General features: G+C 72.9%; 53 protein-coding genes and 1 pseudogene (1 of these 54 cut by a window edge). 23 read left to right on the top strand and 31 right to left on the bottom strand.

The genetic code is table 11. The features are described 5' to 3' along the window. Positions 1 to 455, top strand: partial view of an ABC transporter ATP-binding protein gene (locus ACP7CD_RS07175; protein WP_426119696.1) — the end only. Its footprint begins 1,345 nt before the window's first position; only the last 455 of its 1,800 coding nucleotides appear in the window; its start codon lies beyond the left edge, outside the window; the stop codon is at positions 453 to 455. Then, positions 452 to 1,249 (top strand): energy-coupling factor transporter transmembrane component T family protein, encoded by a 798-nt coding sequence (locus ACP7CD_RS07170; RefSeq protein WP_109244097.1) that lies wholly within the window; start codon positions 452 to 454, stop codon positions 1,247 to 1,249. The genes ACP7CD_RS07175 and ACP7CD_RS07170 overlap by 4 nt, the downstream gene beginning before the upstream one ends. An 8-nt stretch (positions 1,250 to 1,257) precedes the next feature. On the opposite strand, the gene ACP7CD_RS07165 is transcribed toward ACP7CD_RS07170, so the two are convergent. From ACP7CD_RS07165 to ACP7CD_RS07150, 4 genes and pseudogenes are all read right to left on the bottom strand, one after another. Further along, positions 1,258 to 2,139, bottom strand: coding sequence for an aminotransferase class IV (locus tag ACP7CD_RS07165; RefSeq protein ID WP_251356489.1), 882 nt, complete (start codon positions 2,137 to 2,139; stop codon positions 1,258 to 1,260). Between the two features lie 29 nt (positions 2,140 to 2,168). Next, positions 2,169 to 2,762, bottom strand: a complete 594-nt coding sequence (locus ACP7CD_RS07160) for a uridine kinase family protein (RefSeq protein ID WP_017832609.1) — start codon at positions 2,760 to 2,762, stop codon at positions 2,169 to 2,171. Beyond that, positions 2,759 to 3,286, bottom strand: a complete 528-nt coding sequence (locus ACP7CD_RS07155; protein WP_095650373.1) for a low molecular weight protein-tyrosine-phosphatase — start codon at positions 3,284 to 3,286, stop codon at positions 2,759 to 2,761. The genes ACP7CD_RS07160 and ACP7CD_RS07155 overlap by 4 nt, the downstream gene beginning before the upstream one ends. Before the next feature lie 147 nt (positions 3,287 to 3,433). Then, positions 3,434 to 5,269, bottom strand: a pseudogene (locus ACP7CD_RS07150) (BCCT family transporter); the annotation flags it as partial. A gap of 400 nt (positions 5,270 to 5,669) precedes the next feature. Between ACP7CD_RS07150 and dnaK the strand changes: the two are divergent. From dnaK to ACP7CD_RS07130, 4 genes are all read left to right on the top strand, one after another. Then, positions 5,670 to 7,526, top strand: coding sequence for a molecular chaperone DnaK (dnaK, locus tag ACP7CD_RS07145; protein WP_031282565.1), 1,857 nt, complete (start codon positions 5,670 to 5,672; stop codon positions 7,524 to 7,526). Continuing rightward, positions 7,523 to 8,185 carry a nucleotide exchange factor GrpE gene (locus ACP7CD_RS07140; protein ID WP_035928271.1) on the top strand — a complete coding sequence of 221 codons (663 nt, stop codon included), beginning with the start codon at positions 7,523 to 7,525 and terminating at the stop codon, positions 8,183 to 8,185. The genes dnaK and ACP7CD_RS07140 overlap by 4 nt, the downstream gene beginning before the upstream one ends. A 164-nt stretch (positions 8,186 to 8,349) precedes the next feature. Next, positions 8,350 to 9,375 (top strand): DnaJ C-terminal domain-containing protein, encoded by a 1,026-nt coding sequence (locus tag ACP7CD_RS07135; protein ID WP_095650375.1) that lies wholly within the window; start codon positions 8,350 to 8,352, stop codon positions 9,373 to 9,375. A gap of 1 nt (position 9,376) precedes the next feature. After that, positions 9,377 to 9,817, top strand: a complete 441-nt coding sequence (locus tag ACP7CD_RS07130) for a heat shock protein transcriptional repressor HspR (protein ID WP_017832603.1) — start codon at positions 9,377 to 9,379, stop codon at positions 9,815 to 9,817. A 26-nt stretch (positions 9,818 to 9,843) separates the two neighbouring features. Here ACP7CD_RS07130 and ACP7CD_RS07125 read toward each other — a convergent pair whose 3' ends face one another. The 3 genes from ACP7CD_RS07125 to ACP7CD_RS07115 are packed head-to-tail and all read right to left on the bottom strand — an operon-like array spanning position 9,844 to position 11,778. Further along, positions 9,844 to 10,371, bottom strand: coding sequence for a GNAT family N-acetyltransferase (locus ACP7CD_RS07125; RefSeq protein ID WP_244296657.1), 528 nt, complete (start codon positions 10,369 to 10,371; stop codon positions 9,844 to 9,846). Further along, a complete protein-coding gene (trmB, locus tag ACP7CD_RS07120) occupies positions 10,368 to 11,159 on the bottom strand; it encodes a tRNA (guanosine(46)-N7)-methyltransferase TrmB (RefSeq protein WP_035928279.1) in 792 nt (263 codons plus the stop codon). The genes ACP7CD_RS07125 and trmB overlap by 4 nt, the downstream gene beginning before the upstream one ends. Positions 11,160 to 11,163: 4 nt before the next feature. Then, on the bottom strand, positions 11,164 to 11,778 hold the full coding sequence (locus tag ACP7CD_RS07115) for a TIGR00730 family Rossman fold protein (RefSeq protein WP_052133009.1): 615 nt from the start codon (positions 11,776 to 11,778) through the stop codon (positions 11,164 to 11,166). 139 nt (positions 11,779 to 11,917) lie between these two features. Here ACP7CD_RS07115 and ACP7CD_RS07110 point away from each other — a divergent pair, with 139 nt between their 5' ends. The 3 genes from ACP7CD_RS07110 to ACP7CD_RS07100 all read left to right on the top strand — a co-directional run bounded on the left by ACP7CD_RS07110 (position 11,918) and on the right by ACP7CD_RS07100 (position 15,726). Beyond that, positions 11,918 to 13,183 (top strand): multidrug effflux MFS transporter, encoded by a 1,266-nt coding sequence (locus ACP7CD_RS07110; protein ID WP_229587879.1) that lies wholly within the window; start codon positions 11,918 to 11,920, stop codon positions 13,181 to 13,183. 155 nt (positions 13,184 to 13,338) lie between these two features. Next, positions 13,339 to 14,784, top strand: coding sequence for an alanine/glycine:cation symporter family protein (locus ACP7CD_RS07105; protein ID WP_017832598.1), 1,446 nt, complete (start codon positions 13,339 to 13,341; stop codon positions 14,782 to 14,784). 66 nt (positions 14,785 to 14,850) lie between these two features. After that, positions 14,851 to 15,726 (top strand): D-hexose-6-phosphate mutarotase, encoded by an 876-nt coding sequence (locus ACP7CD_RS07100; RefSeq protein ID WP_035928282.1) that lies wholly within the window; start codon positions 14,851 to 14,853, stop codon positions 15,724 to 15,726. 130 nt (positions 15,727 to 15,856) lie between these two features. Here the strand turns inward: ACP7CD_RS07100 and ACP7CD_RS07095 are convergent, their stop codons facing one another. From ACP7CD_RS07095 to ACP7CD_RS07085, 3 genes are all read right to left on the bottom strand, one after another. After that, on the bottom strand, positions 15,857 to 16,504 hold the full coding sequence (locus ACP7CD_RS07095; RefSeq protein WP_426119688.1) for an HNH endonuclease signature motif containing protein: 648 nt from the start codon (positions 16,502 to 16,504) through the stop codon (positions 15,857 to 15,859). Next, a complete protein-coding gene (locus ACP7CD_RS07090) occupies positions 16,501 to 17,544 on the bottom strand; it encodes a DUF222 domain-containing protein (protein ID WP_426119686.1) in 1,044 nt (347 codons plus the stop codon). The genes ACP7CD_RS07095 and ACP7CD_RS07090 overlap by 4 nt, the downstream gene beginning before the upstream one ends. A 134-nt stretch (positions 17,545 to 17,678) precedes the next feature. Further along, positions 17,679 to 18,074 carry a hypothetical protein gene (locus ACP7CD_RS07085; protein WP_017832595.1) on the bottom strand — a complete coding sequence of 132 codons (396 nt, stop codon included), beginning with the start codon at positions 18,072 to 18,074 and terminating at the stop codon, positions 17,679 to 17,681. 188 nt (positions 18,075 to 18,262) lie between these two features. Between ACP7CD_RS07085 and ACP7CD_RS07080 the strand changes: the two genes are divergently transcribed. From ACP7CD_RS07080 to ACP7CD_RS07070, 3 genes are all read left to right on the top strand, one after another. Further along, positions 18,263 to 19,039, top strand: coding sequence for a type 1 glutamine amidotransferase domain-containing protein (locus ACP7CD_RS07080; protein ID WP_095650378.1), 777 nt, complete (start codon positions 18,263 to 18,265; stop codon positions 19,037 to 19,039). Between the two features lie 133 nt (positions 19,040 to 19,172). After that, complete coding sequence (locus ACP7CD_RS07075; RefSeq protein WP_017832593.1) at positions 19,173 to 19,925, top strand: SDR family NAD(P)-dependent oxidoreductase; 753 nt, start codon at positions 19,173 to 19,175, stop codon at positions 19,923 to 19,925. Between the two features lie 362 nt (positions 19,926 to 20,287). Beyond that, on the top strand, positions 20,288 to 21,814 hold the full coding sequence (locus ACP7CD_RS07070) for a DEAD/DEAH box helicase (protein WP_426119683.1): 1,527 nt from the start codon (positions 20,288 to 20,290) through the stop codon (positions 21,812 to 21,814). Between the two features lie 90 nt (positions 21,815 to 21,904). Here the strand turns inward: ACP7CD_RS07070 and ACP7CD_RS07065 are convergent, their stop codons facing one another. Then, positions 21,905 to 22,564 (bottom strand): HAD family hydrolase, encoded by a 660-nt coding sequence (locus ACP7CD_RS07065; RefSeq protein WP_017832591.1) that lies wholly within the window; start codon positions 22,562 to 22,564, stop codon positions 21,905 to 21,907. Continuing rightward, complete coding sequence (locus ACP7CD_RS07060; protein WP_095650380.1) at positions 22,561 to 23,274, bottom strand: HAD family hydrolase; 714 nt, start codon at positions 23,272 to 23,274, stop codon at positions 22,561 to 22,563. Before ACP7CD_RS07060 ends, ACP7CD_RS07065 begins: the two co-directional genes overlap by 4 nt. A gap of 68 nt (positions 23,275 to 23,342) precedes the next feature. On the opposite strand from ACP7CD_RS07060, the gene ACP7CD_RS07055 reads away from it, so the two are divergent. Together ACP7CD_RS07055 and ACP7CD_RS07050 are read left to right on the top strand one after the other, a co-directional pair. Then, the gene (locus tag ACP7CD_RS07055) at positions 23,343 to 23,876 is read left to right on the top strand and encodes a hypothetical protein (protein WP_146200261.1); all 534 of its coding nucleotides are present in this window, start codon (positions 23,343 to 23,345) and stop codon (positions 23,874 to 23,876) included. 67 nt (positions 23,877 to 23,943) lie between these two features. Then, positions 23,944 to 24,495: a DinB family protein gene (locus ACP7CD_RS07050; protein ID WP_017832588.1), complete on the top strand. Its 552-nt coding sequence runs from the start codon at positions 23,944 to 23,946 to the stop codon at positions 24,493 to 24,495. A 48-nt stretch (positions 24,496 to 24,543) separates the two neighbouring features. On the opposite strand, the gene ACP7CD_RS07045 is transcribed toward ACP7CD_RS07050, so the two are convergent. Beyond that, a complete protein-coding gene (locus ACP7CD_RS07045; protein WP_426119679.1) occupies positions 24,544 to 24,960 on the bottom strand; it encodes a VOC family protein in 417 nt (138 codons plus the stop codon). A gap of 342 nt (positions 24,961 to 25,302) precedes the next feature. Between ACP7CD_RS07045 and ACP7CD_RS07040 the strand changes: the two genes are divergently transcribed. Further along, positions 25,303 to 25,911: a CDP-alcohol phosphatidyltransferase family protein gene (locus ACP7CD_RS07040; RefSeq protein WP_426119677.1), complete on the top strand. Its 609-nt coding sequence runs from the start codon at positions 25,303 to 25,305 to the stop codon at positions 25,909 to 25,911. On the opposite strand, the gene ppgK is transcribed toward ACP7CD_RS07040, so the two are convergent. The 8 genes from ppgK to ACP7CD_RS07000 form a co-directional block, all read right to left on the bottom strand. Then, entirely contained in the window at positions 25,881 to 26,717 is an 837-nt protein-coding gene (gene ppgK, locus ACP7CD_RS07035; RefSeq protein ID WP_426119675.1) for a polyphosphate--glucose phosphotransferase, read from the bottom strand. The two genes, ACP7CD_RS07040 and ppgK, sit on opposite strands and share 31 nt — an antisense overlap. Before the next feature lie 208 nt (positions 26,718 to 26,925). After that, positions 26,926 to 27,225, bottom strand: coding sequence for a hypothetical protein (locus ACP7CD_RS07030; protein ID WP_017832584.1), 300 nt, complete (start codon positions 27,223 to 27,225; stop codon positions 26,926 to 26,928). A gap of 623 nt (positions 27,226 to 27,848) precedes the next feature. Further along, positions 27,849 to 29,372 carry a SulP family inorganic anion transporter gene (locus ACP7CD_RS07025; RefSeq protein WP_426119672.1) on the bottom strand — a complete coding sequence of 508 codons (1,524 nt, stop codon included), beginning with the start codon at positions 29,370 to 29,372 and terminating at the stop codon, positions 27,849 to 27,851. 202 nt (positions 29,373 to 29,574) lie between these two features. Then, positions 29,575 to 31,692, bottom strand: coding sequence for an acyltransferase family protein (locus ACP7CD_RS07020; RefSeq protein WP_426119670.1), 2,118 nt, complete (start codon positions 31,690 to 31,692; stop codon positions 29,575 to 29,577). Next, on the bottom strand, positions 31,689 to 32,057 hold the full coding sequence (locus ACP7CD_RS07015; RefSeq protein WP_017832581.1) for a MerR family transcriptional regulator: 369 nt from the start codon (positions 32,055 to 32,057) through the stop codon (positions 31,689 to 31,691). The genes ACP7CD_RS07020 and ACP7CD_RS07015 overlap by 4 nt, the downstream gene beginning before the upstream one ends. 79 nt (positions 32,058 to 32,136) lie before the next feature. Then, positions 32,137 to 33,822, bottom strand: a complete 1,686-nt coding sequence (locus ACP7CD_RS07010) for a ribonuclease J (RefSeq protein WP_095650384.1) — start codon at positions 33,820 to 33,822, stop codon at positions 32,137 to 32,139. A 276-nt stretch (positions 33,823 to 34,098) separates the two neighbouring features. Beyond that, on the bottom strand, positions 34,099 to 35,070 hold the full coding sequence (locus ACP7CD_RS07005) for a CapA family protein (RefSeq protein ID WP_426119667.1): 972 nt from the start codon (positions 35,068 to 35,070) through the stop codon (positions 34,099 to 34,101). Positions 35,071 to 35,217: 147 nt separating this feature from the next. Further along, positions 35,218 to 36,570 carry an MFS transporter gene (locus tag ACP7CD_RS07000; RefSeq protein ID WP_426119665.1) on the bottom strand — a complete coding sequence of 451 codons (1,353 nt, stop codon included), beginning with the start codon at positions 36,568 to 36,570 and terminating at the stop codon, positions 35,218 to 35,220. Positions 36,571 to 36,794: 224 nt separating this feature from the next. Here ACP7CD_RS07000 and ACP7CD_RS06995 point away from each other — a divergent pair, with 224 nt between their 5' ends. From ACP7CD_RS06995 to ACP7CD_RS06985, 3 genes are all read left to right on the top strand, one after another. Then, positions 36,795 to 37,370, top strand: a complete 576-nt coding sequence (locus ACP7CD_RS06995; protein WP_095650387.1) for a hemerythrin domain-containing protein — start codon at positions 36,795 to 36,797, stop codon at positions 37,368 to 37,370. 261 nt (positions 37,371 to 37,631) lie between these two features. Continuing rightward, positions 37,632 to 40,247 (top strand): ATP-dependent chaperone ClpB, encoded by a 2,616-nt coding sequence (gene clpB / locus ACP7CD_RS06990; RefSeq protein ID WP_426119663.1) that lies wholly within the window; start codon positions 37,632 to 37,634, stop codon positions 40,245 to 40,247. 253 nt (positions 40,248 to 40,500) lie between these two features. Continuing rightward, positions 40,501 to 40,725: a DUF3073 domain-containing protein gene (locus tag ACP7CD_RS06985; RefSeq protein WP_031282554.1), complete on the top strand. Its 225-nt coding sequence runs from the start codon at positions 40,501 to 40,503 to the stop codon at positions 40,723 to 40,725. Positions 40,726 to 40,869: 144 nt separating this feature from the next. Here the strand turns inward: ACP7CD_RS06985 and purM are convergent, their stop codons facing one another. From purM to ACP7CD_RS06960, 5 genes are read right to left on the bottom strand one after another with little or no spacing between them, the layout of a single operon-like run. Continuing rightward, positions 40,870 to 42,030 (bottom strand): phosphoribosylformylglycinamidine cyclo-ligase, encoded by a 1,161-nt coding sequence (purM, locus tag ACP7CD_RS06980; RefSeq protein WP_426119661.1) that lies wholly within the window; start codon positions 42,028 to 42,030, stop codon positions 40,870 to 40,872. 1 nt (position 42,031) lies between these two features. Next, positions 42,032 to 43,813 carry an amidophosphoribosyltransferase gene (gene purF, locus ACP7CD_RS06975; protein WP_426119659.1) on the bottom strand — a complete coding sequence of 594 codons (1,782 nt, stop codon included), beginning with the start codon at positions 43,811 to 43,813 and terminating at the stop codon, positions 42,032 to 42,034. Positions 43,814 to 43,818: 5 nt separating this feature from the next. After that, positions 43,819 to 44,253, bottom strand: coding sequence for a hypothetical protein (locus tag ACP7CD_RS06970; protein WP_109244543.1), 435 nt, complete (start codon positions 44,251 to 44,253; stop codon positions 43,819 to 43,821). Between the two features lie 10 nt (positions 44,254 to 44,263). Beyond that, the gene (locus ACP7CD_RS06965) at positions 44,264 to 44,629 is read right to left on the bottom strand and encodes a sterol carrier family protein (protein ID WP_017832571.1); all 366 of its coding nucleotides are present in this window, start codon (positions 44,627 to 44,629) and stop codon (positions 44,264 to 44,266) included. A 3-nt stretch (positions 44,630 to 44,632) separates the two neighbouring features. Next, positions 44,633 to 45,664 carry an asparaginase gene (locus ACP7CD_RS06960; protein WP_035928311.1) on the bottom strand — a complete coding sequence of 344 codons (1,032 nt, stop codon included), beginning with the start codon at positions 45,662 to 45,664 and terminating at the stop codon, positions 44,633 to 44,635. 106 nt (positions 45,665 to 45,770) lie between these two features. Between ACP7CD_RS06960 and purD the strand changes: the two genes are divergently transcribed. Both purD and ACP7CD_RS06950 read left to right on the top strand, forming a co-directional pair. Continuing rightward, a complete protein-coding gene (gene purD / locus ACP7CD_RS06955; RefSeq protein WP_031282547.1) occupies positions 45,771 to 47,093 on the top strand; it encodes a phosphoribosylamine--glycine ligase in 1,323 nt (440 codons plus the stop codon). Beyond that, complete coding sequence (locus ACP7CD_RS06950; RefSeq protein WP_095650393.1) at positions 47,090 to 48,070, top strand: phosphoribosylaminoimidazolesuccinocarboxamide synthase; 981 nt, start codon at positions 47,090 to 47,092, stop codon at positions 48,068 to 48,070. Before purD ends, ACP7CD_RS06950 begins: the two co-directional genes overlap by 4 nt. Before the next feature lie 22 nt (positions 48,071 to 48,092). On the opposite strand, the gene ACP7CD_RS06945 is transcribed toward ACP7CD_RS06950, so the two are convergent. The 3 genes from ACP7CD_RS06945 to ACP7CD_RS06935 form a co-directional block, all read right to left on the bottom strand. Continuing rightward, entirely contained in the window at positions 48,093 to 48,434 is a 342-nt protein-coding gene (locus ACP7CD_RS06945) for an MGMT family protein (RefSeq protein WP_126346969.1), read from the bottom strand. Continuing rightward, positions 48,431 to 49,273: a sensor histidine kinase gene (locus tag ACP7CD_RS06940; protein ID WP_426119655.1), complete on the bottom strand. Its 843-nt coding sequence runs from the start codon at positions 49,271 to 49,273 to the stop codon at positions 48,431 to 48,433. Before ACP7CD_RS06940 ends, ACP7CD_RS06945 begins: the two co-directional genes overlap by 4 nt. 420 nt (positions 49,274 to 49,693) lie before the next feature. Further along, positions 49,694 to 49,825 (bottom strand): hypothetical protein, encoded by a 132-nt coding sequence (locus ACP7CD_RS06935; protein ID WP_269149905.1) that lies wholly within the window; start codon positions 49,823 to 49,825, stop codon positions 49,694 to 49,696. A gap of 260 nt (positions 49,826 to 50,085) precedes the next feature. Between ACP7CD_RS06935 and ACP7CD_RS06930 the strand changes: the two genes are divergently transcribed. Continuing rightward, positions 50,086 to 50,727 (top strand): response regulator transcription factor, encoded by a 642-nt coding sequence (locus ACP7CD_RS06930; protein ID WP_232035378.1) that lies wholly within the window; start codon positions 50,086 to 50,088, stop codon positions 50,725 to 50,727. Between the two features lie 460 nt (positions 50,728 to 51,187). Here the strand turns inward: ACP7CD_RS06930 and ACP7CD_RS06925 are convergent, their stop codons facing one another. Then, on the bottom strand, positions 51,188 to 51,892 hold the full coding sequence (locus ACP7CD_RS06925) for a FadR/GntR family transcriptional regulator (RefSeq protein ID WP_368827501.1): 705 nt from the start codon (positions 51,890 to 51,892) through the stop codon (positions 51,188 to 51,190). Between the two features lie 117 nt (positions 51,893 to 52,009). Further along, positions 52,010 to 53,680 carry an L-lactate permease gene (locus ACP7CD_RS06920; protein ID WP_284563385.1) on the bottom strand — a complete coding sequence of 557 codons (1,671 nt, stop codon included), beginning with the start codon at positions 53,678 to 53,680 and terminating at the stop codon, positions 52,010 to 52,012. A 251-nt stretch (positions 53,681 to 53,931) separates the two neighbouring features. On the opposite strand from ACP7CD_RS06920, the gene ACP7CD_RS06915 reads away from it, so the two are divergent. Beyond that, positions 53,932 to 54,783, top strand: a complete 852-nt coding sequence (locus ACP7CD_RS06915; RefSeq protein ID WP_426119652.1) for a (Fe-S)-binding protein — start codon at positions 53,932 to 53,934, stop codon at positions 54,781 to 54,783. Then, positions 54,780 to 55,708: LUD domain-containing protein (locus ACP7CD_RS06910; RefSeq protein WP_426119650.1), on the top strand; the 929-nt coding region annotated here is incomplete at its 3' end. The genes ACP7CD_RS06915 and ACP7CD_RS06910, both read left to right, overlap by 4 nt.

The following is a 55,708-nucleotide window of genomic DNA, read 5'->3' as shown; positions in this document are numbered from 1 at the left end:
GCACGGATGAACTGCTCCGCCGGCTGCGGCTCTCGCACCTGGCCGACGCCAACCCGTTCACCCTCTCCGGCGGCGAGAAGCGGCGGCTGTCCGTGGCCACGGTGCTCGCCACGGACCCGGACGTGCTGGTGCTCGACGAGCCGACGTTCGGTCAGGACGCCCTGACGTGGGCGGAGCTCGTGGACCTGCTCGTGGAGCTCGTCGACGCCGGCACGTCGGTCCTCGCCGTGACCCACGACGAGGACTTCGTGCGGGCGCTCGGCGCCGAGGTGCTGGCGCTGGGCACCCCGAGCGAGCGGGGCCGCGCCGCTCGCACCGCACCGGCGGCGGAAGGGGCGCCGGCCGTTCCTGCCGTGCGGTCCGCGGCCGCGGCCGGGAGTGCCACGGCCGCTCCGGCGGCGCCGGGCGCCGGCGCGGTGCGGGTCGTCCCCGCCCGGCGGGAGCCCGTCCGGTGAGCGCCGCAGCGATCGCGCCGTCGGCCCGGACCTCCCTGCTGGGGCGCACGAATGCGGTGGTCAAGCTGGCCGGGGCGCTGCTGCTGACCGTGGTGCTGCTGCTCAGCGCGGACCCCGTGACGTCGGGGACCGTGCTGCTGGGCGAGGTGCTGCTGCTGGCGCTGGCCGGTCAGCGCCCGCTCGCGCTGCTGCGCCGGGCGTGGCCGGTGGTCGTGGCGGCGCTCGTGAGCGGGTGGGGCACGGCCCTGCTCGCCGAGGACACCGGGCCGGTGCTGCTCGACCTGGGGGTCACCGGGATCTCGTCCGGCTCGGTGGCCGCGGGGGCGGCGATCGCTCTGCGCGGGCTGGCACTGGCGCTGCCCGGGCTGATGCTGGTGCTCACCACGGATCCCACGGACCTCGCCGACGGCCTCGCCCAGACGCTGCGCCTGCCGGCCCGCTTCGTGCTCGCGTCCCTGGCCGCGCTGCGGCTGGTGGGGGTGATGGTCTCCGAGTGGGCCACCCTGGCGATGGCGCGGCGGGCGCGCGGGACGGGGTCCGGGCACGGTCCGGTGGGCGCGCTGCGGGAGTTCGGCGGCCAGGCCTTCACACTGCTGGTGCAGTCCCTGCGACGGGCCACCCGGCTGTCGGTCACCATGGAGGCCCGCGGCTTCGGTGCGGGTCCGCGCACGTGGGCCCGCGTCCCGGGGTACTCCTGGCGGGACGCGGCGGTCCTCACGGGCTGTGCGGCGGCCGCCGCGGCGGGCCCGGCGGTGTCCGTCCTGCTCGGGACGCACCGGTTCATCTGGGCCTGAGCGAAGGATCAGGCCTGCTGGACCCAGCTCGTGACGAGCCTCGTCAGGTCCGGGTCCACCGGCAGCGGCTGGTGGTCGAGCCGGCGCACCGGCACCGCGAGCCGGACGCTGGAGACCAGCCACACGGCGTCGGCCTCCATGAGGTCCGCCGGGTACAGGGGTCCGTAGCCGAGCTCCCAGCCGTCCCGGCGGGCGGCGGCGAAGATCTTGGCCTGCGTGGTGCCGGGCAGGATCCCGTGCGAGGGCTCCGGCGTCAGCAGGGTGCGGCGGCCGGCGCGCACCCGGGCGCAGACCACGGAGGACGTCGCGCCCTCCAGGACCCTGCGCCCCTCCGTGGTGAAGACCGCCTCGTCCGCGCCGAGGGAGCGGGCGTGGCGCAGGGCGGCCATGTTGATCGCGTAGGAGAGCGTCTTGGCCCCGGGGAGCAGCCACGGGTACCCGGCGTCCTGGGCGGGGTCGTGGCCGCGCGGCAGCAGCACCGCGGTCACGCCGTCCCGGCGCTGCCGGAACGTCGTCTCCGGCACGGGGCTCACCACGATCCAGGACCACGGGCCGTCCGCCGGGGTGCCGCGGCTGATCACCACCTTGACGGCGTGCTCGGCCCCCAGTCCGCCGTCCCCGCCGGGGGCGGCGTGGGCGAGCGCCAGCTCCACCGCCCCGCGCACATCCCGCGCCGACGGCACGGGCAGCTGCGCCAGCCGCGCGGAGGCCGACAGCCGCTGGTGGTGGGCCTCGAACTTCTGCACGAGCCCGTCGACGGCGCGCATGGTCTCGAAGACACCGTCACCGCGGGTGAGCCCCTGGTCGTCGATCCGCACGAGCGGGACGGACGGATCGGCGAGGACGCCCTCCGGGTGGGCGGCGTCGAGGACGACGACGGTGCTGGTCACGGATCCTCCTGTCGGTGCGGCCGCGGGGCTCAGCAGACGGGGCCGGGGTGCAGGATGTCCACCTGTTCCCAGACGTGGTCCTCCGCCAGGTAGGCGTCCTCCTGGGCGGCCCAGCGGTCCCAGTGCTCGGCGTAGTAGGAGCCGTCACGGCTCAGCGCGCGGTCGTAGCGCAGGGCGGTGGGCAGCTCGACCCACACGGAGACGTCCAGCAGTTCCCGGGCCTCGGCGCTGCACGCGCCGACGCCCTCCAGGATCACGACCTCCGCCACACGGGTCAGCCGCGGGGTCCCCGGGGAGCCGGTGACCCAGTCCCAGGCGCTCCACTCGGCGTCCCGGCCCTGGTCGAGGGGTGTGAGGACCTCGTCCACGTAGGTGCGGCGGCCGGGGCCGAGCCCGTCCCAGCCCGGGTAGAGGTCCTCGAGGTGGAAGAGCGTCACGTCCCGCACCGGGCGCAGCACCGCGGCGAGCTGCTCGGCGAGGCTGGTCTTGCCGGCCCCCGAACGCCCGTCGATGCCGATGAGGTAGGGGCGGCGGGTGGGGGAGGGGAGCAGCCGCGCCAGGTTGGTGCCGGCGGGGTGGGCCGCGGCGAGCGCCGGATCCAGCTCGAGCTCGATGTCGATCACGCGCGCCCGGCGTCCTGCGCGGATCCCCGGTCGGCGCCGAGCTCCCGGGCGACGGCGCGGACCACGCCCGGAACGGCGGCGTCGATCATGCCCCAGGTGGACTCGAAGTCCTCGGGGCCCCCGTACCAGGGGTCGTAGATCCCCAGGTCGCCGTGCTCGAGGTCCTTCACGGCGGGGTCGAACTCCCGCAGCAGCCGCACCTTGGCGGCGGCGGAGCGGTCCGGTGCGAGCGCCCGCAGGCGCTGCCAGTGCACCACGTCCAGGGCGAGCACGAGGTCCCGGTCGCCGAAGCGGACGGGGTCGAAGACCTGGGCCGCGTGCGCGGAGGCGTCGAGCCCCGCGCGGCGCAGGAGGTCGCCGGCGCGGGGGTCCACGGGGTTGCCGAGCTCCTCGTCGCTGACGCCGGCCGAGTCGATCCGCACGCGCCCGGCCAGTCCTGCGGCCTCGAAGGCGCGGCGCAGGGCGAACTCCGCCATGGGCGAGCGGCAGATGTTGCCGGTGCACACGGCCACGATCGAATACATAGCGCGCAGTCTAAGCCGTCCGGTCCCGGCACGAGAAGTGGGGGCGCCCCCCCCGGGGGGGGCGGGCGCCCGGCGCGGGGCCGGGGCGGCCCCGCGGCCGGGCGGGGCGCGCGGGCGCGGCGCGGCCCGGGCCAGTCGTTCCTGACCGGCGTCCGGGCGCTCCGGCTCCTGGTCGGCCTGCTGGCCGGAGCTCGAACCGGTCTCCGCGGCGAGGTCGATCTCCTCGCCGTTCTCGTCGACCCGCCGGTACCAGTCGGTGACGGCCGGGTCGTGGGAGTCGAAGGTCTCGCCGGCAGCACGGGCGCCGGGGGCGTGCTCCACCTGCAGGGCGAAGTCGTCGCCGTGCTCCTCGATGCCGTGGATCACGGCCTTGCGCACCGCCGTGAGGGCGAACGCGTGGCGGATCGTGGCGGGGTCGCTGCGCAGGTCCTTGTAGAAGGCGACCATGAGGAAGGCGACGATCACCGCGAACGGCAGGGCCGAGACGGTCACGAGGTTCTGCATCCCGGTCAGGGCGTCGTCGCCGCCCACGAGCATCATGACCGTTGCGATGCCGCCGAGGCACAGGCCCCAGAACACGACGATCGGCCGGTTCGGCTCCGGCTGGCCCCGCTGGGACAGCGTGCCCATGACGATGGACGCGGAGTCCGCGCTGGTCACGAAGAAGATGCCGATGACGACCATGGCGAGCACCGACGTGATCGCGCCGAAGGGCAGGGCGTCGAGCATGCCGAACAGCGCGGCCTCCTGGCCGCCCGCGGCGGCCAGGTCGGTCCCGGTGCGCTGCAGGTACATGGACGTGCCGCCGATGACCACGAACCAGAGCACGCACATCGAGGAGGGGACCACGAGCACCACGGTCACGAACTGGCGCAGCGTGCGGCCGCGGGAGATCTTGGCGATGAACATCCCGACGAACGGGGACCAGGACAGCCACCAGGCCCAGTAGAAGACGGTCCAGCCGCCGGCGAAGGCGGTGGCGTCCTCGCCCCAGCCGCCGGTCTGCCCGGTCATCCAGAGGTACTCCTGCAGGTAGGTGCTGAACACGGCGGGGACCAGGTCCAGGATCAGGACGGTGGGCCCGGCCACGAACACGAACAGGGCGAGCAGGAACGCCAGCAGCAGGTTCGTGTTGGAGAGGTAGCGGATGCCGCGGGCCACGCCGGAGACCGCGGAGACCACGAAGGCGGCGGTGAGGACGGCGATGATCGCGATGAGCCCGCCGTTGCCGAGCGGTCCCCAGCCCGCGACGATCTCGAGGCCCCGGGAGATCTGCAGCGCGCCGATCCCGAGCGAGGCGGCGGTGCCGAAGAGGGTCGCGAAGATGGCGAACACGTCGATGAGCCGGCCCAGGCCGCCCTCGGCGCGCCGCTGGCCGATCAGCGGCACGAAGATCCGGCTGATGAGCGGGGAGCGTCCGCGCCGGTAGGCGCCGTACGCGACGGCCGCGCCGACCACGGCGTACATGGCCCAGGGGTTGAGACCCCAGTGGAAGGCGGTCTGGACGAGGGCGTAGACGGTCATCTCCTCGGAGCCGGGTTCCGCCCCGAAGCCGGGGACGCCCGCGCCGAAGTGGCTCAGCGGCTCGGAGGCGCCGTAGAACATCAGGCCGATGCCCATGCCGGCGGCGAAGAGCATGGCGAGCCACGAGAAGAAGGAGTACTCGGGCTTCTCGTCGTCCATGCCCAGGGGGATCCGCCCGGTCCGCGTGAAGCCGACCACGAGCATGAACAGCACGGCGGCCGTGGACAGGGCCGTGAAGAACCACCCGGCGTTGCCGGTGACCCAGCCCAGGGCCGCGGTGGAGGCGGCGGTCAGGGACTCGGTGGAGAGCACGCCCCAGGCGATGAACCCCACGATCAGCGCGGCGGTGACGGTGAAGACCACCTTGTCCGTGCCGTAGTGCAGCTTCTGGTCCTCGACGGCGATGCCGGGGACGAGGGCGGGGTGGATGCCGTGCGGGTAGTTGATCTCGCGCAGCACCTCCCGCGGCTTCGGCCGGCGGGAGCCGTCGGCCTCACTGGACGGATGCGGCGAATGGGGTGGCGTGGTGCTCACGGTGGCTCCTGAGGTGTCGGGGTGCGTGCGGTGTCGTGTCGGTGCGTGCGGTGACGTGCGGGGCGGACCCGGGGGTGTGGCGGTGGCCCGCGGGAACGGGCTCAAACACTCCACGGTATCCGACGTCCTGCCACGCCGGGAGGGAGTGCGCGGCGTCTCACATCCCCGGCACCCCGGGTTGAGTCGATGTGGCTCAACTTAAGTTGACATCAGCGGCTCACGTGGCAGACTTGAGCCAGGAAAACTCAAGAACTGAGACCTCCGGGACCCCAACGGGGCCGGTACGGCCCGCCCGGTTCAGCTCGACCCGAAGGAGAACACGTCCATGTCTCGTGCAGTAGGAATCGACCTCGGCACCACCAACTCCGTGGTGTCCGTGCTGGAGGGCGGCGAGCCCACCGTCATCGCCAACGCCGAGGGCAACCGGACCACGCCGTCCGTCGTCGCCTTCTCCAAGGACGGCGAGACCCTGGTGGGCGACATCGCCAAGCGCCAGGCCGTCACCAACGTGGACCGCACGATCGCCTCGGTGAAGCGCCACATGGGCACCGGGTGGTCCACCGACATCGACGGCAAGAAGTACACGCCGCAGGAGATCTCGGCGCGCATCCTGATGAAGCTCAAGACCGACGCCGAGTCCTACCTCGGCGACAAGGTCACCGACGCCGTGATCACCGTCCCGGCGTACTTCAACGACGCCGAGCGCCAGGCCACCAAGGAGGCCGGTGAGATCGCGGGCATGAACGTGCTGCGCATCGTCAACGAGCCCACCGCCGCGGCGCTCGCCTACGGCCTGGAGAAGGGCAAGGAGGACGAGCTCATCCTGGTCTTCGACCTCGGTGGAGGCACCTTCGACGTCTCCCTGCTGGAGGTCGGCAAGGACGAGGACGACTTCTCCACCATCCAGGTCCGCTCGACCGCCGGCGACAACCGCCTCGGCGGCGACGACTGGGACCAGCGCGTGGTCGACTGGCTGCTGGCGCAGGTGAAGTCGAAGACCGGCGCGGACCTGTCCAAGGACAAGATCGCCCTGCAGCGCCTGAAGGAGACCGCGGAGCAGGCCAAGAAGGAGCTGTCCTCCGCGACCAGCACCAGCATCTCCCTGCAGTACCTGTCCGTGACCCCCGAGGGCCCGGTGCACCTGGACGAGCGCCTCACCCGCGCCAAGTTCGAGGAGCTCACCCGGGACCTGCTCGAGCGCACCGAGAAGCCGTTCAAGGACGTCATCGCCGAGGCCGGCATCTCCGTGTCCGACATCGACCACGTGGTGCTGGTGGGCGGCTCGACCCGCATGCCCGCCGTCGCGGAGACCGTCCAGCGCCTGGCCGGCAAGGAGCCCAACAAGGGCGTGAACCCGGACGAGGTCGTCGCCGTCGGCGCCGCGATCCAGGCGGGCGTGCTCAAGGGCGACCGCAAGGACGTGCTGCTGATCGACGTGACCCCGCTGTCGCTGGGCATCGAGACCAAGGGCGGCGTGATGACCAAGCTCATCGAGCGCAACACGGCGATCCCCACCAAGCGGTCCGAGACCTTCACCACCGCCGAGGACAACCAGCCGTCCGTGTCCATCCAGGTCTTCCAGGGCGAGCGCCAGTTCACCCGGGACAACAAGAACCTGGGCACCTTCGAGCTGACCGGCATCGCCCCCGCCCCGCGCGGGATGCCGCAGATCGAGGTCACCTTCGACATCGACGCCAACGGCATCGTGCACGTCTCCGCGAAGGACAAGGGCACCGGCACCGAGCAGTCGATGACCATCACGGGCGGGTCCTCCCTCTCCAAGGAGGACATCGACCGGATGGTCAAGGACGCCGAGGCCAACGCCGAGGCGGACCGGGTGCGCCGCGAGGCGGCCGACCTGCGCAACAACGCGGAGCAGCAGGCGTACTCCGTCGACAAGCTCCTGAAGGACAACGACGAGAAGCTGCCCGCGGACGTCAAGTCCGAGGTGCAGGCGGACGTCGACGCCCTGAAGAAGGCGCTCGAGGGCGAGGACGAGGACGCCGTGAAGTCGGCCTACGACAAGCTGCAGCAGTCCCAGACCAAGCTCGGCGAGGCCCTCTACGCGCAGTCGCAGACCGAGGGCGCCGAGGGCGCCCCGGGTGCGGGCGCCACCGGTGCCACCGGTGACGAGGACATCGTCGACGCCGAGGTCGTCGACGACGAGGACGAGAAGAAGTGAGCATGCCCGACCCCACGCCAGGACCCGACGAGAACGCGGACGACCACGGCGCCGGGAGCGTTCCCGGCGACCACGCCGCGCACCCCGGCGAGCAGTCCGCGCAGGACTCCGGCGCCGGCCCCCGCGAGGAGGCCGGGCCGGAGGGCCTGACGGTGGACGACATCCTCTCGACGCCACAGTCGACGGAGGCGGAGTCCGGGGACGCCGCACCGGCGCCGGCCGCCGCGGAGGACTCCCCGGCGGCGGCCCTCGCCGAGGAGCGGCTCGAGGAGCTGCGCCGGCTGCAGGCCGAGTTCGTGAACTTCAAGCACCGCACGGCGCGCGAGAAGGAGCAGCTGCGGACCTTCGTGACGGGCGACCTCCTGCAGACGCTGCTGCCGGTGTTCGACGACATCGACGCGGCCCGGCAGGCGGGCGACCTCACCGACGGCCCGTTCGCGGCGATCGCGAACAAGCTCGAGGAGACCCTCGTGCGGCACGGGCTGGTGCGCCTCGGGGAGGTCGGGGAGAAGTTCGACCCCAACGTCCACGAGGCGGTGCTGCAGCAGCCCACGAGCGAGGTCGAGCCGGACCAGGTCTCGATGGTGCTGCGCTCCGGCTTCCGGATCGGCGAGCGCGTGGTGCGGCCGGCCCAGGTCGCCGTCGCGGTCGCCGAGTGAGGCCGGACCCGGCCTGATCCCGGCGACGTCAGGGGAGGCCCGTCCCTCGGGCCTCCCCTGACCCGTCCACCCGTCCCCGGCGCCGCGGCGCCGGGGACGACCCCCGGACCACCACCGGGTCCTGCTCCGCAGGACCCCGACCGGCCCCACAGAAAGGAGGCGTCATGGCCAGCCAGGACTGGATCGACAAGGACTTCTACAGCATTCTCGGCGTCTCCAAGGACGCGTCCGCCGCCGACGTCAAGAAGGCCTACCGCAAGCTCGCCCGCCAGTACCACCCGGACCAGAACCCGGGGGACGCGGAGGCCGAGCAGCGGTTCAAGGACATCACCGAGGCGAACTCCGTGCTCTCCGACCCCGAGGAGCGCAAGCAGTACGACGCGATCCGCGCAATGGGCTCCGGGGCGCGCTTCACCGCCGGCGGCCCCGGCGGCGCCGGGGGCTCGGCCAACTTCGAGGACCTCTTCGGCGACATCTTCGGCGGAGGCGGCGGAGGACGCCGCCGCCGCACGACCTACTCCACCGGCGGCGCGGGCGGCCCCGGCGGCCCGGGCGGGTTCGAGGACCTGTTCGCCCAGTTCGGCGGTCAGACCGGGTACGGGGCGCCGGGCGGCTACGGCGGCTACCAGGCCCCGCCGGCGCGCGGGGAGGACATCCGGACGGAGACGACCATCCCGTTCCGCTCCTCGGTGCACGGCACCACGGTCAAGCTGCGCCGGGGCAACGGCCAGGAGACCACGGTGCGGATCCCGCGCGGCGTGCGCGACGGGCAGAAGCTCAAGCTCGCCGGCAAGGGCCACTCGGGTGCAGGCGGCGCCGGCGACCTCTACGTCACCGTCCACGTGACCCCGCACCCCTTCTTCCGGCGCGTCGAGGGCACGGACGACGTCGAGGTCACCGTGCCGATCACGTTCCCCGAGGCGGCCCTGGGCGCCACCATCGAGGTGCCCGTGCTGGACGGCGGCACCGTGCGCGTGAAGGTCCCGGCGGGCACATCCTCGGGCCGGCGCTTCCGCGTCAAGGGGCGCGGGTTCGGCACGGCCAAGGGCACGGGCAACCTGATCGTGACGGTCGAGGTGCACGTGCCGGCCGAGCTGGACGAGCAGGCGCAGGCCGCCGCCCGGGCGTTCGCCGAGGCGACCGCGGACGAGGACCCCCGGGCCCGCCTGGCCGAGAAGGCACGGGTGTGAGATGGCACTGGACGCCGACCAGCCGCTGTTCGTGATCTCCGTGGCCGCGGAGATCGCGGAGATGCACCCGCAGACGCTGCGCCAGTACGACCGGCTCGGCCTCGTCAGGCCGTCCCGGGCCCCCGGCCGCGCCCGCCGCTACTCGCAGCGCGACATCGAGAAGCTGCAGCAGATCCAGGTGCTGTCCCAGCAGGGCGTGTCCCTCGAGGGCATCCGGCGCATCCTCCAGCTGGAGAACCAGGTCGCGGCCCTGCGGTCGCGGGTGGCGGAGCTGTCCCGGGAGCTCGAGGACGCCCGGGACCGGGCCGAGGAGTCCTCGCGGATCTTCGCCGCCGGCGTCGGCGGGGACGTGGTGCGCATGGCCCGCGGCGCCCGCCCCCGGGCCCGCAAGATCTCGCAGGCCGTGGTGCTGTACCGGCCCCCGCGCCAGCAGGAGCGCTGAGCCGCACCGGCGCCCGGGCCGGGCGGTCAGCGCAGGTGCTTCTCGAAGCCCACGTCGTACACGCCGCCCGGATAGACCCGGGCGGTCCCGGGCAGCAGGACGTACCCGCTGCTGCGGTACAGGGCGGCCGCCTCCGGCTGGCGGCTGCCCGTGGTGAGGTGGATGCGCCGGTAGCCCGCCGCGGCGGCGAGCCGCTCGAGCTCGGCCAGGACCCGCCGCGAGATCCCCCGCCGGCGGTGCGCCGGGGCGGTCCACACCCGTTTGAGCTCCGCCGTGGCGTCGTCGTGCCGGCGGAACGCGCCGCCGCCCACCGTCGTGCCGCCCTCGAGGAGGAGCAGGAGCGCTCCGGCGGGAGCGGTGAAGTCGTCGACGGGGTGCTCGGCCATCTCCTCCGCCCCGATCTCGGGACCGTAGCGCTCCACGTACTCGTGGTGCAGGCCCTCGAGCAGCGGCTGCGTGCGGGGATCGCCCGGGGGCACGACGACGAAGCCGTCCCGCTCCGCGCCGGGCACTGCGGGCACGCCGTTGCGCTCCGCGCCGGGGACGGCGCTCACGCCGTCCGGCGGTAGACGAGGTCGCGGGGGACGCGGCCCGCCTCCTGCGCCTTGCGCTCGAAGCTCGTGAGGACCCGTCCCTCCCAACGCGGGGCCCATCCGGTGTCCGGGTGCTCGTCGTCGGCGAGCGGGCCCGGGTGGACGTTCTCGAACTGCGGGGACGCGTCGAGGACCTCGCGCATCACCAGGGCGTACTCCTGCCAGTCCGTGGCGAGCCGCCACAGCCCGCCCGGGACGAGCACCCGGGCGGCGAGCTCGGCGAACGCGGGGGAGACCAGGCGCCGCTTGTGGTGGCGGGTCTTGTGCCAGGGGTCCGGGAAGAACACCCACAGCTCGTCGACCGAGGCCGGGGCGAGCATGTGCTCCAGGACCTCGGGCGCGTTGGCCTGCGCCACGCGGACGTTGTCCACCCCGGCCTGGGCCGCCTTGAGCAGCAGATCCGCGATCCCGGGCTTGTACACCTCGACGGCGAGGTAGTTCCGCGCCGGGTCCTGGGCGGCGGCGTGCACGACCGCCTCGCCGAGCCCGGAGCCGACCTCCACGACCAGCGGCGCCTCGCGCCCGAAGGCCGCGGCCGCGTCGAACTCGTGGTCGGGGTGGACGGAGGTGTCCGTGCGCACGCGCGGGACGTCGAGCACCCGGGTGGGCGCCCAGTCGTCCCAGGCCTTCTGGCGGCGGGCGGTGAGGCGGTCGCCGCGGCGCACGAAGGAGTACGGCCGGCGGTGGAACGCCTCGGGGACGGGGCCCTGTGCGGGGCCCTCGGCGGGGGAAGGGGTGTGCTCGCTCATCGCCCTACATCCTAGGGGCTGGGCGGACGGCGGGCGCGTCGGCGCCGGGAACGGGCGGCTCGGACCAGCGCCGGCGGGGCGCCTCCCACGCCGCGAACCGGGCGAGCAGCTCGTCGGCGTCCTGGGCGACCACGGCTGCGTCCCGGTACTCGGGGCGCACGAGACCGGCCGCGGACATCGAGGCCACCGCGTCCAGCAGGGGCCTCCAGTAGCCGGCCACGTCCAGGAAACCGACCGGCTTGGCGTGCACCCCCACCTGCAGCCAGGTCCACGCCTCGAAGATCTCCTCGAGGGTGCCCAGGCCGCCCGGCAGGGCCACGAACCCGTCGGCGAGGGCGGCCATCTCCGCCTTGCGCTCGTGCATCGTCCGGACGATGCGCAGCTCGGTCAGCCCCGTGTGGGCCGTCTCGTCGTCGACGAGCGACTGCGGCATGACCCCGACCACCTCGCCCCCGGCGGCCAGGGCGGCGTCGGCGACGACGCCCATCAGCCCCACGTGGCCGCCGCCGTAGACGACGCCCACGCCGCGGCGGGCGAGGGTGGTGGCGAAGGCCCGGGCGGCCTCGGGGAACAGGGGGTCGGAGCCGAGGGATGCCCCGGTGTACACGGCGAGTCTCATGAGGACATTGTCGCTGTCGCAGTCGCAGTCCCTCGTCCTCGTCCCGCATGTCTCTCCCTCGTCCTTCGCCACGTCGCGGCGTCGATAGCATGAGGCGCGCCCCGCGCCCGCCCTGCCGACCCGTGCCGAAGGACCTCCCGTGAGCTCATCGCCGCCCGACGACCCCGTGCGCTCCCGCCTGCGCCTCTCCGGCGGCAAGGACCGGGTGGTGCTGGTGGCGGCGCTGGGGATCCTCAGCGCGGTGAGCCCGATGGCCACGGACATGTACCTGGCCTCGATGCCTGCCATGGCCGGGCACTTCGGGGCGTCGGCCTCCGCGGTGCAGCTGACGCTGACCACGTACATGGTCGGCATGGCCGTGGGGCAGTTCCTGCTCGGGCCCGTGTCCGACGTGCTGGGCCGGCACCGGCTCATGGTGGCCGGCAACGCGCTGTTCCTGCTCAGCTCCGTCGCCGTGGTCCTGGCCCCGACCATCGGGACGGTGCTGGTCCTGCGGGCGGTGCAGGGACTCGCCGGGGCGGCCGGCGTCGTGATCGCCCGCGCGGTGGTCTCGGACATCGCCTCCGGCCGCGGGGCCGCGAAGCTGTTCTCGGTCCTCGCGACCATCACCTCCCTCGCCCCGGTGGTGGCCCCGCTCCTGGGCGGGGTGATCGCCACGGTGGCCCCGTGGCAGACCGTGTTCTGGGTGCTCGCGGCGTTCGGGCTGCTGATGCTGGCGTGCTCCGTGCTCGTGGTCCCCGAGACCCTGCCCCCGCACCGGCGCCACCGCGGCGGGGTCGGCGCCGTCGTCACCGGGTCCTGGCGGGTGCTGCGCACCCCGTCCTTCATGGCCTACGCCCTCGCCTTCGGACTCGCGTTCGGCGCCCTGTTCTCCTACATCTCCGCCTCCTCCTTCGTGCTGCAGAACGTGCTCGGCTACTCGGCGCTCGGCTACTCCGTGGTGTTCGCCGTCAACGCGGGCGGCTCCATCCTGGGCGCGGTCGTCAACACCCGCCTCGTCGACCGGGTCGAGCCCGGCACGATCCTCCGCACCGCGATCGTGGTCATGGCCGCCGTCAACGTGGTGGGCCTGGGCCTGGTGCTGGCCGGGATCACCGGGTGGACCACCCTGGCGCACCTCTTCGTGAGCCAGACCTGCATCGGCTTCGTCATGGGCAATGCCGTGGCCCTCGCCCAGGGCCGGGTCCCGGGCCGGGCCGGGGCCGGGTCGGCGGTGCTCGGACTGGTCCAGTTCCTCCTGGGCGGGCTCGTGAGCCCGCTGACCGGCCTGGCCGGTCAGCACACCGCCGTCCCGATGGCCGTGTCCATGGCGGTGTGCTCGCTGCTCGCCGCGGGAGCCGTGCTGCTCGCGCGCCGCCTCTCGCGGCGGGCGCCGGAGGGCCCCGCCGCCCCGTCCGGCCCGTAACCGGGCGGAAACGGGCAGGAGCCACACTGTGGCCGATCCATCGGTCCCTGACCGGGGGAGCAGCGGACCTGTGATTAGATGCCTTCTGCCGAGACCGAGGTCACAGTCCCGTTCCGGCCCGATTCCTGATCCACCCGACACCCACGGGAGAACACATGCTCCAAACCATCGAGACTGCCCTCGGCGAGCTGGGCGGCATCATCTGGGGGCCCTACGTCCTCATCCCCCTGCTGCTGCTCACCGGTCTGTACCTGACCGTCCGGCTGGGCGGGCTGCAGTTCCACAAGCTGGGCTCCGCGCTGCGACTGGCCCTGTTCGACCGCAAGGACGCGGACGCCCGCGGCGGCGACGTCTCCCAGTTCCAGGCGCTGACCACGGCGCTCGCGGCCACCGTGGGCACCGGCAACATCGTGGGCGTGGCCACCGCGATCTCGATCGGCGGGCCCGGCGCCCTGTTCTGGATGTGGGTCACCGGCCTGCTCGGCATGGCCTCCAAGTACTCCGAGGCGTTCCTGGCCGTGCGGTTCCGCACCACGGATGCCAAGGGTGAGATCTCCGGCGGCCCGCAGTACTACCTGGAGCGCGGCATCCGCAACGGGTTCGGCAAGTTCCTGGCGATCTTCTTCGCCGTCGCCGCCGCGCTGGCCGCGTTCGGCATCGGCAACATGACCCAGGGCAACTCCATCGCCTCCAACCTGGAGAGCTCGTTCAGCGTCCCCACCTGGATCACCGGTGTGGTGCTCGCCGTGCTGACGCTCGCCGTGCTCGTGGGCGGGATCAAGTCCATCGGGAAGGTCACGGCGGGCTTCGTCCCCGTCATGATCCTCTTCTACGTCCTGGGCGCCCTGTTCATCCTCGTCGTCAACGTCGCGGCCATCCCGCAGGCGGTCGTCCTGATCTTCACCGACGCCTTCTCCGGCACGGCGGCCGTCGGCGGGTTCGCCGGATCGGCGATCATGCTGGCCGTGCAGATGGGCGTGGCCCGCGGCATCTTCTCCAACGAGTCCGGCATGGGATCGGCCGCGATCGCAGCGGCCGCGGCCCAGACCACCCACCCGGTCCGCCAGGGGCTGGTCTCCATGACCCAGACCTTCATCGACACCATCATCGTGGTGACCTGCACGGGACTCGTGCTCATCACCACCGGGGTCTGGGAGCAGGGGGCGGACTTCGCCGCGACCATGACCGGCGACGCCTTCAGCCAGGGCCTGCCCGGGCAGTGGGGCCACTACGTGGTCACCATCGGGCTCGTGATGTTCGCCTACTCGACGATCCTCGGGTGGGCCTACTACGGCGAGCGGTGCATGGAGCGGCTCTTCGGCCGGCCGGCCGTGATGCCCTACCGGGTCGTGTTCTCCCTGGTCGTGTTCGTGGGCTGCACCGTGCCGCTGGCGGTGGTGTGGAACTTCGCCGACGTGATGAACGGCCTCATGGCCCTGCCCAACCTCCTCGGGCTGCTGCTCCTCTCCGGGCTGGTCGTCCGCGAGACCAGGCACTACCTGGACCACGACCCCAAGCTGCGGGCGGACCGCCGCCAGGTCGACGCGTTCATGGAGGGCCATCCCGGAGCGATCGACTCGTACGAGCGCACCGGCGTCTGACGGCTGTCGGCGCACGAGGGCCCGGCCTCCTGACGGGGACCGGGCCCTCGGTCTAGCCTGAGGGGCATGAGCGAACTCCCCGAGCCCCGCCTGTTCTCCTGCGCGGACGCCACCGGCGCCGTCCACGACCAGGGCGCGCACGTGATCGACTGGATCCCCACGGGCCACGCCCCGGTGCTGTGGCTGTCCCCGAGCACCGCGCTCGAGACGGGCAAGCCCGTGCGCGGGGGTGTCCCGATCTGCTTCCCCTGGTTCGCGGACGGGGCGGAGGGCGGGCGCGAGCCCAAGCACGGCTTCGCCCGCACGCTCCCGTGGCACGTCGAGTCGCGCGAGTCCTCGGACCACGAGGCGATGATCGTCTACCGGCTCTCGGACGCGGACGTCACCGAGCCCGCGCACCAGGAGCAGTTCCCGTACCAGTTCGAGGCCTACTGCGTGGTGCGCTTCGGCACCGAGCTGTCCCTCGAGCTGAGCGTCACCAACACCGGTGAGCGCCCGTTCGACTTCGAGGAGGCCCTGCACGCCTATCTGGTGGTGGGGGACGTGCGGAAGATCCGGGTCGAGGGGCTGGACGGCGCGTCCTACCGCGACAAGGTCCTGGACCGGGAGGACTGCGTCCAGGAGGGGGACCTCCGGTTCGACGGCGAGACCGACCGGGTGTACCGCTCGACCGGCGACGTCGCCGTGGTGGACCCCGTGCTGGGGCGGGTGCTGCGGATCCGGAAGAAGAACTCCGGCACCACCGTGGTGTGGAACCCCGGGGCGGAGACGGCGGCGGCGATGCCCGACGTGGGGCCGGACGGATGGACGGACTTCGTGTGCGTGGAGGGCGCCAACACCCACGCCGACGCCGTGCACCTCGAGCCCGAGGAGACCCACAGCATGGGCTACCGCCTGTCGGTGGAGACCACGGCGGAGGACCCGGGCCGCCCACCCGCCTGATCCTCGGGACCGTCCGGCGCTCGGCACAGCGCTGTCGGAGGGCCGGTCCGCGCCCGTGTCCCGCGGCAGCACCGACCGGGAGGCCGCACGCCCAGCGCCACCCGCACCGTGCGTGCGCTCGGTCGGGCGGTCAGAAGGGGGGAGGGTCTGCGTCCTCGGGCACGGAGCTGCCCCGCTCCCCGACATCCGGGACCGGTCCGCCCGATGTGGCACCGCCCGACGTGGCACCGACCGATGTGGCACCGACCGATGTGGCACCGACCGATGTGGCACCGGCCGAGGGGTCCGGCACGGTCCGGTAGGTCCGTCCGGCCGGTGAGGTCCACTCGAGCACTCCGCCGACGGGCGCCGGCCCCGGCTGCCGCACCGACCAGCGGCCGAGGGCACCGCGGCGGTGCTTGACGAGGTGGTGGTGGCGGCACAGGTGGGCCAGGTTGTCCGCAGCCGTCCGGCCGCCGTCCTGCCACGCCACCGTGTGGTCGAGGTCGCAGCGCTCGGCCCGCCGCCGGCACCCCGGAAAACGACAGGTCCCGTCGCGCAGCCGCAGCCGGCGGCGCAGATCAGCGGGCACCGCGTAGGTGGTGCGGTCGTGGTCGAGGACGGCTCCGGTGACGGGATGGGTCAGCACGCGATGCCACGAGGAGGCACCGGCGGCCAGCTCCCGGGCGACGTCCGCGCTGATCGGGCCGTGACCCTCGAGCACCGGGGCGTCCGCGGGCACGCCGGTGGCCGGGCCGCCGGGGCGGCACCCCAGCAGCGTGAGCACGAGGACCGTCACGCAGACCCGGCCGCGCACACCGCCGGGAACCCGGGGTCGTCGGGGAGCTCCCCCTCCAGCAGGAGATCGGTGAGGACGTCCGCCCGCAGCTGCGCGTCCGTCCGGGCAGTCCTGGCACCCGGCGCGAACCCGTCCGGGCCATCCTCCTCCGGACCGAACTGCACTGGACCGCACTGCACCGGACCGAACTGCACTGGACCGAACTGCGCCGGGCCGCACCGGTCCGGCTCTCGCTCCGTCCCCGCGCGGGCGGTCTCCTCCACGGGCTCCAGTAGCGACGCGAGCGTGTCGAGCCGGTCCTGGACCGCGAGCGCCGTGGGTGCGTCCAGCAGGGCGTGCAGCCACGCCATGCCGTCCTCATCGTGCTCGACCCACACGCGGCGTCCGGCCCGGGCCGCCCGGTGCCTCGCCTCCTGCGTCCCGGCCAGCAGCGCCGCGCGCCGGCGCCGGGCCCACGCGCGCAGCTGCGCCACCGTGCAGTGCGGAGCCCGCTCCACCAGTTCGGCGGCGAGCCGCTGCACGACGGCGGACGGTGCCTCCTGGCCCGCCGGGACGTCCTCGACCAGCTCGCGCCACTGGTCGGCGATCACCGAGGCGTGCCGGGCGCTGAAGAGGCCCGCCTCCAGCGCCTCGAGGACCTCGGGCAGGTGCAGCCCGAGCACGAGGGCCTCGCGGACGCGCCCGAGGGCCGTGCCCGCGGGCAGGCGCAGCGCCGGGCCGATCTCGTCGGCGAGATCACACACCATCTGGTCCTCGGTCTCGAGGAGGGAGCAGACGAGCTCATCGGCCTCGTAGGGCATCAGCCCTGCCGTGGAGACCCAGTCGATCTCGTGGTCCTCCCAGGCCAGCAGCCACAGCCGGACGATGCAGCGCAGCTGGCGCCCCGCCTCCCGCGCCTGTGCGGCCGCCGAGTCCACGAGCTCCCCGACGACCGCCCGCACCTCGGCCCGGACGCCGGCGTCCAGCACCCGCTCCCCGGCGGGAGCGGCTCGGTGCGGACCCGGAGCAGGACGGGCCCGGCGGTGCGCCGTCGTCGTCATGGGCCCGTTCTCCCGGGCGCCTCGGACGTTCTAGGACTTCGGAGTAGGACTCCGGAAAGGCCACCGGGAATGCAGAACGGGTGCCGCCCGTCCGTGCGGACGGGCTGCACCCGTGGGGTCCTGCGGGGCCGTGCCTACTTGGAGACGACCAGGGCCGCGGCGATCGCGGCCAGGAAGGCGTCCTTCGAGAGGCCCGTGCCGGCCTCGGACGGGCGGACGCCGTCCTCCTGGGTCATCTCGGGGTTGCGGAAGTACATCGCGAGCAGCCCGGCGGAGAACGCGCCGAGGGCCAGACCCGCGAGGCGCTTGTTGACGAACGGGGTCAGCAGGGCGGCGCCGATGCCGATCTCCGAGTACGCCACGAACTTGCCGAAGGTGTCGGCGTCCCACTCCTCGAACTGGGGGACGCCGGTGGCGGCGAACTGCTGGAGACCCGCGGCGGCCTCCGTGGGGAGGTCCTTCTTGCCGTAGCCGGACTGCAGCAGGTAGGCGCCGGAGACGCCGCGCAGGATCGCGTTGGAGAGGCTCATGGTCGGTCCTTTCAGGAGGGCGAACAGGGTCATTGAGTCGTCAACGACCCTATCAGGGGAGGGAGCGCGCCCTCCGTGCAGGAGGGGCCGGGAGCGAACACCGGCCCCGGGGGCGGCCCCCGCCGCCTAGGCTGGCCACCCGCTCGCAGGACGCCCTCCGCGTCCCGCCACCCGACGGAAGGACAGACATGGACATCGAGACCATGAAGAAGGTTCTGCTCGTTCTCACCAGCCACGACTCCCTCGGCGACACCGGGGAGCCCACCGGCTACTTCGTGGGGGAGGCCGCCCACCCGTGGAAGGTGTTCCGGGACGCCGGCTACTTCGTCGACTTCGCCTCGATCGCCGGCGGGCAGCCCCCGCAGGACGGCAAGGACGAGGAGGACGAGGTGCAGCGGCAGTACCTCGAGGACGAGACCGTGCGGGCCTCCCTCTACAACACCCCGCGGATCAGCGTGGTCGACCCGGCCCAGTACGACGCGGTCTACCTCGTCGGCGGGCACGGCACCATGTGGGACTTCGCGGGCAACGCGGACCTGCAGGCGCTGGTGGCCGACGTGCACGACGCCGGGGGAGTCGTCGGCGCCGTCTGCCACGGACCCGCCGGGCTCGTGGACGTCGAGCTCGCCAACGGTCTGCGCATCGTCGAGGGACGCCGGGTGGCCGCGTTCACCAACGCCGAGGAGGACGAGGTCGGCAAGTCGGACGTCGTCCCGTTCCTGCTCGAGGACAAGCTCGTCGAGCAGGGCGCGGACGTGCGGACCGCGCCGAACTGGACCGAGAACGTCGTCGTGGACGACCGCCTCGTCACCGGGCAGAACCCGCAGTCCGCGGCCGGCGTGGCCAAGGAGATGACCAAGCTCCTGACCGAGGTGGTGCGCGAGCAGAAGGCCGCCCAGGAGGCGGACTCCGCCGCGCTGCGCCAGGCGCACGACGCCGAGAAGTCCGAGGACGCCGAGGGCTGAGCCTCCGTCCGGTGCGAGGGGCGGCACGGCAGGCGGCGCCCGTGCCACCCCTCGCGGGCCCCGGCGTTTCCGGACAGACTGGGAGCGTCGGGCCGTCCGGCCCGGCCCAGCGGACACACGGCAGGAGAACCACATGGCTGACCTCAAGGACAAGGTCGCGCTCGTCACCGGCGCCGCCTCCGGCATCGGCGAGGCCTGCGCGAAGGACCTCGCGGCGCAGGGCGCCAAGGTCGTCGTCACGGACATCGACACCCGGCGGATCGACGACGTCGTCCAGGCGATCATGGCCGCCGGCGGCGACGCCGCCGGCTTCCGGCAGGACGTGGCGAAGCCCGAGGACTGCGAGGCCGCGGTCGAGTTCGCCCAGCAGACCTACGGCGCCCTGCACCTGGCGGTGAACAACGCCGGGGTCGCCGGCGCGGCGGACGCGGTGGGGGAGTCGGACCTCGACGCGTGGGTGCGCACCGTTCAGATCGACCTGCACTCCGTCATGTTCGGCATGCGCTACCAGCTGCCCGCCATCGAGCAGGCCGGCGGCGGGGCGATCGTCAACATGGCCTCCGTGCACGGCACCGTGGCCGTGGCCGCGGGCAACAGCGCCTACACCGCCGCCAAGCACGGTGTGGTCGGGCTCACCAAGCAGGCCGGCGTGGAGTACGGCCGGCGCGGGGTGCGGATCAACGCCGTCGGCCCCGGCTACATCGACACCCCGCTGCTCAGGACCGCGCCGGCGTCCGTCCTCGAGGGGCTCACCGCCAAGCACCCGCTCGGCCGGCTGGGCCGCGCCGAGGAGGTCGCCGCCCTGACCACGTTCCTCCTCTCGGAGAAGGCCTCCTTCATGACGGGCGGGTACTACCTGGTCGACGGCGGCTACACCGCGCTGTAGCCCCCGCACCGCGGACCCACCGCACCGGCGCCGGATGCGTGCACGCGTCACCGCGTCCCGCACCGGCGCGGTGGGCCCGGCGCCGTCATGGCGCGGCCGTGCCCTCCGCCACATCCGGGTGGTGGCGTGCCGCCGGTGCTGTAGGGTGAGGCGTATTGCATATGGCACTGCTCCCCGTTCCCGGGTGAGCAGGCAGGCGTCGAGCACCCCGTTCTTCTTCCAGCGTGGCACCGTTCCAGACGGTCTCAGCCCGCTCGCAGGGGCTCCAGGAGTCATTCGGCGCAACCCGGCGCGCTACCCCCTTGCCGGGACATCCGATCGAAAGACGTATCCCAGTTTTGGCTACTTTCACCGACCTTGGCGTGCCCAAGGCCCTTTCCGCCGTCCTCGCCCAGCAGGGCATCGAGCAGGCGTTCCCCATCCAGGAGAAGACCCTCCCCGACTCGCTGGCCGGCCGTGACGTGCTCGGCCGCGGCAAGACCGGCTCGGGCAAGACCGTGGCGTTCGCGCTGCCGCTCGTGTCCCGTCTCGCCGGACTGACCGGCAACGGCGCCCGCGCCGCCCGGCGGGCCAACCGGCCCACCGGCCTGGTCCTGGCCCCCACCCGCGAGCTGGCCACCCAGATCGACCGCGCGATCGCCCCGCTGGCCGAGGCCGCCGGGCAGACGACCACCGTCATCTTCGGCGGGGTCTCCCAGCGCAACCAGGAGAAGGCGCTCGCCAAGGGCGCCGACATCGTCATCGCCTGCCCCGGCCGGCTCGAGGACCTGCTGAAGCAGAACGTCCTCACGCTCGACGACGTCCGCGTGACGGTCATCGACGAGGCCGACCACATGGCCGACATGGGCTTCCTGCCCGTGGTGACCCGCATCCTCAAGCGCACCCCCCAGGGCGGCCAGCGGCTGCTGTTCTCCGCGACGCTCGACGGCGGCGTGGACAAGCTCGTCAAGCAGTTCCTGTCCAACCCGGTCAAGCACTCCGTGGACGCCCCGCAGGCGTCCGTGTCCACCATGGACCACCACGTGCTCGTCGTGGACGCGGACGAGAAGCAGGAGCTCATCGAGGCCCTGGCCTCCGGCACCGGCCGCCGCGTGATGTTCACGCGCACCAAGCACCGCGCCAAGAAGATGGCCCGCAAGCTCAGCCAGATGGGCATCCCCGCCGTGGACCTGCACGGCAACCTGTCCCAGAACGCCCGCGACCGCAACCTGGCCCAGTTCTCCGCCGGTGACGTGCGCGTGCTCGTCGCCACCGACGTCGCCGCCCGCGGCGTGCACGTGGACGAGGTCGAGCTGGTCGTGCACATCGACCCGCCCACCGAGCACAAGTCCTACCTGCACCGCTCCGGGCGCACCGCCCGCGCCGGCGCCTCCGGCTCCGTGGTCACGGTGGCCACCAAGGAGGAGCGCCGCGAGGTCACGCAGCTCATGAAGGCCGCGGGCGTCACCGCGAACTTCGACACCGTGACCGTCGGCTCCCCGGCCGTCACGGCACTCGTGGGCGAGCTCGCCGACAAGGTCGCCTACGTGGCGCCGCCCGTCCAGGCGCAGGGCCGCCCGGCGAGCGGTCAGCGCTCCGGCGCCGGCCGCTCCGGTGGCCGTGCCGGCTCCGGCGGCAACCGCGGCCGCGGCGGACAGAACCGTTCCGAGCAGCCGCGCGGCGCCTCCCGCGACCAGCGCGGCGAGACCGGCAGCCGCGGGGGCTCCCGCCCCGGCAACGGCTCGGCCTCCCGCTCGGCGGCACCGGCCCGCTCGGCCGCGCCCAGCCGTTCCACGGCGCCCGCGTACTCGACCGAGTCCGCGCCGGACCGCTCCACCCAGGCCGCGGCCCGTCGCCGCACCCGGAGCCCGCGCCGCGCGTCCTCCCCCCAGGGCACCGCGACCCGCTGAGCCCAGGCACCTCGCACGAGGGCCCGTTCCCTGCCGTCCCGCATCGCGCGGACGGCAGGGAACGGGCCCTCGTCGTCGTGGTGGACCTCGTCAGACGGCCGGACCCAGCCCGCGCAGGAACTCCAGGGTGACGTCCGTGTGGGCGTCCACGAGCACCAGGCCGGGAGCGGGCTCCACGGGCAGCTCCCCGGGCACCACCACCACGGGCATCCCGGCGGCCGCCGCGCTCGCCGCCCCCGTCTGCGAGTCCTCGACCGCCACGCACCGTGCCGGGTCCACGCCCAGCCGCCGCGCCGCGAGCAGGTAGGGCTCCGGGTGCGGCTTGGCGTGCTCCACGTCCTCCTGCGAGACGACCACCCGCAGCACCTCGGGCGCCCCGGACGCGGTGCCCTCCGCGACCACGGTCAGGGCGTTCGTCACCACGGCGCCGGGGATGCCGGCCCGCTCGAGCTCGGCCAGCAGGTCGCGCATGCCGGGCAGGAACGGGACCTCGCCCGTGAGCGAGGCCGCGACCTCCCGCCCGAGCTCGGCCGTGATGGCCTCGACGGTCCCCTCGGCGCCGCGCTCGACCATCAGCCGCGCCGACGCGGGCACCGTCCGGCCCAGCGTGGCGAGGTCGTCCTCGGTGCTCCAGCCGACGCCGTACCGGCCGGCCACCGCCCGCTTGGCCACGGCCCACTGCGGTTCGGAGTTCACGAGGGTGCCGTCGTGGTCGAACAGGACGGCGGCGGGGAAGTCGGGGGCGCTCACGGGCGGGTCTCCTGCACGGGGTGGAAGGGCGACGACGGGGACTGCGGGTCCAGCGAGCGCAGCAGCTCCAGGGTCAGCTCCCGGTGGGATCCCAGGTGCAGCAGCCCGGGGCCGCGCTCGACCTCCAGCTCGCCGGGGACGACCACGGTGGGGATGCCCGCCGCGACGCCCGCGGCGGCCCCGGCGGGGGAGTCCTCGACCACGACGCACCGGTGGGGGTCGACCCCGAGGCGGCGCGCCGCCGTGAGGTAGGCGTCCGGGTCCGGCTTGGGGCGGACCCCCTGCGCGTACTCGTCCGTGCCGATGACGACCTGGAACAGGTCCTCCGGGGCGGTGGCCGCGGTGTGGTGGCCCATCGCCGAGCTCGCGTTGGTGACGATCGCCGCGGGGATCCCCGCGGCCGAGAGCTCCTCGAGGAGCTCCGCGATCCCGTCGATGAAGGTCAATTCGGTGTCCTCCAGGACGCGGACGCTGTGCTCGAAGACCGCCCGGAACAGCTCGTCCGGACCGAGCGGCACGCCGACCCGCTGCAGCCGGTCGATCGTCGCGGCGACCGGCCGGCCCAGGGTCGCGAGCGAGTCCTCGGGGGTCCAGAGCCGTCCGTGCTCGGCGGCGAGGTTCTGCTTGGCGCGGTCCCAGAGCGGCTCGGTGTCGACGAGGGTCCCGTCGTGGTCGAAGAGGACGGCGTGCGGGAATCCGGGGGAGGGCATGCGCTCCAGCCTACCGGGGCGCCCGCGGGCGGGTCTCCGGCGGGAGGCCCGTCGATAGACTGGCGGGCGTGGAAACAGCCCTCGACCGCGTGCCGCACCGTCCCGCCGTCCTGCAGCGCGCCGTGCCCGTCCTCGGGGTCCCCGCGGCCCTGCTGCTCGGGGTGTGGGTGGCCGTGGGCCGCGGCCTGGCCGGAGCCGCCGGTGACCTGGTGCTGCTCTACACGCTGACGCTGGCCCTGCCGCTGACCGCGCTGCTCGTGGTGGCCGGGGTGCTGCTGCGCCGGGACGCCCGCGCCCACGTCCCTGCCGGGGCGTCCCTGCGGTCCTCGCTGACGGTGCTCGCCGCATGGGCCGTGCTCCTCGGCTTCGGCGCCGTCCTCCCGGACCGCGTGGACGGCGCCGGCGCGTCCGTGCTGACCCGGGCCGCCGACCCCGTCCACCTGGGCCTGTCCGCGGGGTTCGCCAACACCCTCGGCATCCTCTCGTTCGTCCTGGCGACCGCCGCCGTGGTGCTCGCCGCGACCGACCTGCGCCGGACCCGCCGGGTCCAGCGCGGGGAGCCGCTCGACGAGGACGAGATCCTGGACCGGCAGGGGCTGTGACCCGCCCGGCCCGCCCCGTCCGCCGCGGGACCTCGCCGCACCCGGTGGACCCGGGTACATTGGCCGCATGACCACCGAGCGCCCCGGAACCCCCGACACCTCCCCGGTCCCTCCGGAGACCAAGGACTGGACCGTGGTGCTCGACCGGGGCTGCCCCGACTGCGGGTTCGACCCGGACTACGACGTCACGAGCACGGGGGAGCGGGCGCGGGCCACGGTCGAGCGCTGGGCGGCGGTCCTCGACCGCCTGGGCATGACGGACCGGCCCCGCCCGGGGACGTGGTCCCCGCTGGAGTACGCCTGCCACGTCCGGGACCTCTGCCGGGTCTTCCGCGAGCGGCTGCGGCTCATGCTCGACGAGCAGGACCCGGTCTTCGCGGACTGGGACCAGGACGCCGCGGCGGTCGAGGGACAGTACAACCTGCAGGACCCCTACGAGGTCTCCGGGGAGCTCGCGCAGGAGGTCCGCGCCACCGCGGACGCCTTCGACGCCGTGACCGGGGAGCAGTGGGCCCGGACCGGCCGGCGCGGGGACGGCAAGGACTTCACCGTGGCGAGCTTCGCGGCGTACTTCCTGCACGACGTCGAGCACCACCTGCGCGTCGACGTCCGCGGCTGAGCCCGCCCCGGCCGCACCTCCCGGCGCGGACGGGCCGGGCGAGGGCGTTCAGCCGAGGTGCACGGTCCCGTCGTCGTCGATCCGCCACCCCGGGTTGTGCGCGATCTCCCACACCACGCCGTTGGGATCGGCGACGTGCGCGTGGAAGACGCCCCCGAAAGCGCCCGGCCGCGGGCTCGTGAGCACGGTCCCGCCCGCGGCGCTCATCGCGTCGACGCTCGCGCGCACCGCGGCCTCGCCGTCCACGTTGTGCGCGAGCGTCACGCCCTGCGCCGGGGCGGCCGATGGAAGGCCCAGGTCCTCGGCGAACTTCCCGGCGTCGAAGAGCCCCAGGACCGTCCCCGGGGCGATCTGGAAGAAGAGGATCTCGCCCGGGACGTCGAGCAGCGGCTCCCAGCCGAGACCCCGCGCGTAGAACTCGCGGGCGGCGTCGAGGTCCGGGGCGGACAGGGTGAGGAAGTGCACGCGAGGATCCACAGCGGTCCTTCGGTCGGGCCCGGCCCCGGTGAGCGGGGCGGACGGGGTGGCGCGCCCGGAGTCGGGCCGAGGACGCGCACCGGGTCGGAGCTCACCGGGCGAGGGTGCACAGCGTGCGCCGGCGGAGCCGCTGCGGGCGCACCGACGACCGGCGACGAGGCTCCCGCCCCATTCTGCCCGGGCGGCCCGTGCGCGGCCAGGGACCGTGCCGGCCCTCGCGCCGGGCGGCGTCATCTCCCGGGCCGCCCGGCGCCGACCAGATAGTCTCGAGGGCAGCACCGACGGGCGCGGACCGTTCGCCCGGGAGCGCCGGAGGACGGGACGAGGCACATGGCACAGCAGCACCAGGACGCGGTCGAGCCGGCGGAGTCGCCGTACTACGACCGGGTGCTCACGGTGCCCAACGTGGTCTCGGTGGTGCGTTTCGCGCTCATCGTCCCGGCCGTGCTGGCCGTCCTCGACATCGACGAGCGGCCGGTGCGCGCGCTGGTCCTCGTCGCCCTCTTCTCCCTGACGGACTGGGTCGACGGCACCCTGGCCCGGGCGCTCCGGCAGCGCAGCCGGGTCGGGGAGGTCATGGACCCCATCGCCGACCGGCTGGGGACCGTGGCGATCGCCGTGGCCGCGAGCATCGTCGGGCTGTTCCCCTGGTGGGTGCTGATCGTCATCGCGGTCGTCGACGTCGTGGTGGGGATCGCCACCCTGGTGCGGCGGTCCCTCGGCACCCTGCGGGTCACGACGGTCGGCAAGGCGAAGACCGCCCTGCTCATGGTGGGGACCGTGCTCGTGCTGGCGGGGCCCGCCTGGTCCACCCCCGAGGTGACGGACGTCGGCCGGGTCATGGTCCAGGTGGCGGCCGTCCTGCACGTCCTGGCGGGCGTGCAGTACTTCCGCCAGGCCCTCCGGGGTCAGGCCGATGCCGGCGGCACGGCGAGGTAGGCGTGCCGGGCGGCGCCGATGATGCCCGCCGCGTTGCGCAGCTCGGCCGGGACGACGCGCGTGTCCAGGCGCAGACGGGGCAGGAAGTCCTCGTGCCGGGCGGAGATCCCGCCGCCGACTACGATCAGGTCCGGTGAGAAGAGGAACTCCAGGTGCGCGAAGTACTGCTGGAGACGCTCGGCGTAGTCCGGCCAGTCCAGTCCTTCCCGCTCCCGGGCCACCGCCGAGGCCCGCACCTCGGCGTCGACCCCGCCGAGCTCCAGGTGGCCCAGTTCGACGTTGGGCACCAGCTTCCCGTCCACGAACAGCGCCGAGCCGATGCCGGTGCCCAGGGTGATGACCAGGACGGTGCCGCTGGCCCCGCGCCCGGCGCCGTAGCGGAGCTCGGCCAGGCCCGCGGCGTCGGCGTCGTTGAGGACGTGGACGGTGCGTCCCAGCCGCTCCGTGAGGAACCGGTGGACGTCCAGGCCGATCCACGCGTCGTCGATGTTCGCGGCGGAGCGCGCCACGCCGTGGCGGATGATCGCGGGGAGCGCCACGCCCACGCTGGCCTCCGGGTGCGGGGCCTGGGGACCGGCGGCGAGCTCCTGCACGATGAGCACGAGCTGCTCGGCCAGGGCCTCCGGTGTGGCAGGGAGGGGGGTGGGGCGCTGGAGGACCGGGGTGGTCAGCTCGCCGTCGGCCATGTCCACGGCCGCGTACTTGATCAGGGTGCCGCCGACGTCCACCCCGATGTGGTGCCGGTGCAGGGTCGACCAGCCGGCCGGCGCAGAGGGTGGGACGGGGCGGGGCGAGAGGTTGGCCATCCGACATCCTAGGGTCGAGGTGGGGGCACGGGGCGACGACGGGCGCGCTGCGTCCGGCTCGCTGCGCCCGACCGGGTGCGGGCCGTCGTCGGGGCCGGCACCCCGGACCATTGTGCCACCGCGGCCGCCGGAGTCGTGGAGGTGGCGCCGCGCCCGAGGCGCGGTCCGAGGAGCTCCGAGGAGGATCCGTCGCGGTGGAGGTGCCGGCTCAGGCGCGCGGCCAGAGGCCCGGTGCGCTGCCGCGGTCCTGCGGGCCGGCGTCGTCCCGGGAGCCCGCGTCGATCTCCCACGAGAACGGCACCCGGGCGACGGGCGCGTCCCGGACGAGTCCGTTGACCGCGCGGGCGAGCAGGTCGCGGTGGGCGGCCGGCAGTCTCAGGCACCCGTGCAGGTACGCGTCGACCTCCAGCATCCCGGCCTCGCCGCCGAGCTGGAAGCAGTGCCACCAGACCCGGGCCGCGTCGAGACCGGCGCGCTCGACGGCGTGCCGGGCGAGGCGTGCCTGCACGGCTCCGATCCTGTCGTCGTCCACGGTCCCCCTACTGTGGTGCGTCGCTCCGAGGACGGTCCCGGACCGGGCGCGACGCTGCGCAGCGGTCCGGGACCGTCCGTGGCGGCGCGGTGGCGCCGCCGCCCCCATCATGGTTCCGGGTGGGCCGCGGGGTCACCACACGGAGCCCGGGCGCGTGCGTTTTCCGGACCGTCGGTGCTTCCTCCGGACGCCCGGGCCCGGACGGGCACCACCGACGGGGCCGGGCGGAGCGGGGTGCGGGGGTGCCGGCGGACGGGGCCGGCACACAGAAGGGGAGCGGGGCGGCCCCCCAGCCGGCCCCGCTCCCTGCTGCTCCCGCGCCGGGACCCGATGCGGGTGACGCCCCCCGGAGTCCGGAGGCGGCGCGCTGTCGGTCGACGGTGCGGGAGCCGGGGGATGATCCTTGGCGGACCACAGAATCCCCTGGTGAGAAGCAACAATGCTCGATCCCGCGGCGTACGGCAAGACCCCTCAGTGTGACCCAGTTCACATGCAGACACAAAGGGTTGTGATCGCAAATGCATGGGTCGGCGGGGCGTGCCGAGGAGTCGTGCCGTGGCTCGGCCCGCCGGGCCGGTGCGCCGGGTCAGTGCGCCGGGTCAGTGCTCGGAGTTGAGCATTCCGCCCAGGCGCACCCGCATCCGGCGGCTGGCCTGGTTGAGCCCGACGATCGCCACGTCCTTGCCGTAGTGGGCGTACTTGTCCGTCACGGAGTCCAGGGCGGCGACGGTGGAGGCGTCCCAGAGATGGGAGCCGGAGAAGTCGATGACGATCTGCTGAGGGTCCCCGGCGTAGTCGAACATCGTGTAGAGGTCGTTGGAGGAGGCGAAGAACAGCTCCCCGTGCACGGTGTAGACCGCCGTCTCCCGGCCGTCGCGCCGCTCGAGCGCACGGTCGACGGTGACGAAGTGGGCCACCCGGCGGGCGAAGGCGACCATCGCCACGAGCACCCCCACGATCACGCCGAGGGCGAGGTTGTGCGTCCACACGGTCACGGCCACGGTGGAGAGCATCACCAGGGTCTCCGGGAGGGGCATCCGCGCCAGGGTCGAGGGGCGGACCGAGTGCCAGTCGAACGTCGCCCACGACACGAAGATCATGATGGCCACCAGGGCCGCCATCGGGATGACCGCCACGACCTCGCCGAGGGTCACGACGAGGAGCAGCAGGAAGATCCCGGCCAGGAAGGTGGAGATGCGGGTGCGGGCCCCCGAGGCGCGCACGTTGATCATCGTCTGGCCGATCATCGCGCACCCGCCCATCCCGCCGAAGAAGCCGGTCACGATGTTGGCCGCGCCCTGCGCCCAGGACTCTCGGGTCTTGTTCGAGCGCGTGTCGGTGATGTCGTCGACGAGCTTGGCCGTCATCAGCGACTCGAGCAGGCCCACCAGCGCCATGGTCAGGGCGAACGGGGCGATGATCCGGAAGGTCTCCAGGTCCAGCGGGACGTCGGGGAAGAACAGCGACGGCAGGGACTCGGGCAGCTCGCCCTTGTCGCCGACGCTCGGCACGTCCATGCCCATCGGCACCACGATCGCGGTGATCACCACGATGGCCACCAGCGGGGCGGGGACCGCGCCGGTCAGCCGGGGGAACAGGAACACGATGGCCAGGCCCAGGGCCGTCAGTGGGTAGACGGCCCAGGGCACCCCGATCAGCTCGGGGATCTGGGAGCTGAAGATCAGGATGGCCAGGGCGTTGACGAAGCCCACCATGACCGAGCGCGGGATGAAGCGCATCAGCCGCGCCGCGCCGATCAGGGCCAGGACCACCTGGAAGACCCCGGCCAGGATCACCGCGGCGATGAAGTAGTCGATGCCGTGGGAGGCCACCAGCGGGGCGATCACCAGCGCCACCGCGCCGGTGGCAGCGGAGATCATCGCGGGCCGGCCGCCCAGCACGGCGGTGGTCACGGCCATGGTGAAGGACGCGAACAGGCCCAGGCGGGGGTCCACCCCGGCGATGATCGAGAAGGCGATCGCCTCCGGGATGAGCGCCAGGGCCACCACGAGCCCGGCCAGGACCTCGGTCTTGAGGTGACGGGGGGACCGGAGGGTCAGGCGCACCGACTGGCGCTGCTCGGGCGTGAGGTCGGCCGCGGGGCCGGCTGTCGTGGTGGCCAAGGAGGCTCCGTTCGCAGGAGAGGAGGTCGGGGGAGGGCTGGGCGGAAGGGCTGGAGTTGTGCCGGGCGGTGTGCCCGCGGGTGGACGCGGCGTCGCGCGGGAAGGGTGGCGCCCGTGGGTGGGCGCACCGGTGGGGGCCGCGCCATGACTCTATCCTAACGTGAGGGTAGGGTCCTCGGCCGCGGGGCGGGGGAGAGGTGGCTCACGTCCGGTCGAGGGCGGCCAGCAGGCGCTCCTCGACGTCGGGCACCAGCGTCTCGCCGTAGCTGGAGGTGACGTGGTCGAGGTCGCGGTAGACCATGATGTTGCCGACCACCCCGGGGCAGGTGGTCCCGGTGCACAGCCGGTCGGTGAGGTCGATGCTGTGCAGGTCCTCGTGCCGGGCGGCCAGCTCCTCCAGCGGGTTGACGGGGAGCAGCGACTCGGAGCGGGGGACGTTGCAGCGGTCGCGGTCGGGCCCGTAGGTCTCCACGCACTCGAACATGTCGTAGGGGAAGCGCGGGTTGTCGCGGAAGGCCAGCACCGGGATGCCGGCGTCCAGGAACGGTTGCACACCGGCCTCGTAGCCCTCGACGAGCTTCTCGTGCGGGGCCTCGGGCAGGCTGAGGGTGCCGATGGTCAGCACCGCGTCGGGCTCGGTCTCCAGGACCGCCTCCCGGGCCGCGGTGTTGAAGTCGTTGCACTCGGCCTGGTAGTTCTCCGACTCGCTCGTGTAGCGGCAGGCGTTGCGCAGGTAGGAGACCACCGTCCAGCCCTGGGCGTCGGCGACCCGGTGGATCGGCGTGAGCAGCTGCCGGGCGTGGGAGTCCCCGAGGACCACCAGGGTCAGACCGGGGTCGGTGCCGCCCGGATCGGTGCCGCCGGCGGGGTCCGGGTCGGGGGCGATGATCCTGCACTCGCCCAGCTCGGCGATGCCCGGCGGGGTCCGCTCGGGGGGACAAGGGTCCCCGGTGTCGCCCCACTCCTGGTCGCGCTCGTCCTCGGTGGGGATGATCGGCACGTCCGGGACCTCGCTCGCCTCCCCGCGCAGCACCGCGGCGCCGGGGTAGTTCTGCGCGGTGCGTTCCACCCCGGCGGTGGGGTCGCGCAGCACCGTGTACTGGTGGGCGCCGGTGAGCGGTACCGCCACGAGCAGGGCGGTGGCGATCAGCCGGATCCCGCTGCGAGCACGGATCCCGGGCAGGGCGCGCCAGCCGGTCAGCAGCAGCGCGGTGACCCGGGTGAGGACCACCGAGGCGGCCAGGATCCCGAGTCCGGCCGGCACCGGCACGGTGTCCCGGGCCGTGAGCAGCAGATAGGTGATCAGCAACGGCCAGTGCCACAGGTAGATCCCGTAGGCGCGGTCCCCGAACCACTGCAGCGGACGCGCCGACAGGAGCCGGGCAGCGCCGGTCCGGGCGTCGGGTGCCAGGGCACCGCCGAGCAGGATCGCCGCGGCCCCCAGGGTGGGGGCCAGGGCGACGGTGCCGGGGAAGCGGGTGTCGGGGCCGATGAGGAAGGGGGTGGCCAGGATCGCGGCCAGCCCGGCCCAGCCCAGGACCACCCCGGTCACCCGGGCCGGGGCGCTCCGGCGCCGGGAGGCCGTTCGCGCGGTGCCGGAGCCGGCCAGGGCCAGGGCTGCCATGGAGCCCAGGGCGAACTCCCACAGCCGGGTCAGGGTGCTGAAGTAGGCCGCCTCGGGCCCGGCCGCGGTGGCCACCACCGACCAGGCCAGCGAGCCGGCGAACACGGCGGCGAACACGACCCAGGCCACCGGGCGGAACCCGGTCCCGGTCCGCCGGGCCGTCACGGCGGCCCCGGCCAGCAGCAGCGGCCACACCAGGAACACCTGGCCCTGCACCGACAGCGACCACATGTGCTGCAGCGGGGTCGTGGCCGCGGAGTTGCCGGCGTAGTAGTCCACGGCCTGGTCCGCCAGCACCCAGTTCACGACGTAGAACAGCGACCCCCAGGCCTGGGCCAGCAGCTCGGCCCACCGGCTGGGCGGGAACCAGAGGAACACCGCGGCGAGCACGGCCAGCAGCAGCACCGCCACCGGGCCCAGCAGCCGGGCGAAGGTCCGGGCCCAGTAGGCCGGCAGTTCCAGGGGCCGGCCGTGCTCGATCCGGCGGGCGAAGGAGCCTGTGAGCAGGAACGCGGAGAGCTCGAAGAACACGTCCACCCCGCCGGAGACCTTCTCGGTCCACACGTGGAAGACCACCACCAGCAGCACGGCCACCCCGCGCAGACCCTGCAGGTCCGGGCGGTGGGCGGTCCGCGGGGACGGGCTGCGGAGGACCGCCACGGGCTCGGCGGCGCAGCTCGTCGAGCGCTCGGTCATCGCCGGAGCCGCTGCTCCAGCATCGCGATGAACTCGTCCGCCTGGGCCAGCTTCCTGGCCAGCCGGTCCCGCTCGGGGTGGGCCCGCTCGAGGTAGTCGGCGAGCCGGGCCTCTGCGGGCTCGTCGGCGCCGAGCAGCTCGAGCAGCTCGGCCATCTCCTCCAGGGAGAAGCCGAGCGGCTTCATCCGCTTGATGTGGGTGAGCCGTTCCACGTCCCGCTCCGTGTAGACGCGGAACCCGCCCTCGGTGCGCGAGGCCGGCAGCAGGCCCACCTCGTCGTAGTGGCGGATGGTGCGCAGGGACAGCTCGGTCCGATCGGCGAGCTCGCCGATCTGCATGGTGCCTCCGCGGACGCGCTGCGGCATCGAACGACCTCCAGGAATCAGGGGACCCCGAGTCTACCAACCGCCCGGTCCCGGCCCCGGGGCCGGGCGGTCGTGCGGCTCAGGCGTCGACGACGACGACCGTCACCAGCGGGGCCCGCCGGTAGGCGCGCTCCAGGTGGCGGGAGACGGTCTCGGCGATGATCGACTCGAGCTTCTCCAGGTCGGCGACCTTGGACGTGGCCGGGCGCGCCAGGGCGTTCTTCACCTTGTCGGCGGCCCCGTCGAAGACGTGCTCGTCGTGGACGAAGCCCTTCGCCAGGAACTCCAGCGGCTCGGCGAGCGCGTTGGTGTCGGCGTCGACGATGGCCACGACCGTGACCACTCCGCCCTCCTGCAGCAGCCGGCGCTCCACCAGGGTCTCCTCGGTGACCTTGCCCACGGTGTGGCCGTCGACGTAGACCAGACCGGCCTCCACCTGCCCGGAGATCCGCGCCCGGCCGTCGACGAGGTCGATGACGGTGCCGTCCCGGCCGATCAGCACGTTCTCCGGGTCGACACCGGTGCGGACCGCCAGCTCGGCGTTGGCGTGCAGGTGCTTGGACTCCCCGTGCACGGGCAGCACGTGGGTGGGCTTGACGATGTTGTAGCAGTAGACCAGCTCCCCGGCCGAGGCGTGGCCGGAGACGTGGACCTTGGCGTTGCCCTTGTGCACGACCTTCACGCCGAGGTCGGTGAGCTTGTTGATGATGCCGTAGATCGCGTTCTCGTTGCCCGGGATCAGCGAGCTCGCCATGAGCACCGTGTCCCCGGCGTTGAGCTGGATCTGGTGCGTCTCGTTGGCCATGCGCGAGAGCGCGGCCAGGGGCTCGCCCTGGGAGCCGGTGCACACCAGGGTGACCTTGGCGTCCGGCATGGACTGGAGCTTCTTGAAGTCGACCACCAGCCCGCGGGGGATCTTCAGGTAGCCCAGGTCGCGGGCGATGCCCATGTTCTTGACCATGGACCGGCCCACGAAGGCCACCTTGCGCCCGTGGGCGTGGGCGGCGTCGAGGACCTGCTGGATGCGGTGGACGTGGCTGGCGAAGCTGGAGACGATGATCCGCTTCGGGGCGGTGGCGAAGACCTGGTTGATCGCCGGCGTCAGCTCCTGCTCCGAGGTGGTGAAACCGGGGACCTCGGCGTTGGTGGAGTCGGTGAGGAACAGGTCCACGCCCTCGTCGCCCAGGCGGGCGAAGTGGCGCAGGTCGGTGATCCGGTCGTCCAGCGGGAACTGGTCCATCCGGAAGTCCCCGGTGTGCAGCACCAGCCCGGCGTCCGTGCGGATCGCCACGGCCAGGCTGTCCGGGATCGAGTGGTTGACCGCGACGAACTCGCACTCGAACGGGCCCGCCTTGTGGGTGTCCCCGGCCTCGACGTGGACCGCCTTCGGGGTGATCCGGTGCTCCTTGAGCTTGGACGTGATGAACGCCAGGGTCAGCTCGGAGCCGATGACCGGGATGTCCGGGCGCTCCTTGAGCAGGTACGGCACGCCCCCGATGTGGTCCTCGTGGCCGTGGGTGAGCACGATGCCGACGATGTCGCCCAACCGGTGCCGGATGGAGGTGAAGTCGGGCAGGATCACGTCGATGCCCGGCTGGTGCTCCTCGGGGAACAGCACCCCGCAGTCGACGACGAGCAGCTTGCCGGCGTGCTCGAAGACGGTCATGTTGCGTCCGATCTCGCCCAGACCGCCCAGCGGGGTGATCCGCAGGCCCCCGGAGGGCAGCGGGGGCGGGGACTTGAGCTTGCGGGAGGAAATGGTCAAAGGATTCCGCTTTCATCGTGGGTTCAACGTGGGGTGGAGCAAGGTCGTGCGGGCGGCTCGCGTCGAGCCGGGGCCGCGTCCGGGACCTGACGGCCCCGAGAAGTCTGGGACAACTCTAACGTCGGGTCAGGGTCGCGGCGGACCGCCGGGCGGCGCGGACGGGGAACGGACCGCCCCGGCGAGGGCCCGCAGGAGGCGGTGACCGGTCGTCGGCCGGGCGGGAAGGGGGGCCGGTGCGGGTCCTCCGCGCGCTCGCGGCGGGACAGCGGGAGGGCCTCAGTCCAGCGCGAGGTCGAGGCACTGCTCGTCGTCGCGCCACGTGCACCGCGTGCCGAGCGCGGCGCTGAGCCGCTCCATCCGCCGTGCGATGCCCCGGGCCTCGGCGGTGGCCGTCCTCGCCCGGAGGTCCTCGATCACCGTGGGGTGCAGGCGCAGGCGGCGGGGCAGGCCGTCCCGGACGTCGAGCAGGAAGACGAAGGACTGGTCGTTGCGCTCGTCGGGACGGACGGCGTAGTCGTCGACGAAGTCCCCGGCGCCGTAGATCACCGGCCGGCCGCGGTGCACCTCGACGCCGCGGAAGACGTGCGGGGAGTGGCCGAAGACCACGTCCGCCCCGGCCTCCACCAGCGCGTGGGCGAACGCGCGGTGCTCCGGCGGCACCTGCGCGCCCCAGTTGGGTCCCCAGTGGGCGGAGACGACGAGGAGGCCGGTGCGCTCCCGGGTCCGCCGGACGAGCTGCAGGAGGTCCCGAGCGCGGTCGTCGGCGAGGTCGACGGGCACGTGGTGGACGCCGGGGGACGCGGAGCCCGCAGCCCAGCCCGGCTCGTTGTCCGTGAAGGCGAGGAAGCCCACCGCGGTCCCGGCCCGGGTGCAGACCGCGGGGCGTCGTGCCGCCTCCGCGTCCGGGCCCGCCCCGGTGTGCAGGACGCCGTGCTCGTCGAGCAGGGGGAGCATCTCCCGCATGGCCTCCACGCCGTGGTCGAGCACGTGGTTGTTCGCCAGCGAGACGACGTCGACGCCGGCGGCCTCCAGGCTCGCGACGTTCTTGCGGTCCGAGCGGAAGTGGAACCTCTTGCCGGGCCAGGGCGGGCCGTCGTCGGTGAGCACGCACTCGAGGTTCGCGAACCGCAGGTCCGCCTGCGCGAGCAGGGGGAAGACGTCCCCCCACGGATGGGCCGGGCCCTCGTGGCGCAGCCGCTCGTCGACCAGCCGGCCGAGCATGACATCGCCGACGAGTGCGATCCGCATGAGCCGCCTCCTGTCCGGACGCTCCCATCGTGACCCCTGGCCCGCGGGCGGACAAGAGCGGCCGGTGGTGGCCGTCCCGGTCACGGGGACCACGCGGCTCCGCCGGCGCCGCCCGCCCGGGAGGCAGGAGGCGCCGGCGGCCACCGGTCACCGGCCCAGATCGGCCCAGTCGGTTATCCGGGCGCTGTTCGCCGCGGCCGGGCGCAGCTGCGCCGGCTCCGGCAGGAGCACGGACAGGTCGGAGACGGCCTGGTAGGCCCAGGAGGGCCCGGTGCGCACGGGCGAGGAGGCGGGGACGCCCCCCGTGCGGTGCAGGCGGGTCGCGTAGCCCAGGATGAGCAGGCCGGCCACGGCCAGGCCGACGCCCACCCAGGCGGGGGAGCGGTAGCCCCAGCCGGCGGTGATGACGGCGCCGCCGAGGAAGGCGCCCATCGCGTTGGCCAGGTTGAACGCCGCGTGGTTCATGGCGGCGGTCAGGGACGGGGCGTCCTTGGCCTCGCGCAGCAGGCGCATCTGCAGCGCGGTGCTGAAGAGGGCGCCCATGGCGCCGATCCACAGCACGCCGAGCACGGCCGCGACCGCGGAGTGGGCGAACAGGCCGAAGAAGGCCAGGGCCACGCCGGAGACGGCCCCCGCGCCCAGGGCGGTCTTCTCGATGGACCGGTCCAGCAGCGGGCCCGCCAGCAGGGAGCCCGCGGTCATGCCCACGCCGTACACGGCCAGCACCCACGGCACCATGGAGATGTCGAGGCCGCTGAGCTCGGTCAGGATCGGGGAGACGAACGTGTAGACCGCGAACATGCCGCCGAAGCCGACCGCCCCGGCCAGCAGGGTCAGGGCCACCTGGGGCCGGCCCAGGGCACGGACCTCCTGGGCCACGGAGACGCCGCCGCCCTTGCGGGTGCGGGGGATCCAGAGGGCGAGGGCCGCGACGGTGAGCAGGCCGATGACCACCACGAGCCCGTACCCGGCCCGCCAGCCCAGGCTCCCGCCGAGCACAGCGGCCAGGGGGACGCCCACGATGTTGGCGACCGTCAGGCCGAGCGCCACGCGGGCCACGGCGGTGCCGCGCCGCTCGCGCGGCACCAGGGAGGAGGCCACCACCGCGGCGACCCCGAAGTAGGCGCCGTGGGGCAGGCCGGAGAGGAAGCGCGCCACGTACAGCCACTCGAGGGACGGCGCGGCCGCGGACAGGACGTTGCCGGCGGTGAAGGCGACCATCAGCCCGAGCAGGAGCCTCTTGCGCTCCACCCGGGCGGTCAGGGACGTGATGAGGGGTGCGCCGACGACCACGCCCAGGGCGTAGAGGGAGATGGCGTGACCGAGGGAGGGGATCGAGGCGTCGAGGTCCTCGGCGATGAAGGGGAGCAGGCCCATCGAGGCGAACTCGGTGGTGCCCACGCCGAAGCCGCCGAGGGCGAGGGCGAAGAGGGCGAAGCGGGTGCCGGTGCGGTCCGGGGCGTTGATCACCTGGAGCACGGCAGTGCGAGGTGCGGACATGGCGGATCCTTCCGTGCGGAACATGGGGTGCGGGTGGAAGGCGCGTCGTCGGGCCGAACGGGTGGAAACCTCGATGCTACGGAGGATGTCGAGGGCATCCAACGGTTCGGGCCTGTGATCTTGGACAAATCGGGCATCCGTGTGATATGTGTCGCGCTCGGGTTCCAGGGCCTCGTCATGCCGCCCACGGAACCGGGAACCACGACTTCAAGGAGGCGCGTCCCATGACCGACACCCACGCTGCGGGTCCGGACACCGATGTCATCGACATCCTCACCACCGACCACCGGGAGATGCTCGAACTGCTCGGCCAGATCGAGGGCTCCCCGGACGCCGCCCGGCGCAGGGACCTGGCCGACACCGTGATCGCGGAGGTCATGCGCCACGCCGTCGCGGAGGAGATGCACGTCTACCCGGTGATGGAGAAGCACCTGCCCGGCGGCGCCGAGGAGGTCGAGCACGACAAGAAGGAGCACGACGATCTCGTCCGGGTGATGAAGCAGGTGGAGGGCGTCGACGCCTCCGAGCCGGCGTTCATGGAGCTGATCCGCGAGATGCAGTCGCAGCTGCGCCACCACATCGAGGACGAGGAGTCCGACCAGTTCCCGAAGCTGCGGGCGCACATCCCGGCCGAGGACCTCGTGGAGCTGGGCCGGAAGGTGCAGAACGCCAAGAAGGTGGCGCCGACCCGGCCGCACCCCTCCGCGCCGCACTCGGAGCTGTTCCACAAGACCGTCGGGCCCGGCGTCGGCATGGTCGACCGGCTCCGAGACCGGCTGACGGGCAGGAGCACCGGCTAGCCGGGCGACGGTCCCCCGCGGACAGCACAGCACGGACCCCTGCTGGACGAGCGCCTCGCGAGGCTCGCCCGGCGGGGGTCCGTGCTGTTCTACGGAACCACGGCGGGTCGCCGGCGCCGAGCTGGCACAGACCCCTGTTGCCCGGGAGTTGAGTGCGCTAGACTCAAGTTAGCTGAACTGCCCGGCCGCATCCACTGGTGAGCGGTGCCGGGCCGGTTCGTCCCCCATCCGTTCCAGAACGTCCCTCGCCAAGGAGCCGCAGTGGAGACCAAGTTCACCACCAAGTCCCAGGAGGCGCTCTCCGCCGCCTCCACCAACGCCTCGACCGCGGGCAATCCGCAGGTCGAGCCCGCCCACCTCCTCAAGGCCCTCATGGACCAGCGGGAGGGCGTGGCCGTCGCCGTCCTGAAGGCCACCGGGGCCGACGTCGACGCCGTCTCCGCGCAGGCCAGCGCCGCCATCAAGGCCCTGCCCTCCGCGTCCGGCTCCTCCACGGCCCAGGCCCAGTTCAATCGGGGCGCGCTGCAGGTCATCCAGGCCGCGGAGCAGTTCGCCCAGTCCCTCGGCGACGAGTACATCTCCACCGAGCACCTCCTGTACGGCCTCGCCCAGCAGGAGGGGAAGGTCGGGGAGATACTGCGGGGCGCGGGCGCCGGACCCGAGCAGCTGAGGACCGCCGTCCCGTCCGTGAGAGGAGACCGCCGCGTGACCACACCCAACCCCGAGGGCACCTTCCAGGCGCTCGAGAAGTTCGGCGCCGACCTGACCGCCATGGCCCGCGAGGGCAAGCTGGACCCCGTCATCGGGCGGGACTCCGAGATCCGGCGCGTGGTGCAGGTGCTGTCCCGCCGCACCAAGAACAACCCCGTCCTGATCGGCGAGCCCGGCGTCGGCAAGACCGCCGTCGTCGAGGGCCTCGCCCAGCGCATGGTCGCCGGGGACGTCCCCGAGTCGCTGCGCGGCAAGACGCTGATCTCCCTGGACCTCGGGTCCATGGTGGCCGGCGCCAAGTACCGCGGCGAGTTCGAGGAGCGGCTCAAGGCCGTGCTCGAGGAGATCAAGGACTCGGAGGGGCAGATCGTCACCTTCATCGACGAGATCCACACCGTGGTCGGCGCCGGCGCCGCCGAGGGCTCGATGGACGCCGGGAACATGCTCAAGCCCATGCTGGCCCGCGGCGAGCTGCGCCTGATCGGCGCGACCACCCTGGACGAGTACCGCGAGAACATCGAGAAGGACGCCGCCCTGGAGCGCCGCTTCCAGCAGGTCTACGTCGGCGAGCCCTCCGTGGAGGACACGGTGGCGATCCTGCGCGGGCTCAAGGAGCGCTACGAGGCCCACCACAAGGTGCAGATCGCGGACGCCGCGCTCGTCGCGGCGGCCACGCTGTCCAACCGGTACATCCCGGGCCGGCAGCTGCCGGACAAGGCCATCGACCTGGTCGACGAGGCCGCCTCGCGGCTGCGCATGGAGATCGACTCCGCGCCGGAGGAGATCGACCAGCTGCGCCGCGCCGTCGACCGCCTGACCATGGAGGAGCTCGCGCTGGAGCGCGAGACCGACCCCGCGTCCGTCGAGCGCCTCGCCGCGCTGCGCCAGGAGCTGGCCGACAAGAAGGCGGACCTGGACGCCCTCAACGCCCGGTGGGAGGCCGAGAAGGCCGGCCTGAACCGCGTCGGCGACCTCAAGGAGCGGATCGACAACCTGCGCTCGCAGGCGGAGATGGCCCAGCGCCAGGGCGACCTCGCGGAGGCCTCCCGGCTGCTCTACGGCGAGATCCCGGCGCTGCAGAAGGAGCTCGACGCCGCCCAGGAGCAGGAGGACACCTCCGCCCCGCACGACACCATGGTCTCCGAGGAGGTCACGGCCGACGACGTCGCCGAGGTGATCTCGGCTTGGACCGGCATCCCCGCCGGACGCATGCTCCAGGGCGAGACCGAGAAGCTGCTGCACATGGAGGAGGTGCTCGGGAAGCGGCTCATCGGCCAGCACCGGGCCGTGCAGGCCGTCGCCGACGCCGTGCGCCGCTCGCGCGCCGGGATCTCCGACCCGAACCGGCCGATCGGCTCCTTCCTGTTCCTGGGTCCCACCGGCGTGGGCAAGACCGAGCTCGCGAAGTCCCTGGCGGAGTTCCAGTTCGACGACGAGCGCGCGCTGGTGCGGATCGACATGTCCGAGTACGGGGAGAAGCACACGGTCTCCCGGCTGGTCGGCGCCCCTCCCGGCTACGTCGGCTACGAGGAGGGCGGCCAGCTCACCGAGTCCGTGCGGCGCCGCCCGTACTCGGTGGTCCTGCTGGACGAGATCGAGAAGGCCCACCCGGACGTCTTCGACATCCTGCTGCAGGTGCTCGACGACGGCCGGCTCACCGACGGGCAGGGGCGCACGGTGGACTTCCGCAACGTGATCCTGATCCTCACCTCCAACCTGGGCAGCCAGTTCCTGGTGGACCAGACCATCGAGCCGGAGGCGAAGAAGCAGGCGGTGATGAACGTGGTCAACGCCTCGTTCAAGCCCGAGTTCCTGAACCGGCTCGACGACGTGATCCTGTTCGACCCGCTGTCCACGTCCGACCTGTCGAAGATCGTGGACATCCAGGTCGCCCAGCTCGCCGAGCGCCTGGGCCAGCGCCGCCTGCGCCTGGAGGTCACGCCCGCGGCCACCGAGTGGCTCGGTCTCACCGGCTACGACCCGGCCTACGGCGCCCGGCCGCTGCGCCGGCTGGTGCAGCGGGAGATCGGGGACAAGCTCGCCAGGGCGATCCTCTCCGGGGCGGTCGTGGACGGGGACGCGGTCCGGGTGGACGTCGACGCCGACGTCGTGGCGGACGGGCTGACCGTCACCGCCGTGTCCGAGCGGGCGCACGCCGCGGACTGAGCTGCGGGGCGCGCCGCCGGCGGCGGGCCGCCGTCCGGGAGACCCGGCGACGGCCCGCCGCCGGGGCTCCCGGGCGGCGTTCCGCCCGCCTCCCGTGAGGTTGCCGACAGTCCACCGCGCCGGTCCCGGGCCGGGCGCAACGGGCTGACAAACCATGTACCCTGGTCTCACGAACCATTCATACGACATTTCCGGGGCCGTACTCTGTGCCAGAGTGCCGCCGTCCGGACCAAGAGACAGAGGGGGTCACGCCATGGGGCGCGGCCGTCAAAAGGCGAAGGCGACACGGCAGGCGCGGGAGATGAAGTACTTCAGCCCGCAGACCGACCTCACGGCACTCCAGCGGGAACTGCGCGGCAGCGAGCAGATGCCCCCGCTGCGGGAGCCGGTCCAGGAGACCGTCGAGGAGGACGAGGACGACTACTCGGCCTACGTCGACAAGTACGCCGACGACTACGACGAGGACTTCCGCCGGTAGCCACCGGGAACTCCGCTCGTCTCCACCGCACGACGCAACAAGGTGCCCGTCCAGGACGAGCACCTTCTTCGCGTCCCCGCGAACAGCGAACGCCCCGCCGGCCGGCGGGGCGTTCGCTGTTCCACCGGGGCTCTCCGGGCCGGATCAGCCCGTGTAGGCGTTGACCATGCGCACCGCGCCGCCGTCCACGCCCTTGGCGCCCTGCACCCAGTCGGGCCCGCCGTGGTCGGCGTCCGGATCGATCCCGTCCACGGTGCCCATGACCCACGAGGGCAGGCCCCGGGCCGTGAGGTGGGCCACAGCGGCGTCGGCCGCCGACGGGTCGACGATCGCGACCATGCCCACGCCGAGGTTGAGGGTCCGCTCGAGGTCGGGGAGGGGGACGTTGCCGAGCTGGCTGATCAGCTGGAAGATCGCGGGCAGCTCCCAGGTGCTGCGGTCCACCGTGGCCTCGAGCCCGGCGGGGAGCACCCGGGCGAGGTTCGCGGCGAGGCCGCCGCCGGTCACGTGGCTGAAGCCGCGGACACCGCGGCCCGTGGTCCGGTCCGCGCCGTTCACGGGGAAGGCGGCGGCGAGGTCGAGGACGTCGGCGGCGTAGACGCGGGTGGGCTCCAGCAGCTCCTCGCCCAGGGTGCGGCCGAGCTCCGAGACCTGCCGGTCCAGCGACCATCCGGCCACGTTGATGACCTTGCGGACCAGGGAGTACCCGTTGGAGTGCAGGCCGGAGGAGGCCATGCCGATGACCACGTCGCCGGCGCGCACGCGGTCCGGGCCCAGCAGCTCGTCGGCCTCGACCACACCGGTGGCGGCCCCCGCCACGTCGTACTCGTCCGGGGCCAGCAGGCCCGGGTGCTCGGCGGTCTCGCCGCCGACCAGGGCGGTGCCGGCCTGCTCGCAGGCCGCGGCGATGCCGCGCACGATGTCCGCGATCCGCTCGGGCACCACGTGGCCCGTGGCGATGTAGTCGGTCATGAACAGGGGCTTGGCGCCGACCACCACGATGTCGTCCACGACCATGCCCACGAGGTCGAAGCCGATCGTGTCGTGCACGTCGAGGGTCTGGGCGATCGCCACCTTGGTGCCCACGCCGTCGGTCGAGGTGGCGAGGTAGGGCTTGCGGTAGGCGAGCAGCTCCGAGACGTCGAACAGTCCCGCGAACCCGCCGACCCCGCCGATCACGTTGGGGGTGTGCGTGGCCTTGACCGCGCTCTTCATGAGCTCGACGGCGCGGTCTCCCGCCTCGACGTCCACGCCCGCGCTGGCGTAGGTGACGGTGCGGTTCGTGGAGGAGGGGGGCTGGGCCATGTCAGGCGTCCTTCGCGGTCTCGGGCTGGGCGGCGTGCTGGGATCCGGGCCCGGCGGGCCCCGTGGTCGTGCGGGCGGCGGGGACCCGGTCCTCCGGCAGGATCAGGTCCTCGAGGTCGGAGTCGGGCCCGGGGTCGCACCCGGTGGAGGTCTCCTGGACGCCGGGGTCCTCGTCGGAGATGCTGGTGCGCTCGGCGGGCCGGCGGGAGAGGCCGTCCGCGGCCGAGGGGCGGGTGTCGATGGACACGGCGGAGGCGTGCTCCGGCCGCTGCGCCACGGCGGATCCGCCCGGGGCGCGGCGGGGCGAGGAGTCCACGGGCGTGCGGGCCTCGAAGACGTTCTTGCCCAGCTTGTCGGCGTCCGGCAGCCGGGTGGGGTAGGTCCCGGAGAAGCACGCGGTGCACAGCTCGCCGCGCTCCTGCAGGGTGGCCGCGATCATCCCGTCCTCGGAGATGTAGCCGAGGGAGTCGGCGCCCAGGGACGCCCTGATCTCCTCGACCCCGAGCCCGTTGGCGATCAGCTCCGCGCGGGAGGCGAAGTCGATGCCGTAGAAGCACGGCCACTTGATGGGCGGGGAGGAGATCCGCACGTGGATCTCGGCGGCCCCGGCCTCCCGCAGCATCCGGATGAGGGCCCGCTGGGTGTTCCCGCGCACGATCGAGTCGTCGATGACCACGAGCCGCTTGCCTGCCACCACGGACTTCAGGGGGTTGAGCTTGAGCCGGATGCCCAGCTGGCGGATGGTGTCCGAGGGCTGGATGAACGTTCGTCCCACATAGGCGTTCTTGACCAGGCCGTTGCCGAACGGGATGCCGGACTCCTCGGCGTAGCCGATGGCGGCGGGGGTCCCGGACTCCGGGGTGGGCATGACCAGGTCCGCGTCGATGCGGTGCTCCCGGGCCAGCCGGCGGCCCATCTCCACGCGGGACTCGTACACGGAGCGGCCGTTGATGGTGGTGTCCGGACGGGCCAGGTAGACGTACTCGAACACGCACGCGGCGCGGCGGGTCTCGGCGAAGCGCTGGGAGCGCAGGCCGTGCTCATCGATCACCACGAACTCGCCGGGCTCGATCTCCCGGACCAGGGACGCGCCCACGATGTCCAGCGCCGCGGTCTCGGAGGCCACCACCCAGCCGCGCTCGAGCCGGCCGAGGACCAGCGGCCGGATGCCCTGCGGGTCACGGGCGGCGTAGAGGGCGTTCTCGTCCATGAACGCCAGGCAGAAGGAGCCCACGAGCTGGGGGAGCAGGTGCATGGCCGCGTCCTCGAGGGAGCCGTGCGGGTGCTCGGCCAGCAGCGCGGTGACCAGCGCGGTGTCCGTGGTGTTGCCCTGCGCCATCTCCCCCTGGGAGGGGAAGCCGGACTTGTCGATCAGCTTCTCGTAGAGCTCCGCCGAGTTGGTGAGGTTGCCGTTGTGCGCGAGCGCCACGGTCCCGTGCGGGGTGGCGCCCAGCGTGGGCTGGGCGTTGGCCCAGTGGGACCCGCCCGTGGTGGAGTACCGGCAGTGGCCCACGGCCAGGTGACCGGTCAGGGTGGTGAGGGTCGCCTCGTCGAAGACCTGCGAGACGAGGCCCATGTCCTTGTACACCGCGATGCGGTTGCCGTCGCTCGCGGCGATGCCGGCCGACTCCTGGCCGCGGTGCTGCAGGGCGTAGAGGCCGTAGTAGGCCAGTTTCGCGACCTCCTCGCCGGGGGCCCACACGCCGAACACGCCGCACGCGTCCTGGGGGCCCTTCTCTCCGGGGAGCAGGTCGTGGCTGAGTTGTCCATCAGGGCGAACCACGTCGATCAGCCTTCTCTCGAGCTTCGGGGGTCGGTGGGCCGGGGCGCTTCGCCCGGCGCCCCGGACGGGGCGTCGTCGTCCCCGTCCACGACCTCGGTGGTGACGGCCCGCGCCCGGGCCACGGAGACCCGGTCCAGCACGAGGGCCAGGACGGCGCCGGCCGCCAGGCCCAGGACCGTGCAGACGGAGACCATGAACAGGGTCACGGCCCCCTGGGTGAACTCGGCGCTCCCTCCGCCGGACAGCCCCACGAGCACGCCCACCACGGCGCCGAGCACGCCGCCGAGCAGGACGAACGCCCAGATGTTCGGGGCGCGGCGCAGGGTCATCTGCTGGCTGCCGGAGGCGGCCAGCGGCACGGCCGTCCGCACCCGGCGGCGCCGGCGCGGGAGCTTCCGCGGGGACGGGCGCGCGGAGGGGGAGGAGGGAGTGGAGCTCATGCCCTCAAGGCTACCGGGGAAACAGGGGGAGGGCGTCCGCGAGATCGGTCCTTGTGCCCGAGGCCACAGCGGCGCCCGAGGCGACGGCCTCCGGCCAGGTCACGGCCCCCGTCACCAGGCCGAGCCACGTGCGGGCGTCGGTCTCGACGACGTTGGGCGGGGTGCCGCGGGTGTGCCGGGGGCCGGCCACGCACTGGGTCACGCCGAAGGGCGGGACGCGCACCTCCACGCTGTTGCCGGGCACCCGCTCGGCGAGCTCCTCGAGGGTGTAGCGCACGGCGGTGGCTACGGTCCGGCGCGGGGTGCCGTCCGGGTCCGCGCGCCAGGCGCTCAGGGCCAGGGTCCCGTCCGCGGGGTCGACGCGGCGGCGGGCCACGGCCTAGTCCTGCCCGAGCGCCCGGACCAGCTCCGGGCCGAGCAGCTCCAGGAGGGGGTCCGCCAGGCGGAGCCGGCCCACGGGGCGGGACCCGCCCATGACCGGGCGCACCACCTGCCCGATCACCGCGGCGGCCGCCGCGGCGGGCACGGCCCCGGCGTGGGCGAGCAGGGCGAGGCCGATGAGCGCGTTGGCGCGGGACCCGCCGTCGAGGACCTTGAGCGCCACGGACCACCCGGTGCGGGTGCCGAGCGCGAGCACGCCCTCCGCGCCGAGCTTCGCCACGACGTCCAGCTCCTCCATGACCACGGTGTTGTACCTGCCCCGCCCGTGCACGAGCTCCGGGTAGTCGAGCATGCACTGGGAGACCGTGGCGGCGCGGGCGTCGGCGTCGAGGTTGCCCGCGGCCCGGCCCAGCGTCGAGTACGCCCGGGCGAGGCCGGTCAGGGAGATCGCCGCGAGGGGGGCGCCGCACCCGTCCACGCCCACGTGGGCCACGCGCTCGCCGGAGAACTCCTCGACGGTCTCCAGCACCGTCCGCTGCAGGGGGTGCTCGGGGTCCAGGTAGCTGTCCGTGGGCCAGTCGTTCTCGGTGCAGGCCCACAGGAACGCGGCGTGCTTGCCGGAGCAGTTCATGCAGATCCGGTTCTTGCCGCGGCCGGCCCGCACGAGCTCCGTGCGGACCTCCTCGTCCTCGGGCCAGTCCGGCGGGCACTGCAGCGCGTCCTCGGTCAGACCGGCGGCCGTCAGGATCGAGCTCACGGCGTCGAGCTGCTCGAAGGAGCCGATGTGGGACGCGGAGGCGATGGCCACCTGGGCCCCGCGCAGGGGGACGCCGGCCTTCATGGCGGCGATGGTCTGGAACGGCTTGAGCGTGGAGCGGGGGAAGATCGGGGTGCCGATGTCGCCCAGTTCGACGGCCACGGCCCCGTCCGGGTCCAGGACCACGGCGGAGCCGCGGTGGCGGGACTCGACGAAGCCGCTGCGCTCGAGCACGGCGAGGTCCACGGCACGGTCCGAGGTGAAGGTCTGCATCGCCCCAGTATGTCAGCGGGGACGGGAATTCCCGGCGGGGCCGGGGCCGTGCCCGCATGCCGGGAACGATGTGCCACTTCCCGGTGCCGCCAACTAGCCTGAGGGCGTGAAGGTTCTGGTACTGGGCCCCGGAGGCCGCGAACACGCAATCATCCGCGCACTGCTGGCAGATCCCGAGGTCGAGCAGGTGCACTGCGCGCCGGGCAACGCCGGGATCGCGCAGCTCGTCCCGGTGCACGCCGTGGACGCCGACGACCCCGCCGCGGCCACCGCGCTGGCGCGCGAGCTCGCGGTGGACCTCGTCGTCGTCGGCCCCGAGGCCCCGCTGGTGGCCGGGGTGGCCGACGCCCTGCGCGAGGCCGGCTTCCTCGTCTTCGGTCCCTCGCGGGCCGCGGCGCGGCTCGAGGGCTCCAAGGCGTTCGCCAAGGAGGTCATGGCCTCCGCGGGGGTGCCCACCGCGATGGCGCGGGTCGCGACCACGGAGGAGGAGGCCGCCGACGCCCTCGACACCTTCGGCGCCCCCTACGTGGTCAAGGACGACGGGCTCGCCGCCGGCAAGGGCGTGGTCGTCACTGCCGACCGCGCGGAGGCGCTCGAGCACGCGGCCGCCTGTTTCGCCGCGGGTGGGAGCGTGGTGATCGAGGAGTTCCTGGACGGGCCCGAGGTGTCCCTGTTCGTGCTGACCGACGGCTCCCGCGTGATCCCCCTGAGCCCCGCGCAGGACTTCAAGCGGATCCACGACGACGACGAGGGCCCCAACACCGGCGGGATGGGCGCCTACACGCCGCTGCCGTGGCTGCCGCAGGGCTTCGTGGAGGAGGTCGTGGAGCGGGTGGCCCGCCCCACGGTCGACGAGATGCGCCGCCGCGGCACCCCGTTCGTGGGCGTGCTGTACTGCGGGCTGGCCGTGACGACCCGCGGTCTGCGGGTCATCGAGTTCAACGCCCGGTTCGGGGACCCCGAGACCCAGGCCGTGCTGGCCCGGCTCACCACCCCGCTCGGGCGGCTGCTGCACGACGCCGCCGCCGGGCGCCTCGACGAGGCCGAGCGGCTGCGCTGGCGGCCCGAGACGGCCGTCGCGGTGGTCGTCGCCGCGCAGGACTACCCGGACAGCCCCCGGAAGGGCGACCCGATCGGCGGGCTGGAGGACGCCGAGGCGCTCGAGGGCGTGCACGTGGTCCACGCCGGCACCGCGGTGGCCCCGGAGGGCGAGCACGCCGGGCGGATCGTCTCCGCCGGCGGGCGGGTGCTCGCCGTCGTGGCCCTCGGCGCGGACCTCGACGACGCCCGCGAGCGCGCCTACCGGGGCGTGGGGCTCGTGGCGCTCGAGGGCTCGCAGCACCGCACCGACATCGCGCTGAAGGCCGCCCGGGGGCTGGTCACCGTTCCCGGCGCCTCCGCCCCCCGTCCCCGTCAGGAGCAGGCATGAGCGAGCAGGGCACCGTCACCACCCCACCCGAGATCCCCGGGTGGAGGCACATCTACTCGGGCAAGGTCCGGGAGCTCTACGTCCCCGACGAGTCGCGGCTGCGGGCCACGGGCGTGGCCATCTACGACGACGCCGAGTACCGGGCCGGCTCGGTCCTGGTGCTGGCCACCGACCGGATCAGCGCCTTCGACGAGATCCTCCCCACGGAGATCCCGGACAAGGGCAAGATCCTGACGCAGCTGTCCCTGTGGTGGTTCGAGCAGCTCGCGGCCGTGCCCAACCACGTCCTGTCGACCGACGTGCACGAGTCCGTCCGGGGGCGGGCCGTCGTCTGCAAGAACCTGTCGATGTTCCCCGTCGAGTGCATCGCGCGCGGCTATCTGACCGGTTCCGGCCTCAAGGACTACCGGGAGACCGGTGAGGTCTGCGGGATCGAGCTGCCCCCGGGGCTCGTGGACGGCTCCCGGCTCGCCGAGCCGATCTTCACCCCGACCGGCAAGGCGGAGGTGGGCGAGCACGACCTCCCCATCACCTTCCAGGAGATGGCCGACGGCGTGGGCCACGCGGTGGCGGACCGGCTGCGCGAGCTGACCCTGGAGATCTACACCGCCGCCGAGCGGATCGCCCGCGAGCGGGGGATCATCGTGGCGGACACCAAGGTGGAGTTCGGCCTGGACTCCTACCGCGGCGCGATCACCCTCGGGGACGAGGTCCTCACCCCGGACTCCTCCCGCTTCTGGGACGCCGAGACCTACGAGCCCGGCAAGGCCCAGCCCTCGTTCGACAAGCAGTACGTGCGGGACTGGCTGCGCTCGGACGAGTCCGGCTGGAACGGGACCGGCCCCGTGCCCCCGCTGCCGGAGCAGGTGGTGGAGCGGACCCGCGCGCGCTACGTCGAGGCGTTCGAGCGGCTCACCGGCCGCACCTTCGACCCGGACGGCAACTTCTTCGAGGTGGCCGGCCCGCTCGAGTACTGACGCCGGGCGGCGCCGGGCGGCGTCAGGCGCCGGGGGAGTCGGGCGTCCACTGGGCGCGGCCCATGTCCACACGCACGAGGTGTCGGTCGTCCTCCCGCAGGGGAGTGCCCTCCTCGCGGTACCGGTCCCGGGCCTCGGCCTGCAGGTGGTCGGCGAGGATGCCCTGCACGGTGACCACCCGCCACCACGGGAGGTCCGCGCCGGTGGGGTTGCGCGCCATGAGCGTGCCCACGAGGCGTGCGGAGCGACACTCCGCGAGCTCCGCGACGTCCCGGTAGGACAGCACCCGGCCCGGCGGGATGGCGGCCACGACGTCCGCCACGCGCCGTGCCAGGCCGGGGTCCGGCTCGGCGCGCTCGGTCACAGGGCTTCCCTGCGGTCCACCGGCAGGCACACGTCGAGGACCCACTGGCCGTCCGCGGCACCGCTCTCGGCGTGACCGCCCAGCAGGGAGACGCGTTCCGTGATGCCCCGCAGGCCGAGCCCCGAGGACATCTCTGACGAGTGGCTGCCCTGGCGCTGGGTGCTGCGCGGCAGGGGGTTGGTCACGCGCAGGCACAGCTCGTGCTCGTCCGCCGTCACCTCGATCCGGCAGCGAGAGCCGGCCGGGGCGTACTTGATGATGTTGGTGACCGCCTCCTGCAAGATGCGGGCGGCCGTGCCGCGCACCGTGGTGGGCATGGCCTCGAGGTCGCCCGTGATGACCACCTCCGGCTCGAAGCGCAGGTCCCGCAGGCTCGCTGCGAGGGACGTGACCACGTGCTCCAGGCTGCCGATGGACAGGCCGGCGCCCGTGACGTCCCGCGGGTGCTCGCCCTCGTTCTCGTTGCGCAGCAGCCGGAGCATGACCCGCAGCTCGTGCAGCGCAGAGCGGGCGGCGCCCTCCACGGTCTCGAGGACCTGGTGCAGCTCACCGACGTCCCCGGAGCGGCGCCGGCTCATGGTCTGCATCGTGATGAGGGTGAGCTCGTGGGCGACGACGTCGTGCAGATCGCGGGCCAGGGCCTGCCGCTCGTCCTCCCGAAGCCGCTCGTTGAGGATCTCTAGATCACGAACGCGTTGCTCGGCGCGTCGACGTTGGCCACGGAAGTATCGGATGGCCCCACCAACGAGCGCTGAGGCGATAAGTGCGTTGACCGTAGACCAGAGAAGGGAGGAATCGAACGGCCCGTGGACGGTGGCGATGGTGATGGACCAGAGCAAGTACACCCCAAGGTGGGCGATGATGAATGGCCGCGTGGCAGTGGCGACGACCGCAATGGTGACCACACATACAGCAAAGATTGCCGATCCGAAGTAGTTCGCCAAGATCGAGGTCACCAAGCAGGGGATCGACAATATGGAAGCCCACGTGGACCGCCATGCAATCAGAGCGATGACAGCAGACGACATGACACCGTCGAGCGTGCGCATGAAGTCGGTGGTCGGATCACCCGTCAAATGGGTCACCAGGTGTCGCACCTGGTCCAGCATCACCATCAGTCCGTAAACGACAAGCACCACGGACAGCCACCGAGGTACGCCCTCGGCCTGGAAGAATGATTCCTTCCCGGCTGTCCGCGGTGCTTGTTCCACGGACGAGATCAGATCAGTCACATCTTGAAGATACAGAAGTGTGCGGTTTCATCGGCAGAAGACCGGGAACCAGCCGCATACGACGTAACCAGGCGCGGCATTCGCGGGAGCAACAGGGGCGACGATGAGAGTCGTGGCGACGAACGTGGCGGCGAGGGCACTGGTGAACTTCTTCTTCATGGGGGGCTCCTTGGATCACGAGAACAGCACCGGATCGGGGGGCCGCGGCCGGGGTGGGGGAGAGATCTCCCGGCCGCGAAGGGGGTGTGCTGCCCTGGTAGTTACCATTTTGCCAACGTTAACCAGACTGACCTATCGACCTTTGTCCAGACCATTTGTGACTTTTGTCGAATATGACGTGTTGCACTTTGGGGGACATCGAAAAATAGACTGTGCGAGTGACTGATTGCAGAGTGCTTGTCGTGGACGACCAGCCGTTGATGCTGGAGGCCCTGAAGTCCTTCTTCTCGGCCGAGCCCGGTTTCGAGGTGATCGGCACCGCCGCCAACGGGCGCGAAGCCGTGGACCGATGTCTGGCCATCGACCCGGACGTGGTGTTGATGGACATGAAGATGCCCGTCATGGACGGGATCGAGGCCACCCGGGAGATCACCTCGCGCAGTCCCCGGTCCAAGGTGCTGGCCCTCACCACGTTCTCCACGCTGGAGTTCGTGGTGCCCGCCCTCCGGGCCGGCGCGGCCGGCTATCTGGTCAAGGACGCCCGGCCGGACGAGATCATCGACGCCGTGAACCAGGTGCTCAACAACGAGATCGCCCTCTCCCCGGCGATCGCGCGCGCGCTCGCGGACAACGTCATCTCCGTGCCCGACCAGCAGCAGCCGGCGCGGTCGGCGGACAGCGGCCTGCGCTCCCTGCTGACCGACCGGGAGATGGAGACCGTGACGCTCCTGGCCCAGGGTCTCAGCAACCGGGAGATCGCCGAGCAGATGCACGTCTCCGAGGGCAGCGTGAAGGCCTACCTCGGGCGGGTCTGTGAGAAGTTCGGCGTCCGCGACCGGGTGCAGGCGCTGATCAAGGCGTACCAGAGCGGGCTCGTCGATCCGCAGCTGCGCGATCTCTGAGTCTGGGGCCCCGTCCGCAGTCCCGGTCCGGACGGAAGTCCAGGAAAGTTGTAGACGAAAGTGCATTCATCTGCATTAGCAAACCCGGCATAGTGATCAGTGCGAGCAGAGAAGAAAAGTCGGTGGATGAGTGAGAGACATCCCTACGGCGCACGGCCCAACCCCCCATGAGGCCGAGCCCCGGACCGGATGGTCCACCGACCTGCTCACGGTAGGGGGCCGCCCCGGGACAGTCCCCCCTGGACCCGGGATGTGGCCGCGCAAGGCCTGGATCACCTTGCACCCCCCCCCTCGGCCGATGGCCCCCTACCGTGCAACATCTGCTCCGCAGACCTGGCAGACGAGAACGGCCCCACCGGAACCGGTGGGGCCGTTCTCGTGCGTCCGGGGCCTCTGCCGGGTCGTTCCGCCGGGCCCGGGGGTCGGAGCCCTCAGGGTCGTCCGGTCACGCCCGCCGGCCCTACCCCTCCTGAGCGGCGACGCTGTGGCCGAAGAACCAGGTGATGTGCTCCCGCAGTGCGGCGGCGGCGTCCTCGCCCCGGCGCTCCTGGAAGGCGCGCAGGATTTCTCGGTGCTGCTCCTGCAGGGTGCGGCGCACCTGCGGCCAGTCGTCCAGACCGGCGACGGTCTCCTGCACGTACCCGATGGTGGCCTGGCGCAGTGAGGTCATGATCGTCTCGACCACCACGTTGCCGGCCAGGGAGGCGAGCAGGATGTGGAACTGCGCGTCGTGGGCGTGGAAGTGCTCGTCCGGCAGGTCCGGGTCCTCCATGGCGGCCACGAGCTCCGCGGCGCGCCCGAGCACCGCCGCCCGCCACGGGGTCTCCGCCGCGGCGGCCGCCTCGCGGGCGGACTGGGTCTCGAGCAGCAGCCGGGTCTGCACGAGGTCCCGCACCGGCAGCGACCGGTTGGCCACGTGCATCCGCAGCGCCCACCCGAGCGCGGCCGAGGGCTCCGCGATGACGATCGCCCCCGCGTTCGGCCCGGACCCGGTCGACGAGCGGACCAGTCCCATGGCGTCGAGGATCCGGATCGCCTCCCGCACCGAGGCGCGGGAGATGCCGAACTCCTCGGCCAGGTGGCGCTCCCCGGGCAGCTTGTCGCCCACCGAGATCTCGCCCGTGCGCAGGCGCTCCTCGAGCCAGTCGAGGACGACGGTGTACATGCGTGCGGCTGCGGGCACGGGGGGCTCCTCAGAGGGTGGGCGGGACGCGGACCAGTCTAGGGAGGCGGCGGGGCCCCGCCGGACCGATCGGTCCAGCGGGGCCCCGGGGCGTTGTGCTCAGGAGGTCGGGAGCATCCAGGCCAGCACGTTGGACTGCAGGAACACCAGGGTGCACAGCAGCAGGAGCAGGCCGAGGGACCACCAGATGACCGAGCGGAAGATGGCGGACTCCTTGCCCTCCATGCCCACCGCGGTCGCGGCGATGGCCAGGGACTGCGGCGAGATCATCTTGCCCACCACGCCGCCGGAGGTGTTCGCCGCCGTCATGAGGTGCGGATCGAGGCCGGTGCCCTCGGCGGCGGTCTTCTGGAGGTTGGAGAACAGCGCGTTGGCGGAGGTGTCGGAGCCGGTGACCGCGGTGCCCAGCCAGCCGAGCACGGGGGAGAGGAACGCGAAGGCCGCGCCCAGACCGGCCACCCAGGTGCCGATCGAGATGGTCTGGCCGGACGTGTTCATGACGTAGGCCAGGGAGAGCACGCTCATGATGGTCAGGGCGGAGAAGCGCATCTTCCAGAACGAGCGCCCGATCTCCGCCACGGCGTTGCCCACCGAGAGCCGGAAGCGGCCGTTGCCGTGGAACACCGAGTAGATGACGGCGACGAGCAGGCCTGTGATCAGCAGCAGCGTGCCCGGGCTGGAGAGCCACTGGAACTTGTAGATGGTGCTCGTGACCGGCTCGCCGGTTGCGTTGAGGAGGTGTCCGTGCAGGCCCGGCCAGGGGATGGAGATGTCGGTGGCGGCCAGGGCCCCCGGGATGCTCACGCCGAGGGTCCACAGCTTGGCCAGGCCGAAGACCGCGACCACCAGGACGTAGGGCAGCACGGCCATCCACACGCGTGCCGGGGTCAGCCCCTCGGGCGCGGGAGGCTTCTCCACGCCGAGGCGGGTGCGGACGGCGTCGGCGCCCTTGGGGCGCCAGAAGCGCAGGAGGATCACCGCGGCGGCCAGGCCGGTGAGGGAGGCAACCACGTCGGTGAGCTCGTAGGAGAAGTACGTGGCGCACCACCACTGGGCGACCGCGAAGGAGACGCCGATGACCAGCGCGGCCAGCCACGCCTCCTTGAGCCCGCGCACGCCGTCGATGATGAACAGCAGGATGAACGGCACCATGACCGCGAAGAACGGCGCCTGGTGGCCGACGACCGCGCCGATCCGCGCGGGGTCCAGACCGGTCAGCACGCCGGCGGTGGTGATCGGGATGGCGATCGCGCCGAACGCCACGGGCGCGGTGTTGGCGATGAGCACCACGGTGGCCGTCTTCAGGGGCTTGAGCCCCAGCGCCAGGATCATGGTCGCGGTGATCGCGACGGGCGCGCCGAAGCCGGCGAGGGCCTCGAGCAGGCCGCCGAAGCAGAACGCGATGAGCACGGCCTGGATGCGCAGGTCCCCGCCGCCGATGGTGTCGAAGATGGTCCGCAGGTCCTCGAAGCGGCCGCTGAGGACGGTCACCTGGTAGAACCACAGCGCCATGACCACGATCCACACGATGGGGAACAGGCCGTAGACCGCGCCCTGGGTGGCGGAGAGCAGTGTGAGGGAGAGCGGCATGCCGAAGGCCAGGACGGCGACGACGATCGCCGCCAGCAGCGCGGTGGCGCCCGAGACGTGGGCGCGGGCCTTGACGCCCAGCAGCATGACGAAGAACGTGAGCAGAGGGATGGTGCCGACGAGGGCGGAGAGCGCGACGCTCCCGCCGACGGCATCGGTCATCGCGGTAAAGGTGGTCACTCGGACTCCCAGGGACGGGGACGGACGGAACGGTGCGTGGCCGACGGGGAACGCGTCACGGCTATGGTCGGACCACAATGGTCTGACCACGAAGAGTACATGAGCCACGTCACACGGCCAACCGCTCTCCCGAGGTGGCGCGATCGTTGCGCCGGTCGATTGTGTGACGGGGTTCACCGGTCTAGCATGGTCAGACCACAGGCGGCCCGGCGTCGTCGTCCCGTCTTCCCGCTCCCGACTCCGGAGGTCGCATGAGAATCGCCCTGTTCGCCACGTGCATCGTGGACGCGATGTATCCGCGCGTCGCGCTGGCCACCGTGCGGGTGCTCGAGCGGCTCGGCCACGAGGTGGTGTTCCCGCCCGGCCAGGGCTGCTGCTCCCAGATGCACGTCAACAGCGGCTACTTCGACGACGCCCTGCCCGTGGTCCGCAACCACGTGCAGGCCTTCTCCGCCGTGGACTACGACGTGGCCGTGGCGCCCTCGGGCTCCTGTGTCGCCTCCCTGGGCCACCAGCAGCCGATGATCGCCCGCGCCGGCGGGGACGAGGCCCTCGCCGAGGAGGCCGCGGCCGTCGCCGCCACCACCTACGAGCTCTCGCAGCTGCTGACCGACGTGCTCGGCGTCCACGACGCGGCCGCGCAGCTCGGCTCCTGGTTCCCCCACCGGGTGACCTACCACCCGTCCTGCCACGGGATGCGGCTGCTGCGCCTGGGGGACCGGCAGAAGGACCTGGTCGCCTCGGTCGGGGACATCGACTTCGTCGAGCTGCCCGACGCCGAGGAGTGCTGCGGCTTCGGCGGGACCTTCTCGTTCAAGAACCCGGACGTCTCCGCCGCGATGGCCGAGGAGAAGATCGACAACATCGTCTCCACCGGGGCCGAGCTGTGCACCGGGGGGGACGCCTCCTGCCTGATGCACCTGGGTGGGGCCATGGCCCGCCGGGGAACGGGTGCGGGCACCGTCCACTTCGCCGAGATCCTCGCGTCCACCCGCGAGAACCCGCTCGAGGTCTCCGGGCCGGTCGAGCTGTCCATCCCCGGGCCCGGGGCGCGCCGCACGGCGTCGTCCTCGGCCCCCCGCACGACCGGAGGAGCTCGATGAGCCGCACGGCCCTGGGCATGCCCGCCGTCCGCCCCGTCCACGGCCAGGGGAACCTGCACGCGCAGACCGCGTTCCCCGCCGCGGCGAAGGCCGAGATGGGCAACACGCAGATGCGCGCCAACATCCGCCACGCCACCCACACGATCCGCGGCAAGCGCGCCGCGGTGGCGGGCGAGCTGCCCGACTGGGAGGAGCTGCGCTCCGCCGGCTCCGCGATCAAGGAGCAGGTCATGGCGAACCTGCCGCACCTGCTCGAGGAGTTCGAGCGCAACCTCACGGCCCGCGGCGGCACCGTGCACTGGGCGCGCGACGCCGAGGAGGCCAACCGGATCGTCACCGAGCTCGTGCAGGCCACCGGGTCCACCGACGTCATCAAGATCAAGTCCATGGCCACCCAGGAGATCGGCCTCGAGGAGCACCTGGCCGGCCACGGGATCACCGCCACGGAGACGGACCTGGCCGAGCTGATCGTCCAATTGGGCCACGACAAGCCGTCCCACATCCTGGTCCCGGCGATCCACAAGAACCGGCACGAGATCCGCGACATCTTCCTGGCCGAGATGGCCGAGACCGACGAGACGCTCACGTCCGAGCCCCGGGACCTCGCCGAGGCCGCCCGCACCCACCTGCGGGAGAAGTTCCTCTCCACCTCCGTGGCGGTCTCCGGGGCGAACTTCGGCGTGGCCGAGACCGGGACGCTGACCGTGGTGGAGTCCGAGGGCAACGGCCGCATGTGCCTGACCCTGCCCGAGACCCTGATCACCGTGATGGGCATCGAGAAGATCGTGCCCACCTTCCAGGACCTCGAGGTGTTCCTGCAGCTGCTCCCGCGCTCCTCCACCGGGGAGCGGATGAACCCCTACACCTCGATGTGGACCGGTGTGACACCGGGGGACGGCCCCCAGAACGTGCACGTGGTGCTCCT

It is taken from the genome of Kocuria sp. LHG3120 (assembly GCF_049897445.1).
Lineage (GTDB): Bacteria > Actinomycetota > Actinomycetes > Actinomycetales > Micrococcaceae > Kocuria > Kocuria rosea.
This window is presented reverse-complemented; position numbering and strand designations above follow the sequence as displayed.

What these genes read in the sequence shown, in the direction of transcription:
- ACP7CD_RS07090 (WP_426119686.1), bottom strand. Translation starts at nt 17,544, where the DNA reads ATGACGACGACGGCGCACCGCCGGGCCCGTCCTGCTCCGGGTCCGCAC.
- dnaK (WP_031282565.1), top strand. Translation starts at nt 5,670, where the DNA reads ATGTCTCGTGCAGTAGGAATCGACCTCGGCACCACCAACTCCGTGGTG.
- ACP7CD_RS06960 (WP_035928311.1), bottom strand. Translation starts at nt 45,664, where the DNA reads ATGCAGACCTTCACCTCGGACCGTGCCGTGGACCTCGCCGTGCTCGAG.
- ACP7CD_RS07075 (WP_017832593.1), top strand. Translation starts at nt 19,173, where the DNA reads ATGGCTGACCTCAAGGACAAGGTCGCGCTCGTCACCGGCGCCGCCTCC.
- ACP7CD_RS07135 (WP_095650375.1), top strand. Translation starts at nt 8,350, where the DNA reads ATGGCCAGCCAGGACTGGATCGACAAGGACTTCTACAGCATTCTCGGC.
- ACP7CD_RS06970 (WP_109244543.1), bottom strand. Translation starts at nt 44,253, where the DNA reads ATGAGCTCCACTCCCTCCTCCCCCTCCGCGCGCCCGTCCCCGCGGAAG.
- ACP7CD_RS07005 (WP_426119667.1), bottom strand. Translation starts at nt 35,070, where the DNA reads ATGCGGATCGCACTCGTCGGCGATGTCATGCTCGGCCGGCTGGTCGAC.
- ACP7CD_RS07105 (WP_017832598.1), top strand. Translation starts at nt 13,339, where the DNA reads ATGCTCCAAACCATCGAGACTGCCCTCGGCGAGCTGGGCGGCATCATC.
- ACP7CD_RS06935 (WP_269149905.1), bottom strand. Translation starts at nt 49,825, where the DNA reads ATGAAGAAGAAGTTCACCAGTGCCCTCGCCGCCACGTTCGTCGCCACG.
- ACP7CD_RS07100 (WP_035928282.1), top strand. Translation starts at nt 14,851, where the DNA reads ATGAGCGAACTCCCCGAGCCCCGCCTGTTCTCCTGCGCGGACGCCACC.
- trmB (WP_035928279.1), bottom strand. Translation starts at nt 11,159, where the DNA reads ATGAGCGAGCACACCCCTTCCCCCGCCGAGGGCCCCGCACAGGGCCCC.
- ACP7CD_RS07040 (WP_426119677.1), top strand. Translation starts at nt 25,303, where the DNA reads ATGGCACAGCAGCACCAGGACGCGGTCGAGCCGGCGGAGTCGCCGTAC.
- ACP7CD_RS06930 (WP_232035378.1), top strand. Translation starts at nt 50,086, where the DNA reads ATGCTGGAGGCCCTGAAGTCCTTCTTCTCGGCCGAGCCCGGTTTCGAG.
- ACP7CD_RS07130 (WP_017832603.1), top strand. Translation starts at nt 9,377, where the DNA reads ATGGCACTGGACGCCGACCAGCCGCTGTTCGTGATCTCCGTGGCCGCG.
- ACP7CD_RS06915 (WP_426119652.1), top strand. Translation starts at nt 53,932, where the DNA reads ATGAGAATCGCCCTGTTCGCCACGTGCATCGTGGACGCGATGTATCCG.
- ACP7CD_RS07000 (WP_426119665.1), bottom strand. Translation starts at nt 36,570, where the DNA reads ATGTCCGCACCTCGCACTGCCGTGCTCCAGGTGATCAACGCCCCGGAC.
- ACP7CD_RS06950 (WP_095650393.1), top strand. Translation starts at nt 47,090, where the DNA reads ATGAGCGAGCAGGGCACCGTCACCACCCCACCCGAGATCCCCGGGTGG.
- ACP7CD_RS07050 (WP_017832588.1), top strand. Translation starts at nt 23,944, where the DNA reads ATGACCACCGAGCGCCCCGGAACCCCCGACACCTCCCCGGTCCCTCCG.
- ACP7CD_RS07085 (WP_017832595.1), bottom strand. Translation starts at nt 18,074, where the DNA reads ATGAGCCTCTCCAACGCGATCCTGCGCGGCGTCTCCGGCGCCTACCTG.
- ACP7CD_RS07060 (WP_095650380.1), bottom strand. Translation starts at nt 23,274, where the DNA reads ATGCCCTCCCCCGGATTCCCGCACGCCGTCCTCTTCGACCACGACGGG.
- ACP7CD_RS06985 (WP_031282554.1), top strand. Translation starts at nt 40,501, where the DNA reads ATGGGGCGCGGCCGTCAAAAGGCGAAGGCGACACGGCAGGCGCGGGAG.
- ACP7CD_RS06995 (WP_095650387.1), top strand. Translation starts at nt 36,795, where the DNA reads ATGACCGACACCCACGCTGCGGGTCCGGACACCGATGTCATCGACATC.
- ACP7CD_RS06925 (WP_368827501.1), bottom strand. Translation starts at nt 51,892, where the DNA reads ATGTACACCGTCGTCCTCGACTGGCTCGAGGAGCGCCTGCGCACGGGC.
- ACP7CD_RS07015 (WP_017832581.1), bottom strand. Translation starts at nt 32,057, where the DNA reads ATGCCGCAGCGCGTCCGCGGAGGCACCATGCAGATCGGCGAGCTCGCC.
- ACP7CD_RS07020 (WP_426119670.1), bottom strand. Translation starts at nt 31,692, where the DNA reads ATGACCGAGCGCTCGACGAGCTGCGCCGCCGAGCCCGTGGCGGTCCTC.
- ACP7CD_RS07080 (WP_095650378.1), top strand. Translation starts at nt 18,263, where the DNA reads ATGGACATCGAGACCATGAAGAAGGTTCTGCTCGTTCTCACCAGCCAC.
- ACP7CD_RS07155 (WP_095650373.1), bottom strand. Translation starts at nt 3,286, where the DNA reads ATGTATTCGATCGTGGCCGTGTGCACCGGCAACATCTGCCGCTCGCCC.
- ACP7CD_RS07115 (WP_052133009.1), bottom strand. Translation starts at nt 11,778, where the DNA reads ATGAGACTCGCCGTGTACACCGGGGCATCCCTCGGCTCCGACCCCCTG.
- ppgK (WP_426119675.1), bottom strand. Translation starts at nt 26,717, where the DNA reads ATGGCCAACCTCTCGCCCCGCCCCGTCCCACCCTCTGCGCCGGCCGGC.
- purM (WP_426119661.1), bottom strand. Translation starts at nt 42,030, where the DNA reads ATGGCCCAGCCCCCCTCCTCCACGAACCGCACCGTCACCTACGCCAGC.